At 70.5% G+C, this 55,309-nt stretch carries 58 protein-coding genes and 1 pseudogene (1 of these 59 only partly in view); 34 read left to right on the forward strand and 25 right to left on the reverse strand.

The genetic code is table 11. The features are described from left to right. The 4 genes from map to AU196_RS18890 form a co-directional block, all read left to right on the forward strand. Positions 1-649 carry the 3' portion of a type I methionyl aminopeptidase gene (map, locus tag AU196_RS18875; protein ID WP_059096575.1) on the forward strand. The gene continues 155 nt to the left of window position 1, outside the view, so only the last 649 of its 804 coding nucleotides appear in the window; the start codon falls outside the window, past its left edge; its stop codon occupies positions 647-649. 71 nt (positions 650-720) lie between these two features. Next, the gene (locus tag AU196_RS18880) at positions 721-1,221 is read left to right on the forward strand and encodes a sigma-70 family RNA polymerase sigma factor (protein WP_059096664.1); all 501 of its coding nucleotides are present in this window, start codon (positions 721-723) and stop codon (positions 1,219-1,221) included. Continuing rightward, positions 1,218-1,943, forward strand: a complete 726-nt coding sequence (locus tag AU196_RS18885; RefSeq protein WP_059096576.1) for an anti-sigma factor family protein — start codon at positions 1,218-1,220, stop codon at positions 1,941-1,943. The genes AU196_RS18880 and AU196_RS18885 overlap by 4 nt, the downstream gene beginning before the upstream one ends. A 25-nt stretch (positions 1,944-1,968) precedes the next feature. Further along, entirely contained in the window at positions 1,969-2,472 is a 504-nt protein-coding gene (locus AU196_RS18890) for a MarR family winged helix-turn-helix transcriptional regulator (protein WP_059096577.1), read from the forward strand. On the opposite strand, the gene AU196_RS18895 is transcribed toward AU196_RS18890, so the two are convergent. Next, positions 2,454-3,398: an NmrA/HSCARG family protein gene (locus AU196_RS18895; RefSeq protein ID WP_059096578.1), complete on the reverse strand. Its 945-nt coding sequence runs from the start codon at positions 3,396-3,398 to the stop codon at positions 2,454-2,456. The genes AU196_RS18890 and AU196_RS18895 overlap by 19 nt on opposite strands. Before the next feature lie 90 nt (positions 3,399-3,488). Between AU196_RS18895 and AU196_RS18900 the strand changes: the two genes are divergently transcribed. Beyond that, positions 3,489-3,968, forward strand: coding sequence for a MarR family winged helix-turn-helix transcriptional regulator (locus AU196_RS18900; RefSeq protein ID WP_059096579.1), 480 nt, complete (start codon positions 3,489-3,491; stop codon positions 3,966-3,968). 15 nt (positions 3,969-3,983) lie between these two features. Here the strand turns inward: AU196_RS18900 and AU196_RS18905 are convergent, their stop codons facing one another. Both AU196_RS18905 and AU196_RS18910 read right to left on the reverse strand, forming a co-directional pair. After that, positions 3,984-5,177, reverse strand: a complete 1,194-nt coding sequence (locus AU196_RS18905; RefSeq protein WP_059096580.1) for a GAF domain-containing sensor histidine kinase — start codon at positions 5,175-5,177, stop codon at positions 3,984-3,986. Beyond that, positions 5,174-5,833 (reverse strand): response regulator, encoded by a 660-nt coding sequence (locus AU196_RS18910; protein ID WP_059096581.1) that lies wholly within the window; start codon positions 5,831-5,833, stop codon positions 5,174-5,176. The genes AU196_RS18905 and AU196_RS18910 overlap by 4 nt, the downstream gene beginning before the upstream one ends. 140 nt (positions 5,834-5,973) lie before the next feature. Here AU196_RS18910 and AU196_RS18915 point away from each other — a divergent pair, with 140 nt between their 5' ends. From AU196_RS18915 to AU196_RS18935, 5 genes are all read left to right on the forward strand, one after another. After that, positions 5,974-6,777 carry an HAD family hydrolase gene (locus AU196_RS18915; protein WP_059096582.1) on the forward strand — a complete coding sequence of 268 codons (804 nt, stop codon included), beginning with the start codon at positions 5,974-5,976 and terminating at the stop codon, positions 6,775-6,777. Between the two features lie 54 nt (positions 6,778-6,831). Further along, positions 6,832-7,395: a TetR/AcrR family transcriptional regulator gene (locus AU196_RS18920; protein WP_059096583.1), complete on the forward strand. Its 564-nt coding sequence runs from the start codon at positions 6,832-6,834 to the stop codon at positions 7,393-7,395. Between the two features lie 80 nt (positions 7,396-7,475). Beyond that, positions 7,476-8,528: a type III polyketide synthase gene (locus AU196_RS18925; protein WP_059096584.1), complete on the forward strand. Its 1,053-nt coding sequence runs from the start codon at positions 7,476-7,478 to the stop codon at positions 8,526-8,528. 3 nt (positions 8,529-8,531) lie between these two features. Beyond that, complete coding sequence (locus tag AU196_RS18930; protein WP_059096585.1) at positions 8,532-9,041, forward strand: isoprenylcysteine carboxyl methyltransferase family protein; 510 nt, start codon at positions 8,532-8,534, stop codon at positions 9,039-9,041. Beyond that, the gene (locus AU196_RS18935) at positions 9,038-10,054 is read left to right on the forward strand and encodes an NAD(P)/FAD-dependent oxidoreductase (RefSeq protein ID WP_059096586.1); all 1,017 of its coding nucleotides are present in this window, start codon (positions 9,038-9,040) and stop codon (positions 10,052-10,054) included. Before AU196_RS18930 ends, AU196_RS18935 begins: the two co-directional genes overlap by 4 nt. Before the next feature lie 7 nt (positions 10,055-10,061). On the opposite strand, the gene mmsB is transcribed toward AU196_RS18935, so the two are convergent. The 9 genes from mmsB to AU196_RS18980 form a co-directional block, all read right to left on the reverse strand. After that, on the reverse strand, positions 10,062-10,934 hold the full coding sequence (gene mmsB / locus AU196_RS18940) for a 3-hydroxyisobutyrate dehydrogenase (protein ID WP_059096587.1): 873 nt from the start codon (positions 10,932-10,934) through the stop codon (positions 10,062-10,064). 13 nt (positions 10,935-10,947) lie between these two features. Next, positions 10,948-12,114: an isobutyryl-CoA dehydrogenase gene (locus AU196_RS18945; RefSeq protein ID WP_059096588.1), complete on the reverse strand. Its 1,167-nt coding sequence runs from the start codon at positions 12,112-12,114 to the stop codon at positions 10,948-10,950. Positions 12,115-12,120: 6 nt separating this feature from the next. Continuing rightward, complete coding sequence (locus AU196_RS18950; protein WP_059096589.1) at positions 12,121-13,641, reverse strand: CoA-acylating methylmalonate-semialdehyde dehydrogenase; 1,521 nt, start codon at positions 13,639-13,641, stop codon at positions 12,121-12,123. A gap of 104 nt (positions 13,642-13,745) precedes the next feature. Beyond that, entirely contained in the window at positions 13,746-14,351 is a 606-nt protein-coding gene (rfbC, locus tag AU196_RS18955; protein ID WP_059096590.1) for a dTDP-4-dehydrorhamnose 3,5-epimerase, read from the reverse strand. Beyond that, positions 14,348-15,355 carry a dTDP-glucose 4,6-dehydratase gene (rfbB, locus tag AU196_RS18960; RefSeq protein WP_059096591.1) on the reverse strand — a complete coding sequence of 336 codons (1,008 nt, stop codon included), beginning with the start codon at positions 15,353-15,355 and terminating at the stop codon, positions 14,348-14,350. The genes rfbC and rfbB overlap by 4 nt, the downstream gene beginning before the upstream one ends. A 26-nt stretch (positions 15,356-15,381) precedes the next feature. Beyond that, positions 15,382-16,233 carry an LLM class F420-dependent oxidoreductase gene (locus AU196_RS18965; protein ID WP_059096592.1) on the reverse strand — a complete coding sequence of 284 codons (852 nt, stop codon included), beginning with the start codon at positions 16,231-16,233 and terminating at the stop codon, positions 15,382-15,384. A gap of 32 nt (positions 16,234-16,265) precedes the next feature. Further along, positions 16,266-17,096, reverse strand: coding sequence for an LLM class F420-dependent oxidoreductase (locus tag AU196_RS18970; RefSeq protein WP_059096593.1), 831 nt, complete (start codon positions 17,094-17,096; stop codon positions 16,266-16,268). A 29-nt stretch (positions 17,097-17,125) separates the two neighbouring features. Further along, entirely contained in the window at positions 17,126-18,586 is a 1,461-nt protein-coding gene (locus tag AU196_RS18975; RefSeq protein WP_059096594.1) for an ATP-binding protein, read from the reverse strand. Positions 18,587-18,597: 11 nt separating this feature from the next. Further along, the gene (locus AU196_RS18980; protein WP_059096665.1) at positions 18,598-20,265 is read right to left on the reverse strand and encodes an NAD(P)/FAD-dependent oxidoreductase; all 1,668 of its coding nucleotides are present in this window, start codon (positions 20,263-20,265) and stop codon (positions 18,598-18,600) included. Between the two features lie 70 nt (positions 20,266-20,335). Between AU196_RS18980 and AU196_RS18985 the strand changes: the two genes are divergently transcribed. Continuing rightward, a complete protein-coding gene (locus tag AU196_RS18985; RefSeq protein WP_059096595.1) occupies positions 20,336-20,800 on the forward strand; it encodes an SRPBCC family protein in 465 nt (154 codons plus the stop codon). Here the strand turns inward: AU196_RS18985 and AU196_RS18990 are convergent. Both AU196_RS18990 and AU196_RS18995 read right to left on the reverse strand, forming a co-directional pair. Further along, positions 20,797-21,684: a universal stress protein gene (locus AU196_RS18990; RefSeq protein WP_059096596.1), complete on the reverse strand. Its 888-nt coding sequence runs from the start codon at positions 21,682-21,684 to the stop codon at positions 20,797-20,799. The two genes, AU196_RS18985 and AU196_RS18990, sit on opposite strands and share 4 nt — an antisense overlap. Before the next feature lie 36 nt (positions 21,685-21,720). After that, positions 21,721-23,208 carry a bifunctional aminoglycoside phosphotransferase/ATP-binding protein gene (locus AU196_RS18995; RefSeq protein ID WP_231737642.1) on the reverse strand — a complete coding sequence of 496 codons (1,488 nt, stop codon included), beginning with the start codon at positions 23,206-23,208 and terminating at the stop codon, positions 21,721-21,723. A gap of 186 nt (positions 23,209-23,394) precedes the next feature. Between AU196_RS18995 and AU196_RS19000 the strand changes: the two genes are divergently transcribed. Both AU196_RS19000 and dosR read left to right on the forward strand, forming a co-directional pair. Beyond that, positions 23,395-24,375, forward strand: coding sequence for an Acg family FMN-binding oxidoreductase (locus AU196_RS19000; protein WP_059096667.1), 981 nt, complete (start codon positions 23,395-23,397; stop codon positions 24,373-24,375). A gap of 11 nt (positions 24,376-24,386) precedes the next feature. Then, positions 24,387-25,031: a hypoxia response regulator transcription factor DosR/DevR gene (dosR, locus tag AU196_RS19005; RefSeq protein WP_197415845.1), complete on the forward strand. Its 645-nt coding sequence runs from the start codon at positions 24,387-24,389 to the stop codon at positions 25,029-25,031. Positions 25,032-25,040: 9 nt separating this feature from the next. On the opposite strand, the gene AU196_RS19010 is transcribed toward dosR, so the two are convergent. Further along, on the reverse strand, positions 25,041-26,045 hold the full coding sequence (locus AU196_RS19010) for an Acg family FMN-binding oxidoreductase (RefSeq protein ID WP_059096598.1): 1,005 nt from the start codon (positions 26,043-26,045) through the stop codon (positions 25,041-25,043). 118 nt (positions 26,046-26,163) lie between these two features. Beyond that, entirely contained in the window at positions 26,164-28,488 is a 2,325-nt protein-coding gene (locus tag AU196_RS19015) for a heavy metal translocating P-type ATPase (RefSeq protein ID WP_059096599.1), read from the reverse strand. 221 nt (positions 28,489-28,709) lie between these two features. Here AU196_RS19015 and AU196_RS19020 point away from each other — a divergent pair, with 221 nt between their 5' ends. Beyond that, a complete protein-coding gene (locus AU196_RS19020) occupies positions 28,710-29,387 on the forward strand; it encodes a hypothetical protein (RefSeq protein ID WP_059096600.1) in 678 nt (225 codons plus the stop codon). Here the strand turns inward: AU196_RS19020 and AU196_RS19025 are convergent. Beyond that, positions 29,384-29,815 (reverse strand): pyridoxamine 5'-phosphate oxidase family protein, encoded by a 432-nt coding sequence (locus AU196_RS19025; protein WP_059096601.1) that lies wholly within the window; start codon positions 29,813-29,815, stop codon positions 29,384-29,386. The two genes, AU196_RS19020 and AU196_RS19025, sit on opposite strands and share 4 nt — an antisense overlap. A gap of 214 nt (positions 29,816-30,029) precedes the next feature. On the opposite strand from AU196_RS19025, the gene AU196_RS19030 reads away from it, so the two are divergent. From AU196_RS19030 to AU196_RS19045, 4 genes are all read left to right on the forward strand, one after another. After that, complete coding sequence (locus tag AU196_RS19030; protein ID WP_059096602.1) at positions 30,030-30,296, forward strand: DUF1918 domain-containing protein; 267 nt, start codon at positions 30,030-30,032, stop codon at positions 30,294-30,296. A gap of 28 nt (positions 30,297-30,324) precedes the next feature. Beyond that, entirely contained in the window at positions 30,325-31,158 is an 834-nt protein-coding gene (locus AU196_RS19035; protein ID WP_059096603.1) for a universal stress protein, read from the forward strand. Positions 31,159-31,169: 11 nt separating this feature from the next. Continuing rightward, positions 31,170-32,171: a zinc-binding alcohol dehydrogenase family protein gene (locus AU196_RS19040; RefSeq protein WP_059096668.1), complete on the forward strand. Its 1,002-nt coding sequence runs from the start codon at positions 31,170-31,172 to the stop codon at positions 32,169-32,171. 117 nt (positions 32,172-32,288) lie between these two features. Further along, positions 32,289-32,897, forward strand: a complete 609-nt coding sequence (locus AU196_RS19045; RefSeq protein ID WP_059096604.1) for a hypothetical protein — start codon at positions 32,289-32,291, stop codon at positions 32,895-32,897. Positions 32,898-32,901: 4 nt separating this feature from the next. On the opposite strand, the pseudogene AU196_RS19050 reads toward AU196_RS19045, so the two are convergent. Beyond that, positions 32,902-33,898: pseudogene (locus AU196_RS19050) on the reverse strand (magnesium transporter). 7 nt (positions 33,899-33,905) lie between these two features. Next, positions 33,906-34,799: a universal stress protein gene (locus AU196_RS19055; RefSeq protein WP_059096605.1), complete on the reverse strand. Its 894-nt coding sequence runs from the start codon at positions 34,797-34,799 to the stop codon at positions 33,906-33,908. Between the two features lie 188 nt (positions 34,800-34,987). Here AU196_RS19055 and AU196_RS19060 point away from each other — a divergent pair, with 188 nt between their 5' ends. The 10 genes from AU196_RS19060 to truA all read left to right on the forward strand — a co-directional run bounded on the left by AU196_RS19060 (position 34,988) and on the right by truA (position 41,198). Next, entirely contained in the window at positions 34,988-35,803 is an 816-nt protein-coding gene (locus tag AU196_RS19060; protein ID WP_157546486.1) for a universal stress protein, read from the forward strand. After that, positions 35,803-36,354, forward strand: a complete 552-nt coding sequence (locus tag AU196_RS19065) for a GNAT family N-acetyltransferase (protein ID WP_059096606.1) — start codon at positions 35,803-35,805, stop codon at positions 36,352-36,354. Before AU196_RS19060 ends, AU196_RS19065 begins: the two co-directional genes overlap by 1 nt. A gap of 218 nt (positions 36,355-36,572) precedes the next feature. Continuing rightward, on the forward strand, positions 36,573-36,794 hold the full coding sequence (infA, locus tag AU196_RS19070; protein ID WP_003418601.1) for a translation initiation factor IF-1: 222 nt from the start codon (positions 36,573-36,575) through the stop codon (positions 36,792-36,794). Between the two features lie 37 nt (positions 36,795-36,831). Next, complete coding sequence (gene rpmJ / locus AU196_RS19075; protein ID WP_003879483.1) at positions 36,832-36,945, forward strand: 50S ribosomal protein L36; 114 nt, start codon at positions 36,832-36,834, stop codon at positions 36,943-36,945. Between the two features lie 172 nt (positions 36,946-37,117). After that, on the forward strand, positions 37,118-37,492 hold the full coding sequence (gene rpsM, locus AU196_RS19080; RefSeq protein ID WP_011558522.1) for a 30S ribosomal protein S13: 375 nt from the start codon (positions 37,118-37,120) through the stop codon (positions 37,490-37,492). A gap of 4 nt (positions 37,493-37,496) precedes the next feature. Then, entirely contained in the window at positions 37,497-37,913 is a 417-nt protein-coding gene (gene rpsK, locus AU196_RS19085; RefSeq protein ID WP_011558523.1) for a 30S ribosomal protein S11, read from the forward strand. 20 nt (positions 37,914-37,933) lie between these two features. After that, positions 37,934-38,539 carry a 30S ribosomal protein S4 gene (gene rpsD, locus AU196_RS19090; RefSeq protein ID WP_059096607.1) on the forward strand — a complete coding sequence of 202 codons (606 nt, stop codon included), beginning with the start codon at positions 37,934-37,936 and terminating at the stop codon, positions 38,537-38,539. A 75-nt stretch (positions 38,540-38,614) separates the two neighbouring features. Beyond that, the gene (locus AU196_RS19095) at positions 38,615-39,667 is read left to right on the forward strand and encodes a DNA-directed RNA polymerase subunit alpha (protein WP_059096608.1); all 1,053 of its coding nucleotides are present in this window, start codon (positions 38,615-38,617) and stop codon (positions 39,665-39,667) included. Positions 39,668-39,742: 75 nt separating this feature from the next. Then, positions 39,743-40,321 (forward strand): 50S ribosomal protein L17, encoded by a 579-nt coding sequence (gene rplQ, locus AU196_RS19100; protein WP_059096609.1) that lies wholly within the window; start codon positions 39,743-39,745, stop codon positions 40,319-40,321. Between the two features lie 4 nt (positions 40,322-40,325). Beyond that, positions 40,326-41,198 carry a tRNA pseudouridine(38-40) synthase TruA gene (gene truA, locus AU196_RS19105; protein WP_059096610.1) on the forward strand — a complete coding sequence of 291 codons (873 nt, stop codon included), beginning with the start codon at positions 40,326-40,328 and terminating at the stop codon, positions 41,196-41,198. A 6-nt stretch (positions 41,199-41,204) separates the two neighbouring features. Here truA and AU196_RS19110 read toward each other — a convergent pair whose 3' ends face one another. From AU196_RS19110 to AU196_RS19120, 3 genes are read right to left on the reverse strand one after another with little or no spacing between them, the layout of a single operon-like run. After that, on the reverse strand, positions 41,205-41,918 hold the full coding sequence (locus AU196_RS19110) for a cutinase family protein (protein ID WP_059096611.1): 714 nt from the start codon (positions 41,916-41,918) through the stop codon (positions 41,205-41,207). Positions 41,919-41,923: 5 nt separating this feature from the next. Further along, positions 41,924-42,598, reverse strand: coding sequence for a cutinase family protein (locus AU196_RS19115; protein ID WP_082695786.1), 675 nt, complete (start codon positions 42,596-42,598; stop codon positions 41,924-41,926). Positions 42,599-42,615: 17 nt separating this feature from the next. Further along, entirely contained in the window at positions 42,616-43,689 is a 1,074-nt protein-coding gene (locus AU196_RS19120; RefSeq protein WP_059096612.1) for an EamA family transporter, read from the reverse strand. A 75-nt stretch (positions 43,690-43,764) separates the two neighbouring features. Between AU196_RS19120 and AU196_RS19125 the strand changes: the two genes are divergently transcribed. After that, a complete protein-coding gene (locus AU196_RS19125; RefSeq protein WP_059096613.1) occupies positions 43,765-44,319 on the forward strand; it encodes a CGNR zinc finger domain-containing protein in 555 nt (184 codons plus the stop codon). Here the strand turns inward: AU196_RS19125 and AU196_RS19130 are convergent. Further along, a complete protein-coding gene (locus tag AU196_RS19130; protein ID WP_059096614.1) occupies positions 44,316-45,443 on the reverse strand; it encodes a GGDEF domain-containing protein in 1,128 nt (375 codons plus the stop codon). The genes AU196_RS19125 and AU196_RS19130 overlap by 4 nt on opposite strands. A gap of 114 nt (positions 45,444-45,557) precedes the next feature. Here AU196_RS19130 and eccB point away from each other — a divergent pair, with 114 nt between their 5' ends. Next, positions 45,558-46,934, forward strand: a complete 1,377-nt coding sequence (gene eccB / locus AU196_RS19135) for a type VII secretion protein EccB (protein WP_059096670.1) — start codon at positions 45,558-45,560, stop codon at positions 46,932-46,934. Here the strand turns inward: eccB and mycP are convergent. Next, complete coding sequence (gene mycP, locus AU196_RS19140) at positions 46,890-48,227, reverse strand: type VII secretion-associated serine protease mycosin (RefSeq protein WP_059096615.1); 1,338 nt, start codon at positions 48,225-48,227, stop codon at positions 46,890-46,892. The two genes, eccB and mycP, sit on opposite strands and share 45 nt — an antisense overlap. Next, positions 48,224-49,528, reverse strand: a complete 1,305-nt coding sequence (eccD, locus tag AU196_RS19145; protein WP_231737643.1) for a type VII secretion integral membrane protein EccD — start codon at positions 49,526-49,528, stop codon at positions 48,224-48,226. Before eccD ends, mycP begins: the two co-directional genes overlap by 4 nt. Positions 49,529-49,646: 118 nt before the next feature. Between eccD and eccCa the strand changes: the two genes are divergently transcribed. The 4 genes from eccCa (at position 49,647) to AU196_RS19165 (ending at position 55,174) form a co-directional block, all read left to right on the forward strand. Then, a complete protein-coding gene (eccCa, locus tag AU196_RS19150; protein ID WP_059096617.1) occupies positions 49,647-53,333 on the forward strand; it encodes a type VII secretion protein EccCa in 3,687 nt (1,228 codons plus the stop codon). Next, complete coding sequence (locus AU196_RS19155) at positions 53,315-54,451, forward strand: type VII secretion-associated protein (protein ID WP_231737644.1); 1,137 nt, start codon at positions 53,315-53,317, stop codon at positions 54,449-54,451. Before eccCa ends, AU196_RS19155 begins: the two co-directional genes overlap by 19 nt. Before the next feature lie 82 nt (positions 54,452-54,533). Beyond that, positions 54,534-54,857 carry a WXG100 family type VII secretion target gene (locus tag AU196_RS19160; protein WP_059096618.1) on the forward strand — a complete coding sequence of 108 codons (324 nt, stop codon included), beginning with the start codon at positions 54,534-54,536 and terminating at the stop codon, positions 54,855-54,857. A gap of 20 nt (positions 54,858-54,877) precedes the next feature. Further along, complete coding sequence (locus AU196_RS19165; RefSeq protein ID WP_059096619.1) at positions 54,878-55,174, forward strand: WXG100 family type VII secretion target; 297 nt, start codon at positions 54,878-54,880, stop codon at positions 55,172-55,174. The last annotated feature ends 135 nt before the right edge of the window (positions 55,175-55,309 follow it).

Raw genomic sequence — 55,309 nt, forward strand, 5'->3', positions numbered from 1 at the left:
GATCGCCGAAGGCGTCATCCGCGACGGTGGCGGCATCCCGTCGTTCCTCGGCTACCACGGCTTCCCCGCCAGCATCTGCTCGTCGGTCAACGACCGCGTTGTCCACGGCATCCCGTCGGCCACGGAGATCCTGGCCTCCGGCGACCTGGTCTCGATCGACTGCGGCGCCATCCTCGACGGTTGGCACGGCGACTCGGCGGTCACGTTCGGCGTCGGCCCGCTGATCGACGCTGACCGCAACCTCTCGGAGGCCACCCGGGAATCCATGGAGGCGGGAATCGCCGCCATGCTGCCCGGCAACCGCCTGACCGACGTCTCCCACGCCATCGAGAAGGGCACCCGCGCCGCCGAGGCGCGCTATCAGCGGGCCTTCGGCATCGTCGACGGCTACGGCGGGCACGGCATCGGCAGGCAGATGCACATGGACCCGTTCCTGCCCAACGAGGGCGCCCCCGGCCGTGGCCCGCGCCTCGCCCCGGGGTCGGTGCTGGCGATCGAGCCGATGCTCACCCTCGGCACGACCAGGACCACGGTGCTCGAGGACGAGTGGACGGTCGTCACCTCGGACGGTTCGCGCGCGGCGCACTGGGAGCACACCGTGGCCGTCACCGAGGACGGGCCCCGCATCCTCACCCTGCCCGCGGCCTGATCCGGCGGCCGCCGGGGCCGGACCCGCTGAACCAAACCGCCGCCGACGTCGTGTCCATGACGGAGGTGGCGATGGACGATCCGGAAGCCACGATGATGCGCGTGCTCTACGACGAGCACGCCGATGCGCTGTGGCGGTACGCGCTCAAACTGACCGGAGACGCCGCGGCCGCCGAGGACGTCGTGCAGGAGACGCTGCTGCGCGCGTGGCGGCACCGGCCGGACGGCTCGCCGCGGGCATGGCTGTTCACCGTGGCGCGCAACCTGGTGATCGACGAGCGGCGCAGCGCACGCTACCGCAGGGAGTCCGGCACCCCGGACGTCGAATCCGTCGCGCAGCCCACCGAACCCGACAAGGTGGACTCCGCGCTGGACCGGATGCTCATCGGCTCGGCGCTCGCCCAGTTGTCCGACGACCACCGGGCGGTCGTGCGGCGGGCGTACTACCAGGGGTGGACGACGGGGCAGATCGCGGCCGAACTGGAGATCCCGGAGGGCACCGTGAAGTCCCGGCTGCACTACGCGGTGCGGGCATTGCGACTGAACCTGCAGGAGATGGGGGTGACGCGATGATCGAGGCCTTGGGCGATCCCTATCTGCAATGGGACGCCGCCTATGTGCTCGGCTCGTTGACCAGTGCCGACCGGCGCGAGTTCGAGGCGCACATGCAGACCTGCGCCCGGGGCCGCTGCGCGGTCGCCGAGGTCAGCGGCGTACCCGCGCTGCTGGCCATGCTCGACGCCGACGACGTGCGCGCGCTCGACGACGAATCCGGGGACCAGACCGACGCGCCGCCGCTGCGGCCGGAGGTGCTCGACTCGGTGCTCGCCAAGGCGAAGTGGCGCAGGCGCCGGTCGCGGTGGCTGACCTCGGCGGCGGTGGGGCTGGCGGCGGCGCTGCTCGCCGTCGGGCTGGTGATCGCGATCCGCCCGGGCGGGCTCGGCCTGCAGCCCACCGCACCGGAGGTCACCGCGGCCACCTACGAGATGACCAAACTGGCGCCGACGCCGTTCAACGCGACCGTGAGCCTGTCGGAGTTCGGCTGGGGCACCCGCATCGACATGGCGTGCACGTACGGCCAGTGGTCCGGCGGCGGGCCCTCGGCGCCGCCGAGCCGGCTCGGCATGGTGGTGGTCGGCCGCGACGGCACCCGTTCGGAGATCGCGACCTGGCTGGGACTGTCCGGCGCGACCGCCCTGCCGAGCGGCAACACCACCATGCGTCGCGACGAGATCGCCTCGGTGCAACTGGTCTCGGCCGACACCCGCGAAGTGCTGCTCGAGAAGACGCTGTGAGTCCGGGCAATGGTATGAAAGGTCGGTGACCGAAGGGCCCGATGAGCATGACCCGATCGCCCTGGCCCGCGCGAACTGGGAATCCGCCGGCTGGGGTGAGGTCGCCGACGGTATGGTCGCCGTCACCTCCGTCATGCGGGCCCACCAGATCCTGCTGGCCCGCGTCGAGACCGCGTTACGGCCCTACGATCTGAGCTTCTCGCGCTTCGAACTGCTGCGGCTGCTGGCGTTCAGCCGGTCCGGTGCGCTGCCCATCACGAAGGCCTCCGACCGGCTGCAGGTGCACGTCACCAGCGTCACGCACGCCATCCGGCGGCTGGAGGCCGGCGGTCTGGTGGAGCGCGTCCCCCACCCGACCGACGGCCGCACCACGCTCGTGCGGATCACCGAACTCGGCCGCAAGACCGTCGAGGACGCCACCGTGACGCTCAACAACGAGGTGTTCGCCGACATCGGCATGTCCGCCGACGAGTCGCGGGCCCTGGCCGCCTCGATCGAGACGCTGCGCCGTCACGCGGGCGATTTCTGACGGCCGGCCAGCCAGTCCCGGAAGGACTCCAACCGCGGGTTGAGTTCCCGCACCCGGTCCAGATCGCGGGCGCCGGTGAACGCCGCGGAGTTCTCCGCGTAGTACTGGAACATGTTGCCCATCTCGACCGCTGACGGGAATCCCTGTGCGCGGAAGTCGTCGAACGGCACCGGGCGGTAGGTCACCGGCTCGCCGAGCGCGTCCGTCAGCGCCGCGGCGTACCCGTCGCCGGTGAGGATGTCGCCGGCGATGCTCACCGTCTGCCCGGCGAGGGCGTCACCGCGCTGGAAGACGCCCAGCGCCGTGCGGCCGATGTCGGCGACCGCGATACCCGCCAGCGGCTGGTCGGCGATGGGCAGCGCCAGTGTCAGCGCGCCGTCCTCACCGCGCCTCGGCGGGAACGAATCGGCGAAGTTCTCGAAGAACAGCGTGGTCCGCAGGTACGTGGTCGGCAGATCCGCGAAGTACGCGTCCGCATCGGCCTTGGCGTCGAAGTGCGGCACCTTGTAACCCTCGACGTCCGGGACGGCGTCGTCATCGGCGAAGTGACCCCGGGTGTCCTCGAGCGTCGACCAGATGACGTGGCCCGCGCCGGCACGGTCGAGCGCCCGCGCGGCGGCCCGGGCCTGAGCGAGTTCCCGCTGCGCCGGCGTCCGCTGGTCGTCCGGTGCGACCGGCGCCCAGTAGTTCGTGACGACGAACGCGCCGTGAACGCCTGCGAACGCCGCGTCCAGGCTGGCCTCGTCGTCGAGGTCGGCCGCGACGACCTGCGCGCCCGCCTCGGTCAGCGCGGCCGCCTTCGCGGACGCGGGGTCCCGCGTCAGCGCGCGCACGGCGAACTCGCCGTCGTCGAGCAGGGCCCGGGCCATGCCGCCGCCCTGTGCGCCGGTGGCGCCGACGACCGCGATGATCTTCTTCTCTGACATGTCGATCCCCTTCGGAGTTGATGTATCAACCTCGATCCGACTTTAGGCGCAAGTTGGTTGATGCGTCAACCCGTCGGCTAGGATCGGTGCATGGCGACCGGGAGATGGCTCACCGACGAGGAGCAGCGGACGTGGCGCGCGTACATCGCCATGCAGCAGATCCTGGGCCGGCACCTGCACCAGCACCTGCACCGCGAATTCGACCTGTCCGACTCGGACTTCGAGATCCTGGTGAACCTGTCGGAGGCCGACGGCGGTCACATGCGCCCGGTCGACCTCGGTGCGGCGACCCAGTGGGAGAAGAGCCGGTTGTCCCACCACCTGAGCCGGATGGAGTCGCGCGGGCTGGTCCGGCGCGAACCCGGTGGCGGGCGGTATCCGCTGGTCGCGCTGACCGACGACGGCCGCGCCGCATTGGCGGCGTGCGCGCCGGCCAACGCCGCGCGGGTGCGCGAGCTGTTCATCGACGTGGTCGGACCCGACCGCCTCGAGGTGCTGCGTGAGATCGCCGACGACGTCGTCGCCGCGGTCGAGGCGCATCGGCGCACCGAGTGCACGCTGCCCGGGTGACCTCAGCGGGGCAGCTCAGTCGGTGACCGAGGGCAGCGGGATCGTCGCCGTCACCGCGGTCCCCGCGCCCGGCCGGGACCGGATGTTGAGGCGGCCGCCGACGATCTCCGCGCGCTCGGCCATCGACAGCAGCCCGTAGCCGCCCATCTCGTCGCCGCCGAGCGGGTGTTCGAAGGTGTCGAAGCCCACGCCGTCGTCGATGATCTCGAGCCGCGCGACATCGTCGGCCACCCCGAACGTCAGCCGCGCCGTCGCGGCGCCGGAGTGTTTGACGACGTTCTGCAGGCACTCCTGCGCGATGCGGTACAGCGCCAGTTCGATGTGGTCGGGCAGCCGGCGCTCGGCGAGGTCGACATCGATGTCGACCTGCGGGATCGAGCGGGCCAGGCTGGCCAGCCCGCCCGCCAGCCCGAGGTCGTCGAGCACCGGTGGACGCAGCCCGCTGATCGCGGCGCGGGCCTCGCCCAGCGTCAGCGCCACCAGTTCCCGCGCCTTGCCGAGCTGTTCGCCCACCACGTTCGGATCGTCGATCGCGCGGACCGCGGCGTCGAGCCGGTAGGACAGCGTCACCAGGCGTTGCGAGATCCCGTCGTGGATGTCGCCGGCCAGCCGGCGGCGCTCGATCTCCTGGGCCTCGATCACCTGCTCGACGAAGTTCTCGTGGGCCCGTTCGCGCGCCACCAACTGCCGGTGCAGCCGGGCCTGGTGAAGGGCGCCCGCGATGAGCCGGCCGATCACGAGCAGCAGCTCCACGTCCCGCTCGGAGAAGTCGCGACGGTCGACGGTGTGCACGTTGAGCACCCCGACCAGGCCTCCCGGGTCGGTCAGCATCGGCACCGACACCATCGAGGTGAAGTCCTTGCCGCGCAACGACTGGAACGGCATGTAACGCGGATCGGACTCCTTGTCGTGGCCGATCACCACCGGCTCCCGGTGACTGGCGACCCAGCCGGAGATGCCCTGACCCAGCGGCAGCCGGATCTTGCCGATCTGGCGGTCGAACGGCGGGGTGGCGCCGGCCAGGGTCAGCGACCGGTCGGAGTCGTCGAGTACATGGACGAAACACACGTCGGTGCCGGTGGCCGCGGTGATCATGCGGGCCGCAGCGGCCGCGAGCGGTTCCACGCCGGGTCCGCTGGAGGTCGCCTGGATGAGCTCGCGGAGCAGGGCCAACTCGCGGTCGGCGGTCAGCAGCGGTCGAGCGCTCACTGGTAGATGCCCTCACGCAACGCCGTCGCCACCGCACCCGCGCGGTCGCCCACACCGAGTTTGCGGTAGATCGACCGCAGATGGGTCTTCACCGTCTCCTCGCCGATGACCAGCTTGTTGGCGATCCCGCGGTTGGACAGACCGGTCACGACGAAGGACAGGATCTCGCTCTCGCGCTGGGTGAGCCCCTGGCGGGCCCCGGGCCAGAACTCGTCGCGCTGGATCCGGGCGGCGGTGTCGACGGCCCGCGCCGCCATCCCCGGATCGATGGCCGTCTCCCCGCGGTGCGCCAGTTCGATCTGGCGGACCAGTTCGTCGCTGCTGATGCTCTTGAGCAGATAACCCGACGCGCCCACCCGCAGCGCCTGGAACAGGTACTGCTCGTCGTCGTAGACCGACAGCATGACCACCTTCTGGTCCGGATCGCGTCCGCGCAGTTCCAGGCACAGGTCCAGCCCACTGGCACCCTGCATCCGGACGTCGCACAGCACGATGTCCGGGCGCAGGTCGCCGACGACCCCGACGGCCCGTTCGGCGCCCACCGCCTGTCCGACCACCGACACGCGGTCGGCGTACGTCGCGAGCATGGCCTTGAGTCCTTCGATGACCATCTCGTGGTCGTCGACCAGGACGATCCGCACCGGCCCGTCGGTCATGCGCGATGCCGCTGCGCTTCTCGCTGGGCGGTCATGGCATCACCTTAGAGGCGCGACGCCCACCGGCTGGGCAACTTCGCCACGTCGAATCCCCCATAGGGGGGAGGACGGCGCCGTGTGACCTGGGCCACTGTGATCATGTGCAGACAACGCGTGAGAGAACATGGTGTGCGGGCCGGTTCTGGTGGGACGGCGCCCGACCGGTCGATGCCGACGTCACCCCGTTGCGGGCCCTGATCTTCGACCTCGAGGCGTTGACCGACCTCGACGACGACGTGCACCGCGTGGTGTTCAACGCCGCGTTCGCCGCGCACGGCGTGCCCATCGAATGGTCGCGGGCCCGGTACCGGCGGCTGCGGGTACTGCCCGACGAACGCCGTCGCGTGCTGGCCGAACTGCGCAACCACTGCGTGGGCCCGGAGTGCGACGTGCTGATCGAACTGCTCGCCGACGAGATCTGCTCGACCAAGGCGATGATGTTCGACGAGATGGTGCTCGATGCGGGCGCGACCCCACGGCCCGGCCTCGACGATCTCGTCGGCGACGCCTTCGCCGCCGGCATCCCGGTCGCGGTCGTGACCGCCGGCCGGCGCGCCTGGGCCGAGCCGCTGGTGCGCCAGCTCGTGGGGGAGGGGCAGGTCGAGACCATCGTCACCCGCGACGACGTGGCGGCGCCGGGGATCGACGCCTACCACCTCGCGATGACCGAACTCGGCGTCACCACCGACCGCGTCGTCGCGCTGACCGGCACGCCGGCGGGCCTGCGCACGGCGACGGCCGCCGGGTTGGCGACCATCCTCGTCGGTCAGGACAGCGCACCGCGCGATGCGGTGACGGCGCTGGCGGTGCGCGCCGACTACGCCGGCGCAGAGCCGCTGCGGCTCGCCACCTGCGAACGCCTCTACGCGCGCTCCACCGCTCGCCGGACCGCGCCCGCGGCATAACGGACCGTCGGCGTTCGAGGGGTTGCCGACGCCCCGCTGTTTATTGTTCTTCGAATGGGTACGGACCGAACGCGCAACGCCCCGCAGACGCGCGCCGACATCCTCGCCGCGGCCAGGCGGCGCTTCGGTTCCGACGGCTACCAGGGCACCACGCTGCGTGCGGTGGCGGCCGACGTGGGCGTGGACCCCGCGCTGATCATCCGGTACTTCGGCAGTAAGCAGGAATTGTTCGCCGAGGCAGCGGAATTCAGGATCGACCTGCCAGACCTGACCGCGGTCGCGGCCGATCGGATCGCCGACGTGTTGCTGTCCCGCTTCTTCGCCGTGTGGGAGCAGGACACCACGTTCCTCGCGCTCCTGCGTGCCTCGATGACCAGTGAATCCGCCGCCGACGCGCTGCGCCACGTGTTCGCCACGCAGGTGGCACCCGCGCTCGCCGCCGTCACCCCGGACCATCCGGCCCAGCGCGCCGGTCTGATGGGCGCGTTCGTGATCGGCTTGGCCACCACCCGCTATGTGCTCGCCAACCCCGCGGTCGCCGACCTCGGCCGCGACGACCTGATGCGCTTCGCGCGTCCCGTCATCCACCAACTCCTCCTGGGGCCCGTCTCCGACTGACGCCCTCCCCGACCCGGGCCCGCCTCCGCATTGAACGGCGTGACGCCGGAACCCGTTGTGGAGGTAGAGGGAGGATCGCCATGAGTGTTGTCGCAGCTGTCCGCGGCGAGGTGCCGCCACATGGCTACACCCAGGAAGAGGTGACCGAGGCGCTGCTGGCGATCCCCGGGTACGGCGAGTACGCCGACAACATCCGCGCGTTGCACCGCAGCGCGAAAGTTGCCACCCGCCATACGGTTCTGCCGCTGGAGGAGTACGCCGGGCTGACCGATTTCGGCCGGGCCAACGACCTCTACATCGAACACGCCGTGGAACTCGGCGCCGCGGCGCTGACCGGTGCGCTCGACGACGCCTGCCTCGATCCGTCCGACGTCGACCTGATCATGACGACCACGGTCACCGGCATCGCGGTGCCGCCGCTGGACGCCCGCATCGCCGCCTGCGTCGGCCTGCGTCCCGACGTCCGACGCCTCCCGCTGTTCGGGCTGGGCTGTGTGGCCGGGGCGGCAGGGGTCGCCCGGCTGCACGACTACCTGCGCGGGAACCCCGACGCGGTGGCGGTGCTGCTGGCCGTCGAGTTGTGTTCCCTGGTGTCCAAATCGGACCCGTCGATGGCGACGGTGGTGGGCAGCAGTCTGTTCGGTGACGGGGCTGCGGCGGTGGTCGCGGTCGGCGACCGACGAACCGGCGGCGCATCGGGCCCGGAGATCATCGACTCCCGCAGCCACCTCTATCCGGACTCGCTGCGGACGATGGGCTGGGACGTCGACGCCAGCGGCTTTCGCCTCGTGCTGTCCCCGGACGTGCCGAAGGTCGTCGAACGCCATCTCGGCGACGACGTCGCGCGGTTCCTGCACGGCCACGATATGGAGGTCGACGACATCGCCACCTGGGTGAGCCATCCCGGCGGACCCAAGGTGATCGAGGCCATCACCGAGACCCTCGGACTCCCCGACGACGCCCTGGAGTTGACGTGGCGCTCGCTGGCCGAGGTCGGCAACCTCTCGTCGGCGTCGGTGCTGCATGTGCTGCGCGACACCATCGCCAAGCATCCGCCCACGGGCAGTCACGGGCTGATGCTGGCGATGGGGCCGGGCTTCTGCTCCGAACTCGTGCTGCTGCGCTGGCGCTGAGCCATGGTCTGGTATGTGCTGCTGATCGCCGCGGTCGCCGTCGAGCGGCTGGCCGAACTCGTTGTCGCCGAACGCAATCGGCGCTGGAGTCGACAGCGCGGCGGGGTGGAGTACGGGGGAGGGCACTATCCGGTGATGGTGGTGCTGCACACCGGTCTGCTCGCCGGGTGCCTGCTGGAGGTGACCGCACTGCACCGGCCCTTCACCCCGGCGCTCGGACTCCCGATGCTCGCGCTGGTGGTCGTCGCGCAGGCCCTGCGGTGGTGGTGTATCACCACCCTCGGCCACCAGTGGAACACCAGGGTCATCGTGGTTCCCGGCGCGTCGCGGGTCACCGGCGGCCCGTACCGGCTGATCCCACATCCCAACTACGTCGCAGTGGTCGTCGAGGGTGTCGCGCTGCCCCTGGTGCACGGCGCCTGGATCACCGCGATCGTGTTCACCGTCCTCAACGCCGTGCTGTTGCGGACCCGCGTCCAGGTCGAGAACGCCGCGCTCGAGGGGTTGCGGTGATCGACCTGCTCGTCGCGGGCGGCGGGCCGGCCGGGCTGGCCACCGCGGTGCACGGCGCACGGGCCGGACTCGACGTCGTCGTCGTCGAGCGCCGCCCCGGCACGCTGGACAAGGCCTGCGGGGAAGGCATGATGCCGCACACCGTCGCGCATCTGGACCGCCTTGGCGTGGCGCCGCCGGGGATGCCGCTGCGCGGGATCGCCTACCTCGACGGGGACCGGCGCGTCGAGGCGGCGTTCCGGACCGGACCCGGGTGTGGGGTGCGACGCACCGTGCTGCACGCCGCGCTGCAGGACGCCGCCCGGTCGGCGGGGGTGCGGATCGTCGGCGGCGACGCCGGTGACATCAGCCAGGACGCGGTGTCGGTGCGGGCGGGCGAGTTCCGGGCCAGGTATCTCGCGGCCGCCGACGGCCTGCACTCACCGATCCGACGGGCGCTCGATTTGGACCAGCCCAGCCGCGGTGCGCGCCGGTGGGGGATCCGCAGGCACATCCACACCGCACCGTGGAACGATCACGTCGAAGTCCACTGGGGTGCGCACAGCGAGGCCTACGTGACGCCGGTGGCCGACGACTGCGTCGGGATCGCGATCCTCAGCTCGTCACGCGGCGGATTCGACCGGCATCTCGCGGAGTTCCCCGCGCTCGCCGAACGGGTCCGCGGCCACGACCACGGGCCGGACCGCGCGGCGGGTCCGCTGCGGCAGAGAGCCCGAAGCCGCACCGCCGGACGGGTGTTGCTCGTCGGGGACGCCGCCGGGTACGTCGACGCGCTCACGGGAGAGGGCATCGGGCTGGCGTTCGGCGCGGCGGAGCTGCTCGTGAAGTGCGTTGTGGCAGAACGCGTCGACGACTACGACCGTCGGTGGCGCGCGCTGACCCGCCGTTACCGGCTGCTGACCGAGGGTCTGGTCCGGGCCGGGTCGACTCCGTCCATCCGGCCACGCATCGTGCCCGCCGCCCGGGCACTGCCCGGCGTGTTCGCCGGCGTCGTGAACCGACTCGCGGCCTGACGCCCGCTCAGCCCCGCAGGGTCTCGATGATCGCGCTGAAGTCCTTGTCGGCGTGCTCGGTCGCGAACTGTGCGTAGAGCTCGGCGGCGTGGCTGCCCAGCGGTGCGGACGCACCCGTCGACGACACCGCGGCCATGGCCAGGCCGAGGTCCTTGTTCATCAGCGCCGTCGCGAATCCCGGCGTGAAGTCGTTGTTCGCCGGCGAGGCCGGAACCGGTCCCGGCACAGGGCAGTTCGTGTGCACCGCCCAGCAGTTGCCGGTCGCGCCGGTGATCACGTCGAACAGCGACTGCGCCGACAGGCCGAGCTTCTCGGCCAGGACGAACGCCTCACCGATGGCGATCTGCTGGACGGCGAGCACCATGTTGTTGCACAGTTTGGCGGCCTGGCCGGTGCCCGACGCACCGCAGTGAACGACCTTGCCCGCCATGGGGTCCAGCACCGGGCGGGCACGCTCGACGGCCTCGTCGTCACCACCGACCATGAACGCCAGCGTTCCCGCCGTGGCGCCCTTGACGCCGCCGGAGACCGGGGCGTCGAGCTGGGCGAACCCCTTCGCGGTGGCGGCGGCGTTGATCTCGCGTGCGTCGTCGACCGAGATGGTGGAGGTGTCGATGAACAGCGTGCCCGCCGCCACCGAGGGCAGCACCTCGTCGTACACGCTCTTCACGATCGCGCCGTTGGGCAGCGAGGTGATCACCACCTCGGCGCCGGCCACCGCGTCGGTGCCGCTGTCGAACGTGGCGATGCCGTTGTCCTCCGCGGCGGCGCGAAGCGCGGGCACCGGATCGAAACCCTGCACGGTGTGACCGGCCTTGGCCAGGTTGGCCGCCATCGGCCCGCCCATGTGGCCCAGCCCGAAGAACGCAATCGTCGTCACTGTGTCATCCTCCCTATGCCGATGCCCGCGCCCGGGCCGCTGCCGCTCGCCCGATGACGACCCGCATGATCTCATTGCTGCCCTCGAGGATTCGATGCACGCGAAGATCGCGGACGATCTTCTCCACGCCGTACTCCTTCAGGTAGCCGTAGCCGCCGTGCAGCTGCAGTGCCTGATCGGCCACCTCGTAGCAGGCGTCGGTGACGTAGCGCTTGGCCATCGCGCACAACTCCACCTTGTCGGGGTGGTTCTCGTCGAGCGCGGATGCGGCCCGCCACAACATCAGCCGTGACGTCTGCAGGGCGGTGGCCATGTCGGCGAGGGTGAACCGAATGGTCGGTTCGTCGAGCAGGCTGCCGCCGAAGGCCTGACGGTCGGCCAGATAGGCCGCCGCCTTCTCGTAGGCCGTCTGCGCGCCGCCCAGCGAGCAGGCCGCGATGTTGAGACGCCCGCCGTTGAGCCCGTTCATCGCGATCCCGAATCCGCTGCCCTCGGCCTCGGTGCCGCCGAGCATGTTCTCGGCGGGCACCCGGGCGCCCTCGAACACGACCTGCGCCGTGGGCTGGGCGTTCCAGCCCATCTTCTGTTCCTGCGCGCCGAAACTGACACCGGGGGTGTCCTTTTCGACCACGAACGCCGAGATGCCGCGCGGTCCTTCGCTGCCGGTGCGGGCCATCACCACGTACACGTCGGAACTGCCCGCGCCGGAGATGAACTGCTTCACCCCGTCGAGGACGTAATGGTCACCCTCGCGGACGGCCCTGGTGCGCAACGCACTGGCATCCGACCCCGCCCCCGGTTCGGTGAGGCAGTAGCTCGCGATGGCCTCCATCGACGCCAGCCGCGGCACCCACGCCTTGCGTTGTTCCTCCGAGCCGTAGGTGTCCACCATCCACGCGCACATGTTGTGGATCGACAGGAACGCCGCGATGGCCGGATCGGCGGCGGACAGCTGCTCGAAGATGCGCACCGCATCCACGCGCCGCAGCCCGCTGCCACCGACGTCCTCCCGGCAGTAGATCGCCGCCATGCCGAGTTCGGCCGCCTCCCGCAGCACATCGGTGGGGAAGTGGTGGCTCTCATCCCATTCCGACGCGTACGGGGCCAGGCGTTTCTCGGCGAACGCGGCCGCCGTCTCGGCGATCACCCGCTCGTCGTCGTCGAGACCGAAGTAGTCCATCACCGATTACTTCATGGTCGGGATGACGAACTCGGCGCCATCCTTGATGCCCGACGGCCAGCGCTGCGTGACGGTCTTGGTCTTGGTGTAGAACAGGATCGAGTGCGGCCCGTGCTGGTTGAGGTCGCCGAAGCCGGAGCGCTTCCAGCCGCCGAAGGTGTGGTAGGACACCGGCACCGGGATCGGGACGTTGACGCCGACCATGCCGACCTGGACCTTGGCGACGAAGTCGCGTGCGGTGTCGCCGTCGCGGGTGAAGATCGCCACGCCGTTGCCGTACTCGTGCTCGGTGGGCAGGCGCAACGCCTCCTCGTAGGTGTCGGCGCGCACGATGCACAGCACCGGGCCGAAGATCTCGTCGGTGTAGATCGACATGTCCGGGGTGACGTGGTCGAACAGCGTGGGGCCGATGAAGTAGCCGCCCTCGAGGCTGTCGTCGCCGAACTGCATCTCGTCGCTGGCACGTTCGCGCCCGTCGACGACGGCTTCGGCGCCGGCCTCGACACCCTGGGTGATGTAGTCGCGGACCCGGTGGAGCGCGGCCTCGGTGACCAGGGGGCCGTAGTCGGCCTTCGGGTCGAGGCTGTGGCCGACGCGCAGGTTGTTCACCCGCTCGACCAGCCGGTTGCGCAGCCGGTCCGCGGTCTCCTTGCCGACGGGCACCGCGACGCTGATCGCCATGCAGCGTTCACCGGCGCTGCCGTAGCCGGCACCGATCAGCGCGTCGACGGCCTGGTCGAGATCGGCGTCGGGCATCACGATCATGTGGTTCTTCGCGCCGCCGAAGCACTGCGCGCGCTTCCCGTTGGCGGTGGCGCCCGCGTAGATGTACTGGGCGATGTCGGAGCTGCCGACGAAGCCGACGGCCTGGATGACCGGATGCTCGAGGATCGCGTCGACGGCCTCCTTGTCGCCGTGCACGACCTGGAACACGCCCGCGGGCAGACCGGCCTCGATGAACAGTTCGGCCAGGCGCACCGGCACCGAGGGATCGCGCTCGGACGGCTTGAGGATGAACGCGTTACCGCAGGCCAGCGCGGGGCCCGCCTTCCACAGCGGGATCATCGCCGGGAAGTTGAACGGGGTGATGCCCGCGACCACGCCGAGCGGCTGGCGCATCGAGTAGACGTCGATGCCGGTGCCCGCGCCCTCGGTGTACTCACCCTTGATCAGGTGCGGGATGCCGATCGCGAACTCGATGACCTCGATGCCGCGCTGGATGTCGCCCTTGGCGTCGGGCACGGTCTTGCCGTGTTCGATGGACAGCAGCTCGGCCAGTTCCTCGATGTTCTGGTTCACCAGCTCGATGAAGCGCATCATCACGCGGGCGCGGCGCTGCGGGTTCCAGGCGGCCCACTCTTTCTGGGCCTCGGCGGCGCCCGCGACCGCGGCGTCGACGTCGGCGCGCGAGCCGAGTAGGACCTTGGCCTGCACCGCCCCGGTGCTCGGGTTCATCACGTCCGCCGTGCGGGTCGATTCGCCTGCGGTGCGCTTGCCGTTGATGAAGTGCTGGATCTGGTTGGTCATGAGAAAGCCCCTCGCTCGAGATACTAGGACATCCTAGTAACTGGTCGGGGTCGTTGACAAGGGGCTGGCGGGTCTTGACGCCGAGACTGCCCGGACGCGCTCTGTCAGCAGTCTCGGCGCAGGGTGTCGACGTACGCGCGGCACGCGTCCCACGTCGGCAGCAGACCGGCCTCGCGGGCCTGGTCGAGGGTGGGCGCGGCGGCGTCGCGATCGGAGAGCACCGGCTCACCGTCGAACGGCCAGTCGATGCCCAGCGCCGGGTCGGTCGGCAGCACGGTGTGCTCACGGGCCGGGTCGTAACCCGTCGAGCACAGGTACATCACCGTCGAATCATCCTGCAGCGCAAGGAAAGCGTGTCCCAGACCCTCGGACAGGTAGATCGTGCGGCGGTCGCGGTCGTCGAGCAGGACGGCATCCCACTCCCCGAACGTCGGCGAGCCCACCCGGATGTCGACGGCCACGTCGTACACCGCGCCGCGCACGCAGGTCACGTACTTGGCCTGCCCGGGCGGCACCGCCGCGAAGTGCAACCCCCGCAGGACCCCGGCCCGCGACACCGAACAGTTGGCCTGCCGGAGGTCGAGGCGGTGGCCGGCGAACCCGCTGAACTCCCGGTCGGTGAACCACTCGAAGAACGACCCGCGCGCATCGGCGTGCACCGTGGGGGTGATCTCCCAGGCGCCGGGCACCGTCAACTCCCGGGCGGTCACTGGCCGCGCTCCTCGTAGGCCGCTTCGGCCGCGTCCTTGAGCGGACGCCACCACGCCTCGTTGTCCCGATACCACTGCACCGTCGCGCGCAGCCCTGCTTCGAAGTCGAGATGAGCCGGCTTCCAACCCAATTCGTTGTAGAGCGTCGACGGGTCGATGGCGTAGCGCAGATCGTGGCCGGCCCGGTCGGTGACGTGGTCGAAGTCGTCGGGATCGCGGCCCATGATCCGCAGCAGCGCGCGCAGCACCGTGAGGTTGTCCCGCTCGCCCTCGGCGCCGATCAGATAGGTCCGGCCCGCGACGCCGTCGCGCAGGATCCGCCACACCGCGCTGTTGTGGTCGTCGACGTGGATCCAGTCGCGCACGTTGGCGCCGGCGCCGTAGAGCTTGGGCCGTCGCCCGGTCAGCACATTGGTGATCTGGCGGGGGATGAACTTCTCCACATGCTGATACGGCCCGTAGTTGTTGGAGCAGTTCGAGATCGTCGCGCGCACGCCGTAGGACCGCACCCACGCCCGCACCAGCAGGTCGGCGGCGGCCTTGGTCGACGAGTACGGACTCGACGGGTTGTACGGCGTCGACTCGGTGAACCGCCGCGCATCGTCGAGGGGCAGGTCGCCGTAGACCTCGTCGGTGGACACGTGATGCAGGCGGACACCGGCGCGGCGCACCGCCTCGAGCACCGTGTAGGTGCCGACGACGTTGGTCTGCACGAACGGACCCGGGTCGGCCAGTGCGTTGTCGACGTGGGTCTCGGCGGCGAAGTGCACGACGGCGTCGGTCGCGGGGTCGAGATCGGCGACCAGCGTGTCGACCAGTCCGGCGTCGGCCACGTCGCCCTCGACCAGCCGGATCCGATCGGCCACCGGCGCCAGCGACTCGCGGCTGCCCGCGTAGGTCAGCGCGTCGAGCACCGTCACCGCGCAGTCCGGATGCTCGCGCACGGTGGCGTGGACGAAGTTCGCGCCGATGAACCCGGCACCGCCGGTGATCAGCAACCGCATGGGGAAACCCTAGCGGCAGCCCCGTGTCACTTCTGCAGCCCGAGCGGGCCCGCCAGCTCCTTCAGCGTGGGAAGCAGCTTGTCCCAGCCGCCGAGCACCTGGATGGCCACGTGGTCGGCGCCGCGCTCGTGGTGCTCCTCGAGCCGGGCCGCGACCGCGTCCGCCGAACCGTGCGCCACCACCGCGTCGATCAGCTTGTCACTGCCCGGTTTGGCGACGTCCTCGTCGGTGAAGCCCAGCCGCTTCCAGTTGTTCACGTAGTTGCTCAGGCCGAGGTAGAAGTCGACGGTCTCGCGGCCGATCCGGCGCGCCTCGTCGACGTCGGAGCCGAGCACCACCTTGTGCTCGGGCGCCAGGAACACCGTCGGGCCGACGAGGTTGCGGGCCTGGCCGGTGTGCTCGGGTGTGGTCAGGTACGGGTGGGCGCCCGCGCTGCGCCGCGCGGCGAGTTTGAGCACCTGCGGTCCGAGCGCTGCGACGACCAGCCGGCTCGTCGGCACCTTCGCCCCGTCGAGCTTGTCGATGTACTCCACCAGCACGTCGTAGGGTTTGCGGTACTCCTCGGTGGCCTCGGGGTGCCCGATGCCGATGCCGAGCAGGAACCGGCTCGGGAACTTGTCCTCGATGCGGTGGTAGGAGGCGGCGACCTCCTCGGCCGGCGACGCCCACACGTTCACGATGCCCGTCGCGACCTGCAGGGTCTCGGTCGCCTCGAGGATCGGCTCGACGAACTCGAGATCGGCCGCCGGAGAGGCGCCGACCCAGACCGCGCCGTAGCCCAGCTTCTCGATCTCCGCGGCCTGCTCCGGTGTGGGGGCGCCGGGGGTCCACACGCCGTAACGGCCCAGGCCGGGTTTGAGGGAAACGCCTTCGGTCATATCCGTTCCTCCAGTCGTCTGCGAGCCGGCTCTCACTGCAGGCCGAGCGGACCGGCCAGGTCGGCCAGTGCGGCCACCAGCTTGTCAGGCCCGGTCAGCACCTGCACGGGCACGTGGTCGGCGCCGGCGTCGAGGTGCTGTTTCAGCCGGGCCGCGATGGCGTCGACGCTGCCGTAGGCCACGACGGCGTCCACCAACCGATCACTACCCGGTTTTGCCACGTCCTGATCACCGAAACCCAGACGCTTCCAGTTGTTGAGGTAATTGGCCAGATTCAGATACACGTCGAGCGCCCTGCGGCCGACCGCGCGGGCCTTCTCGGCGTCGGTGGTCATCACCACCTTGTGCTCGGGCGCCAGGAACGCCCCGGCGCCGATCACCTCGCGTGCGGTGGCCGTGTGCTCGGGGGTGGTGAGGTACGGGTGCGCCCCCGCCGCCCGGTCGGCCGAGAGCTTCAGCGCCTTGGGGCCGAGCGCGGCCACCACGCGCCGCTCCCGCGGCACCCCGTACTCGTCGAGCTTGTCGAGGTACTCGGTGAGCGCCGCGAGCGGTTTGCGGTACGCCTGGTGCGCCTCGGGATGGCCGACGCCGATCCCCAGCAGGAATCGGCCGGGATGGGCCGCCTCGATGCGGTGGAAGGATTCCGCCACCGGCCCGGCCGCCGCCGTCCAGATGTTGACGATGCCGGTCGCGATCTGCAGGGTCGTGGTGTGGTCGAGGATGGGTTCGACCCAGTCCAGTTCGGCGGGCGGTGAGCCGCCCACCCAGACGGCGCCGTAGCCGAGCGCCTCGATCTCCCTGGCTTGCGCGGGTGTCACGGCGCGGCCGAATACGCCGAATGTGCCGAGATCGGGTTTGGTCATGACCGCTGCAACCGACGCCGCGGCGGCGACTATTCCTCCGGCGAGGGCGCCTGCAGGGGCAGGCAGACGATGAAACGGGTATCGCCGGGCGCGGACTGGACCGACAGGTCGCCGTGGTGCTTCTCGACGATGATGCGGCGCGCCAGGTCCAGGCCCAGCCCGGTGCCCTCGCCGACCGGTTTGGTGGTGAAGAACGGTGTGAAGATACGGTCGACGATCTCGTCCGGGATGCCCGGCCCGTCGTCGCAGATCTCCACGCGCACCCGGTCCTCGTTCTCGCGCATGGTGCGCACGGTCAGCGTGCCCCGCCCGCCCATCGCCTGGATCGCGTTCTGGATGAGGTTCGACCACACCTCGTTGAGATCGCCTGGATAGCAGAGTAATTCGGGCAGCGACGTGTCCTTCTCCCACACCAGTGCGACCGGTTTGTCCTTGCCGATCTTGTCGCCGAAGATCGTCTTGATCGTGCTGTGGATCAACTCGTGGACATTGGCGCTCTGATAGGCGCCGCGGTCCATCTGCGAGTACTGCTTGGCCCCGGCGAGCAGCGTGGAGATCCGCTTGCTGGCGTCGGCGATCTCCCGCATCCGCAGTTCGGTGTCGATGGTGTACTTCAGCCAGCCGAGCGCGCTCGGCAGCGACGACGAGCAGGTCCCGTCCATGACGTCGTCGACCGACGCCGAGATCCGCTCGAGCCAGTCGACGTCGAGGCCCGCCTCGACGAACGTCGGGGCGTAGTCCCAGCCGCCGGCGATCCCGTGGGCTTCGAGCCAGTCACCGATCTGCTCCTCGCGGTCGGAGGTCTCCAGCGCCGTGAGGTCCTGGCTGCGGAACTTGGCGACCTGTTCGGCCACCTCGTCCTGGATCTTGACCAGCACCCGCAGCGCCTCGGGGCTGAACTTGCCGTCGGCGAGCATCGCCAGCTTGTGCCGCATCTTGCCGACGCCCTCCTGCAGGTCGGCGACGGCCCGCGCGGTGGCCGCGGCGGGGTTGTTGAGCTGGTGGGTGAGACCGGCGGTGATGGTGCCCAGCGCGAGCAGCTTCTCCCGCTGGCCGATGATCTGATGCTGCCTGCGCCTGCCGACGGTCTGGCCTTCGAGCAGGTGCACCGCCATCGGGAACTCGGTCTGCATGAACCGGGCGAACGCGTCGGCGTCGAGGACGAAGAACCTCGACGGTGTGGTCAACCGCACCGTGGCCTCGTAGACGTGTTCCTCACCCGGGACGTAGGCCGACCACGCACCGCAGTACACCCCGCGCTGTGAGGTGCGGCCGGTCTGGATGTCGGTCCCGCCCGAGCGTTTCGACATCACCAGCTCACCGTCGATGAGCACGTAGAAGCAGGTCGCCGGGTCCCCTTCGTTGCACAGCGGGCCCGCGGGGAAGGTCTCGATGTGGCCGTTCGCGCACAGCGTGTCGAGCTGCTCGTCGGACAGCGCCTCGAACAGGAAAAGCGTGCGCAGTTCGTCGCGCAGGCACGTCTCGCCCATGGTGACCCCTTTCAGGCTTCCGCCAGGTACCGGTGCACCAGCATGACCGCCATCGACCCTTCGCCGACGGCGGCGGCCACCCGTTTGGCGGACTCGGCGCGCACATCACCTGCAACGAACACACCCGGCACGCTTGTTTCCAGGTGGTGCGGCGGACGGTCCAGCGTCCAGCCGGAGATCTCCCGCAGATCGGGCCCGGCCAGGATGAACCCGTGGTCGTCGCGCACGACGATGCCGTCGAGCCATTCGGTGCGCGGTTCGGCGCCGATGAAGATGAACATCCGGCCGCAGGCGTGTTCCTCACGGTCTCCGGTCAGCGTGTTCTCCAGGCAGATGCCCTCGAGGTGACCGTTGCCCTTGACCGCGTGGACCACGGTGTTCGGCAACTCCCGGATCTTGTCGTTGGCCCGGATCTGCTGGATCAGGTAATGCGACATCGAGTCCTCGAGCCTGCGGCGGCTGACGATGGTGACCTTCTCGGCCGTGCGCGACAGGTGCATCGCGGCCTGGCCGGCCGAGTTCGCACCGCCGATCACGTACACCTCGTCGTTCTCGCAGTCGGCGGCGACCGACGCCGTCGCGCCGTAGTACACCCCCGCACCGGTCAACCCGTCACATCCCTCGGCGGGCAGCTGGCGGTATTCCACGCCCATCGCCAGGATCACCGCGCGCGCGCCGATCGACCGGCCGTCGGACAGCCGCACGGTGCGCGCCGACCCGTCGATCTCCAGGGCGGTCACCTCGGCCGCGGTGATCAGCTCGGCGTCGAACTTCTCGGCCTGTCGGCGCGCCCGCTCGGCGAGCTGCGCACCCGAGAGGCCGTCGGGGAAACCGAGGTAGTTCTCGATGCGGGAGCTCTGCCCGGCCTGCCCGCCGGTGGCGGTGCGCTCGATGAGCACCGTCTCGAGGCCCTCGGAGGCGCCGTACACGGCGGCGGCCAGACCGGCGGGCCCGCCGCCGATCACCACCAGGTCGTAGAAGTCCTCGGCGGGGGTGGTGGTCAGCCCGAGTGTGGCGCCCAGTTCGGCGTCGGACGGGTCGACAAGGGTCTCGCCCTGCTCGGTGATCACCACCGGCAGCGTCATCCCGTCCTGGCCGGCTGCCTCCAGCAGCTGCCTGCCCTTGCGCTCGTCGGCGCGGAACCAGGTGTAGTACAACCGGTTCCGGGCCAGGAACTCGCGCACCTCCGACGATCGGGCGTTCCACGGGTGGCCGATGATCTTGGTGTGCGGGATGGCCCGGTCCCCGGTCTCGCGCCACGCCTCGATCAGTGCGTCGACGACGGGGTAGAGCTTCTCCTCCGGGGGGTCCCACGGCTTGAGCAGGTAGTGGTCCAGGTCGACGACGTTGATCGCGTCGATCGCGGCGTGGGTGTCGGCGTAGGCGGTGAGCAGCACGCGACGCGCCATCGGGTAGAGGTCCATCGCCTCCTCGAGGAACTCGATACCGCTCATCTGCGGCATCCGGTAGTCGGCGACGAACACCGCGACCGTCTCGCCACGCAGTTTCAGCTCGTTGAGCGTCTCGAGCGCATCCGGGCCGGATTCGGCCCGCACGATCCGGAAGTGCTCGCCGTAGTGACGGCGCAGGTCGCGCGCCACCGCACGAGAGACCGCCGGGTCGTCGTCGACGGTGAGGATCACGGGTTTGCGGGGTGCCGCAGCAGCAGGGCCTGTCATCGCGATCAAGTATGCGCCGGTCGTCCAGCCGATATCGGGGAAGCCGGGGTCACGGACCTAGACTTCGCCCGTGGCCGAACTCCAGTTCTCCGATTCGGTGTTCGTGGCGCGCGACCCCGACGCCGTCTACGCGTTGGTGTCCGACGTGACCCGGATGGGCGAGTGGAGCCCGGTGTGCCGGGCCTGCTGGTGGGACGACCCGGACGCCGGGCCGGTCGCGGGCGCCTGGTTCACCGGACGCAACGAGACTCCCCAGCGGGTGTGGGAGACGCGCAGCCAGGTGACGGTGGCCGACGGCCGCGACTTCGTCTGGGAGGTCAACGGCGGCTGGGTGCGGTGGGGCTTCAGCGTGGCGCCCGAGGGCGACGGGACCCGGTTGACCGAGCATTGGCGGCTGCTGGCCCGCGGTGTCGACGGGTTTCGCGAACGCTACGGCGCCGACGCCGACGCACAGATCGCCGAGCGGACGTCGGCCGCGCACTCCGGCATCCCCGAGACGCTGGCCGCGATCAAGCGGACGGCCGAGACCGCCTAGACGTCGGCTGCGTGGCAGACCATGACCGGCACGCGGCTGTGGTGCAACAGGTTCAGGCCCGTCGAGCCCAGCACCGCAGCGCTCACGACGTTGGCCCGATGGTTGCCGACCACGACGAGCTGCGCGCCGGTGAGGCGGTCGAGCAGTGCGTGGCCCGGCTTCGCCTCGTCGAGCAGCGTCGCGACCTCGACACCGGGATACCTGTCGGTCCAGGGCTCGAGGGCCCGGGTCAGCAGCGCCCACTCCGCGGCTTCCAGGGCGTCCCAGTCGATGAGGTAGGGGATGGCCACGGCGTCGGCGTCCAGCCCGGCCGACCACGAGTGCACGGCGGTCAGGGGCGCGCCGAACCGGTCGGCGAACTCGAACGCGGCCGCCAGGGCCGCCGCCGCGGCCGGCGTGCCGTCGACCCCGACCACGACCGGCGCCGTCCCCGGTTGCGCGATGTGACGCCACGCCACCACCGGACACGACGCGTGTGTGGCGACCCGCAACGTCGTGGACCCGACCAGCACCGCGGCGGCCGGACTGACGTCGTCGCAGCCCACGACGACCAGGGCGGCGTCGCGGCTCCGGCCGATCAACGCCTCGTGGGCCGGCTCGCCGACCGCTTCGGCGACGGTGTCCAGATGCGGGAAGTGCTCGGCCACCGCCTCTTTGGCGATATCGAGGGTCTTCTCCGCGGCGGCCTGCTGATCCTCGGGTGCGGCCGCCCGGATGGCGACCACCGCTGCGTCCGTGAAGAAGTGACCGGCCGTGGCGGTCGAGTGGACGAGCCGCAACGACGTGCGGTACGCCGCGGCCGCCGCGGCAGCCCACCGCGCGGCGTGGATGCTGGTCTGCGAGCCGTCGATCCCGACGACGACCGGGGCGGTGCGTTGCGTCATGAGCGTGCCTTTCGATCGGTGCTGGCTCGCGCGCCGTCAGTACGCCAGACAGCAGATCTGCTGTGCCTCGGCCACGGAGTCGGCCAAGGGGCGACCCGTGTCGAGACGGTGTGCGCCCGACCAGACCGGCGCCGTGATGTCGGCCGCGATCTGCGGTGTCGCATCGGACGTCGTCGACGACCGGTGCTCGATCCGGGTCTGTGCGGCGGAAAGATCTGTGTCGCAGGCGAGTTCCACCAGAACCGCCGACGCGTGATCGGCGCACTCCCGGGCCGCGCGGCGGTGACGCGCATCCCGCCAGGTGCCGTCGAGGACCACCGACTCGCCGTGCGCCAGCAGGGCCGCCGCCCGATGCAGCACCGTGTCGTAGACCAGCGCCACGTTGTCGGGTGAGTACAGTCCGCTCTCCAGCGCGCCCGCGGCGCCGCGGACGATCCCGGACTCCTGCAGTTCCCGACGGACGTCGTCGGTCGAGATGACGTGGGCGCCAACGGACTCGCCGAGCGCGCCGGACAGTGTGGTCTTACCGGTCCCGGGGCCACCGCCGACGATCACGAGCCGAACCGCGGCCGCCTTGAGGTGGGCGGCGGCGATGTCGAGATGCCACCGGGCGTCGGCCGCCGCGCCCGCATGACCCTGGCTGACCCTGATGCAGTCGACCTTCGCGCGGACGACGGCGCGGTAGGCGATGGAGAAGTCGATCAGCGAGCGGGGCGCGGTGTCGCCGGCGAGTTCCCGATACCGGTCGAGGAAGTGGTCGGCGAGGTCGCGCCGGCCCAGGAACTCCAGGTCCATCGCCAGGAACGCGGCGTCGTCGACGCCGTCGACGAAGCGCAGCCGGTCGTCGAACTCCAGACAGTCCAGCGGGACCGGGCCGTCAGGGGTGCAGAAGACGTCGTCGGCCAGCAGATCGCCGTGGCCGTCGACGATGCGGCGGTCGGCGATGCGGCCGGCGAACAGCGCGTCCCTGCCGTCGAGATAGCGCATCGCCAGGCGGCGGATCTCGTCGACGGTCTCGGCGGACACCACGGTCCCGACGGAATGGTCCAGCTCGGTGAGGTTCTCGGACCACCGCTGCCGGACGGCGGTGGTCGTTGCGGCGGCGTCGACGTCCACGCCGCGGTGCGCGGTCGCGTGGAAGCGGGCGAGCATGCTCGCGAGCATCGTCAGGTGGTGTTCGGTCGGCTCACCGCGCGCCACCATGGTCCGCAGCCGGTACCGGTCGGGGTAGCGGCGCATCACCACGACCGGTTCGGGTGCGGCGTGACCGGGTCCGCGCAGGTGGGCGACCCCGAGGTAACTGCCCGGCGCCAGGCGGCTGTTCAGCTCGACCTCGCGGGCGCACACCTGTTCCCGCCGTTGCGGCGTGCTGAAGTCGAGGAAGTCCGTGACCACCGGTTTCTTGACCTTGTAGGCCTTCTCGCCGAGCAGGATCACCACACCGGTGTGCGTCTCGTACACCTCGGCGGCCATATCGTTCACCGGCAGATCGTGGGCAGCGGTGATGTCCTCCGTGGTGGTCATGAGGCAATCGTCGCGCCGGGAACCGACGGGGCGCAGCGGCCTTCCGGCCTCATGCCGGATCGAAAGGTCCCGGCCGGACGGGGTCTTAAGTCCCCAACCTCGCCGCGTGTGACCAAAGACTCTTGCCGTCGGTCCGGCGGGACGTGACCGTGGTCTTGGGAAACACGTGAACAGGAAGGCTGATCGATGACCACGACGCGAGCGGACATCGACACGATCAGCGACGCGGTGCAGCTGGCGTGCCGGGCTCCGTCTGTGCACAACAGCCAGCCGTGGCGCTGGGTCGCCGACCGGTCCGGGCTGCAGCTCTTCCTCGACACCGACCGGCTGGTCGCGACCGACCAGTCCGGTCGAGAGGCGGTCCTGAGTTGCGGCGCCGTTCTGGACCATCTGCGGGTGGCCATGGCGGCCGGCGGCTGGATCGCCCACATCGACCGCTATCCCAATCCGAACGACCACCTGCACCTGGCCGCCATCGACTTCTCGCCGATGTCCTATGTGACCGACGGCCACCGCGCCCGCGCCGAGGCGATCGCGCGCCGCTTCACCGATCGGCTGCCGTTCGGGCCGCCGCCGGACTGGGACTCGCTGGAGATCCTGCTGCGGGAGGCGATCGACGAGTCGGTGGCGATGCTCGACGTCGTGGCCGACGACGCCCGGCCGCAACTGGCGGAGGCCTCACAGCTCACCGAGTCGCTGCGGCTCTACGACTCCCAGTACCACGCCGAACTGGCTTGGTGGACCGGCTGGTTGGCGGTGTCCGACGGCATACCGCACAGCTCCCTGGTATCGGCCGCGGAGAGCGACCGCGTTGACATCGGCCGTCACTTCCCGGTCACCCACGGCGCAGCCGAGCGGCGCATGAGCGTGCCGGAGGATCACTCGAAGGTGCTGGTCATCTCGGCGCACGACGACACGCGCCGCGACGTGCTCGGCTGCGGTGAGACGCTGTCGCAGGTGCTGTTGGAGGCGACGTTGGCCGGCATGGCCACCTGCACGCTGACCCATCTCACCGAACTGCGCGCCAGCCGCGACATCATCTCCGCACTGGTCGACCGCGACCTCCCGCAGGTGCTGGTCCGTGTCGGAGCGGCTCCCGCCTACGATCCCGTCCCGCCGCCGACGCCCCGGCGGCGTCTCGACGACGTCCTCGAGGTGCGGTTGTGACGGGAGAGCCCGTGACGGTGTTCCTCGTCGACGATCACGAGGTGGTGCGTCGCGGCCTGATCGACGTGCTCAGCGCCGAACCGGACCTCGAGGTGATCGGTGAGGCCGGCTCGGTCTCGGAGGCATTGGCACGCATCCCGGCGCTGCGGCCCCAGGTCGCCGTACTCGACGTCCGGCTGCCCGACGGCAACGGCATCGAGCTGTGCCGCGACCTGCTGTCGCGGTTGCCGGATCTGCGCTGTCTGATGTTGACCTCGTTCACCTCCGACGAGGCGATGGTGGACGCCATCCTCGCCGGCGCCAGCGGTTACGTCGTCAAGGACATCAGGGGCATGGAACTCGCCAAGGCGATCAAGGAGGTCGGCGCGGGCCGGTCCCTGCTCGACAACCGCGCCGCCGCCGCGCTGATGGTCAAACTGCGTGGGGCCGCCGAACACTCCGATCCGCTGTCCGCGCTCAGCGACCAGGAGCGGGTCCTGCTCGGGCTGCTCGGCGAGGGCCTGACCAACAAGCAGATCGCCGCCCGGATGTTCCTGTCGGAGAAGACCGTGAAGAACTACGTGTCGCGGCTGCTCGCCAAGCTCGGCGTGGAACGCCGCACCCAGGCCGCGGTGTTCGTGTCGAGACTCGACCGCACGCACGGCCACACCGGCTGAACCGCCGGCTCACTCGAAGGGTGAACCGTCCAGCCACGTGACGACGTCGCCAAGCGGTCGGCGGGGGGTCGACGGCAGGGGATCGGCGTTGACCGGCGCCCAGCCGGCCCGGAAGAGCAGCTGGGGGAAGGCGCCGTCGCCGAAGACCTCGGTCCGCACGGCGGCGCGCGTGGCGGGGATCTCGAGCGGCTCGGTGACCGGGCACGTCGCCAGCCCGAGTGCCGTGGCGGTGAGCAGCACCAGGCTGGTCGCTTCGCCGGCGCGCAGCCGTGCCAGCTCGTCGTCGGTGGCGGTGCCGAGGGCGAGCAGCACGGCGTTGTCGTCGGCCGGACCGGCGTCTGCCGGCTGATCGAGTGCGGCGCCGACGAACAACCGCCCGGGGACGCGTGCCTCGGGAACCGACACGGGGATGCTGCGGGCGGGCACACCGGCGGTGGACGCGTGCCGTCCACTCCACAGCGACAGCTCGTCGCGGTAGTCCGGATCCGAGACGTGCTCCCAGACGGCCTGCGCCACGACGGCCCGGAAGTCGGTGGTGGGCTCCACCCGGCGCATGGACACCCCCGCTCGTGCGGCGCGGGCGCCCATCAGGGCGATGTCACCGACGGCGACCGGCCAGGCGCTGAAATGCCTGCGGTCGGTCCGCCGCCGCGGAATCGCCGCCGCAAGCGCGATGTCGACCTCGCTCGGGGCCTGGCGGTGCATCTCGATCGCAGCCAGGTGAAGGGGCTGCGCGGGATTGGGGAACCGGTGGACCACCGAACGCCAGCCCAGTGCGGACAGAGCGGTCACGCAGTGGTTCAGCGCGGCGCCGCAGCTGATCAGGAGCTCGCGGCCGTCGGGATCGGTGTGTGACAGGTGCGGAGGCTGCTCCGCGTACAGGTGCACGCTGTTGTCTCCGACGCGCCAGCGCCACGGCTGCGAATTGTGGATGGAGGGTGCGCGAACCGCCAGCGAGAGAGCGACGTGCACGGTGTCCTTATCCGGGCCCGGTGCGGTGGTGCCGACGGTCATGGCGCGCCTCCTCCGATAAGTCAAAGTTCCTGAGCGGGAACACTTCCGACTACATCGCGTGGCCGCCGAACGGGATAGGGACCATCGGCCCGAATGCGACGGCGAATGGCCCCGGGGTTCAGGACGCGGGTTCATCCTCGGCGAGGGTGAAGTAGTTCTCTTCTTCCTGCACGAAGTGCAGCCGCAGCAGCGTGTACAAACCGTAGAGACACGCCAGCAGGTCGTCGACCTGGTCGGGCTGGATGGCGCCGGCCGATCGGGCGAGGCCGACATGTGCGCCGATACGGTCGGCGAGCCGCTGGATCTCGGCGTGGGTGCGGCTCATGGTGGCGGTGGCCTCACCACTGCCCAACGGGCGGGCCAACGCGGGATACAGCTCGTTCTCCTCGGCCAGTTCATGCGGCAGGATCCGGTCGGTGAGCAACCGGTGAACGGTGGTCAGCGAATCCAGTGCGGCGGCGTCGGGTGCTGCGGCAAGCCGGTCGGCACTGTCGCGCAGCAGGGGGAGTGTCTCGCGAAGCTCATCGTGTTCAGCGGCGAAACGCCGCAGCAGCTGCTCGGTCGCGGGCGGCAGATCCATTGCCGAGCCGGGGTTCCCGCGCAGCGCGCGCAGCGCATTGAGGATCACCGCGACGTCGATGCCCTCCTGCAGGAGGGCGCCGACCGGCGGCGGTAGCCAGCCGAAGGCCGCGACCACCATTGCCAGGAGCGACAGACTCATGCCCACCACGGCACTCTGCACGGCGATGCGCCGCGACCAGCGGGCCACGTCCATCGCGTCGGCGAGGCGGTCGACCCGATCGGTCGTCAGCACGATGTCGGCGGCCTCCGAGGACGCGGTCGCCCCTCGCGCACCCATCGCGACACCCACGGTCGCCGCAGCCAGCGCCGGGGCGTCGTTGATCCCGTCACCCACCATCACCGTCACCGCGCGTTCGCGTTCGGCGCGCACCGCGGCGACCTTGTCCGCCGGTGTCTGCTCGGCGTACACCTCGTCGAGCCCCAGCACGGTGGCGACCTCGCGGGCCGGCTCGGCGCGGTCGCCGGTCAGCATCACCAGCCGGTTCAGTCCTGCCGCCCGCAACCGGCGCATGGTGCGGGGTGCGTCGCGGCGCAACGGATCCCGCAGCAGCACCGCACCGGCCGCCTCGCCCTCGACGCTCACCCACGCGATCGCCGCACCGTCCAGACCGGCCCGGTTGAGGACGCCGCGATGCCAGTCGCCGGCCGTGCCTGCGGCGTCCAGCTTTCCCACCGAGACGCGACGGCCGTCGAGGGTGGCGGTGACGCCCCGGCCGGGTTCTTCGAGCACATCGGTGGGAAGTGACAGCGTCAGGCCGCGGTTGAGCGCCTCGGTGACGATGGCCTCGGCCAGTACGTGCGGGGAGAGCTGGTCCACCGACGCCGCCTGCCGCAGCACCTCGGTCGGCTCGCGGCCGGGAGCGGCGGCCACATCGACGACCGCCGGACGCCCCATTGTCAGGGTGCCGGTCTTGTCCATCACCAAAGTGGTTGCCTGGCCGAGGTTCTCGAGCGCCCCGCCGCTGCGGATGATCACCCCGGTGCGGGTGGCCCGCGACAATCCCGAGACGATCGCGACGGGGGCAGCCAGGAGCAACGGACACGGGGTGGCCACCACGAGGACCGCGACCGCTCGCACCGCTGAACCGCCGGCCAGCCATGCCGCGCCGGCCAGCAGCAGCGTCAGCGGCAGGAACCAGGCCGCGTAGCGGTCGGCCAACCGCACCAGGGGTGCGCTCTCCGCGCCGGCCTGACGGGCCAGTCGCACGATCCCGGCATAGGTGCTGTCCTCGGCGGTGGCGCCCGCGCACAATTCGAACGCTCCGCCGGCGTTGACCACACCGCTGCGGACCGGTTCGCCGACCGCATGCTCGACCTGGAGCGGCTCGCCGGTCAACGCGGACTCGTCGAGCACCGCCACCACGTCGAGCACCCGGCCGTCGACGGGCACCACCTCGCCCGGCCCGACGATCAGTACGTCATCGGGGGCGACCTCGTCCAGCGGGATCACGCTGACCTGCATGCCGATCCGCCGCCGTGCGAACCGTGGGGCCCGCTCCAGCAGCGCTCGCAGGTCGTGGGAGGCGCGGCGCGTGGCGGCGGCGTCCAGCGCGCGGCCACCGGCCAGCATCACCGCGACCAGCGCTCCGGCCAGATATTCCTCCACCAGCAGAGTGCCGACGAGCGACAGCACCGCGATGACGTCGACGCCGAGCCGTCCCCGACGCAACCCCGCCGCGACCCACACCACCGCAGGCGCCACCGCGAGCACCGTGCCCGCGATCCAGCACGCGTCGGCGACAGACCGCCATCCGGCCAGCCACGCGATGCCGCCCGCGGCGAGCGCCGCCACGGTGAGCACCACCAACGCCGGCTCGAGCAGCGGACGAAGCCGCGAGACCCACCGAATCCGCCCGCCCATCACACACCGAGTCGGGCTGGGACGGCGGGCGGGCGTCGTCTTCTCGTCATCGTCGTCTCCGAGATCAGCGTCGTCGGGTGCTGACTACACCGGTATCCGACCACCGCCGGATCGGCGTCGCTAGGGACGGAAGTCCCCGCTGTGGGGGCCGTTCGCACAGGGCGACGCAGAAAGGACCACCGGCCCTAGCGGATGGGGACGGGGCGGAGAAGGCTGAACACATGACGAATGGTGTGGTGAAACTGGGTGCCACTGGGGCCCTGCTCTACGCGGCGAGGCGCTACTTCCGCGACTGGGGCACCACCAAAGCCGAATCCGGCAGCCACTTACCCGGTGACCGACTGGTGCATCCGCCGGTGATCCAAGCCACCGAGGCGGTGTGGATCGATGCGCCCGCCGAGGCGACGTGGCCGTGGCTGGTCCAGATGGGCCAGGACCGGGGTGGCCTCTACAGCTACGAGCGAGTCGAGAACAGCCTGGGTCTGAAGTACCGCAACGCCGGCCAGCTGCACGAGGAGTGGCAGCACCTCGCGGAGGGCGACACGGTGAGGCTGGCGCCGAAGGGCTGGCTGGGACTGGACGACGGCGTCGAGATGCGGGTCGCCGAACTCGCCGAGGGGCAGACGATCGTGCTGTTCGCCGAACCGCCTGGGGTGCCGTGGACGGTGGTGTGGTCGTTCCACCTGATGCCCCGCGGACAGGACCGCTGCAGATTGCTCATCCGGTCTCGTCTGGGGTTACGTCACCCCGGCGAGGTGATGCTCGCCGAACTGTTCGGGCCGGCGAGGGCGTTGCTCACCCGGGGCATGCTCATCGGCATCAAGCGTCGCGCGGAGAGCTACCGACAGGCCGAGGCGGCCGCGGCCGCGGCGAGCGCGCAGGCGCACCGCGTCGGTTAGCTCGCCGTGCCGGGTCCGAACGTGAACCGCCGGCCGGTGACGGTCAGCGGCCGGATGCGGACGTAGTGCTGCTTCGCCGTCGATGTCCACGGAAGTAGCTGCCCCCGTTCGGCTTCGGCCAACTCGTCGTCATCGTGGAGGATCTTGGCCACCCCCTTGACCACGACGCTCCAGCCTTCGGCGACGTTGTGGTCGTCGGCCTCGAACAGCACGTTGTGGTTGATCGCCGTGCTCACCAGCTTGGTTCCCTCCGCCGTCCGGAACAGCACGGTGCGCCGCTGAACCACGAAGTTGACCGGGAAGATCTCGGGCTGGCCGTCGACGCTCGTGACGAGTCGCCCGAGGGTCACAGCCGACAAGAGGTTCCAGCATTCGCTCAGGGACAGGACGGAGACCGGCGCGGATCCGGATCTGGTTTCGTCGGACATGGCTGCGACGCTATCGCGGCCCCTCGACCCATCGTCGACCTCTCGCTCCACAGCCATGGCACGAGTGTCGGTGACAGGCTCCGCGGACAACAGGGTCCAAAGTCCCCACCGACGGAGGGCCGTCGGGACGTTCGACCCGCCGGCTGGTGTCCTCCTGCCCTTACCCGCCGGACGCGTGGCCGACGACAGTGGTCCCCAGATGGAAGGGGATGCCATGAAGGCCAAGGTGGGTGACTGGCTCGTCGTCAAGGGAACGGCGGTCGACCGACCCGAACACCGGGGGTTGATCACCGAGGTGCATTCCGAGGACGGCTCACCGCCGTACGTGGTGCGCTGGTTGGAGACCGATCACGTGGCGACGGTGTTCCCGGGCCCGGATGCGGTGGTCCTCACCGCCGAAGAGCAACGCGCCGCCGACGAACGTGCACGTCACCGATTCGGAGCCGTGCAGTCCGCCATTCTCCACGGCGACGAGAAGTAGTCGGCTTCCGCGGGGAGGGGTGGCTCGGATGGGCGATCAACGGCGAGACTCGTCGGTGCTGGTGGGGATCGACGGCTCCGACGCGGCGATCGGCGCCGCGACGTGGGCGGTGGAGGAGGCGGTCAGCCGATCCGTCCCTCTGACGCTCGTGTGCGTGATGAGGTCCCTGCATCCGTCCGCCGACGAGTATCAACGGGAACTGCACCACGCCGATGCGTCGCTTCGCGCCGCGCGCGCGGCGGTCGAGGCGACCGGGCGTCCGGTCAAGGTGGACACCGAGATCGCCACCGGCCAGCCCGCGGCGGTGCTCATCGCCCGCTCCCGGGACGCCGACCTCGTGTGCGTCGGATCGGTCGGTATCGGCCGGTACGGGAGGTCTATATTGGGCTCCACCGCAACAGATCTCGCCGAACAGGCGCACTGCCCGGTGGCGGTGATCCGGCCCGCCGAGACCGGCGATCCCGGCGACGTCCGCTGGATCGTCGCCGGGGCGAAGGGAACACGCGAGGACGAGGCGGTCATCGAAGGCGCGGTGCGCGAAGCGCGACTGCGCAGGCTCCCGGTGCTCCTCCTCGGTCGGCCACCTCGCGGTGGCGCCGAGATCGGCGAACTCGACCGCACCGTCGCGCAGTGGCGAAGGAGCTTCGAGGACGTCCACATCTATCCCGTCGCCGTGCCGGGGAGCGTCGCCGACTTCGTCCGCGAGCACGACGAACCGATCGACCTGGCGGTGATCGGCGCCACGGACGCCGGCGAACTCGCGGCGATCCTGGGCCCGTACGGACATCCGGTGTTCCCGCACGGACGTTCGTCGGTCCTCGTGATCAGGATCCCCTCCGAACGCCCGGACCGCCCGCGGTGACTGTGCAGACCATGCATGCCTGGCGGATACGCGTTCCGGGGCCGATGGGCACACGGCCGCTCGAGTGGAGCGCCACCGAGGTGCCCGAACCCGGTGACGGCGAGCTCCTGATCGCCGTCCGGGCCTGCGGGGTGTGCCGCACCGACCTGCACATCGCAGAGGGTGATCTGTCCGTCCACCGTCACCACGTGACGCCCGGACACGAGGTCGTGGGCGAGGTCGTCGGGCTGGGCACCGGCGTCGACGCTCAGTTCGCGGTCGGCGACCGGGTCGGCGTGGCCTGGCTCCGGCACACCTGCGGACAGTGCCGCTACTGTCTGCGCGGGCAGGAGAACCTGTGCCCCCGGTCGCGTTACACCGGATGGGACGCCGACGGTGGCTACGCCGAATTCACCACGGCGCCCGCGGCGTTCGTGCACCGACTGCCGTCCGGTTACACCGACACCGAGTTGGCACCGCTGCTGTGTGCGGGAATCATCGGATACCGGTCGCTGCTGCGGGCGGACCTGCCGCCCGGCGGCCGGTTGGGTATCTACGGATTCGGTGGCAGCGCCCACATCACCGCGCAGGTGGCGGTGGCGCAGGGCGCCGAGGTTCACGTCATGACCCGAGGGGAGCGGGCACGGGAGCTGGCGCGGGGGCTGGGCGCCGCGTCGGTGCAGGACGCCGACGAGCCGCCCCCGGTGAAGCTGGATGCCGCGATCCTCTTCGCCCCGGTGGGGGACCTGGTGCTGCCCGCGCTCGAGGGTCTCGACCGCGGGGGGACGCTCGCCATTGCGGGCATACACCTCAGCGACATCCCGGCTCTGCACTATCAGCGCCACCTGTTCCAGGAGCGTCAGGTGCGGTCGGTGACCGCGAACACCCGCGCGGACGCCCGGGCATTCCTCGAATTCGCCGGCCGCCACCACATCGAGGTGACCAGCCCCGAGTACCCCTTGGACCGTGCGGACGCCGCGCTCGACGATCTGAGCGCCGGCCGAATCGCAGGCGCCGCGGTCCTGCTCGTCTGAGCGTCCCAACGGACATGTCCACCGGCTCGCCGCCTCGGGACCAACGACCCTGGCGGTGGCGGCGTGGGTTTCCTACCGTCGGAAGCAGGAGCACCACGCCCGACAGGGAGAACCGTCATGGACGACTCGGCCGCCTGTCCCGAGGATCACCGCACGGTGACCGGATTCTGCCCGAGGTGCGGCGCGCCCCTGACCGTGCCGCCGGAGCGGGCGCACCGCCGCCGTGGCGTGGCGGTCGCGATCGTGGCCGCCGTCGTCGGCGTGGCGGCTCTGCTCGTCGTCGACGCCTCCCGGACGCACGATGCCGTCGTCCCGTCCGAGCAGGCAGCTGTCCGCGAGTGGTGGTCGGCGGCGCAGCCGGCGGTCACGGACCTGCAGGAATCGCTCTACGACGCCGAGAGCTCGCTGCGCCGGATGAACGCCTCAGCCCTGGCCGCCGCCTGTCAGCGGATGCACGACTCCGCTGCCGTGGGCGTCCCTGCTGAAATGCCGACTCCTGACCGCGATCTGACCGCGGAACTGAGCGCCGCGACGGAGGACGCGCACTCGGCGGCACACATGTGTCTGGCCGTGGTCGCGAACTCGCCGCACAACTACGAGGGTGAGTTCACCGCCAATCTCGATCAGGCCGAGAAGCAGATGAGGGCCGCGATGGCGCTCGTCAACCGCATCCTGACCGGCCAGGTGCCGGCACTCGCGCGGCCGGTGTCGGGTGCCCCCCTGTAGCGGATCAGGTCACCAGGATGCTGACTGCGCCGAAGTAGATCATGATCGTCAGCAGATCCTGCACGACGGTGGACAGCGGACCGGCGCCGAACGCCGGGTCCATCCCGAGCCGCTGCAGCAGCCACGGCAGGAACAACGCCACCAGCGTCGCGATCGCGCTGGCGCCCAGGACCGCGACGGACACCGCCGATGCCAGCGTCATGCTTCCCGTCATCACCGTGACCACCGGCCACATGAGCGCACCCAACAGCAACCCCACCGACATTCCGGTCAGCGTCTCGCGACCGGTGATGCGCCGGATGCCGACACCCACCGACAACCCACGGATCGCCAGGGTCTCGGTCTGGGTGCCGACCGCGTCGGCGAGGTAGACGATACCCGGAATGAAGTACGCGACAGCGAGATTCGCGTGGAGCTGGTCTTCGAACACCGTCATCAGCACCGCGGACACCATGGCCCCGAGAAGGCCGATGCAGCCACGGCAGCCGGTGCCACAGCCGCCGCCTGACCGCTTCGACGCTCGACGACCGGGCCGTCGCGGCACCGCGCAGGAAGCCGCCGAGCCGCGCCAGGTCCTCGTCGTGTTCGGCCAGCAGAACGGTCAGCAGGCGGTGCGGCGAGATCAGCCCGCGGAAGCGGCCGGTCTCGTCGACCACGGCCAGCCCCGGTTCCGCGCGGTGCACGGCCTCCCATGCCGCACGCTCCTGATCGGTGTCGGGCGCGACCACCGGCGGATCCGGGTCCATCACGTCACGCAGCAGCGCGCCGTCCCCCGCGGCGAACATGCGCTCGATGGTCGCGATGCCCGCCAGGCGGTCCCCGTCCATCACCGCGACCGCAGCGGCGCTGTCGAAGTGCCTGCCGCGCATGGCGCTCAGCGTGTCGCCGACGGAGTCTCCGGGCGCGGCAACGGGAATCCCGAGCGACGCGTGGTGCAGCGCGCGGTCGGGCGGGCCCAGGAATTCCGTCTCGTTCGCGATAGACGGGCTCGTCGGCGCCATACCGTCATCACGACTTGCGCGCAACGATCACCGGTACCGAGGCCGCCTGGGCGACCGCGGAACTGACCGATCCCAGGAGCATCCCCGCGAACCCGCCCCGGCCGTGGCTGCCGACCACCAGAAGTTGAGCGTGTTCGGACTGCTCCAGAAGTTGGCGCACCGCTCGGTCCCGCACCACCACGCGGCGCACCGGGACATCGGGATACCGTTCCTGCCAGCCGGCCAACCGTTCCGCCAGCACCTCGTCGGCCTGGGGTCTGAACATCATCCACTCCTCGCTGGGGAACGCATAGATCGTCGGATCACTCCACGCATGGACGGCGACGAGATCGACGTGTTTCCGCGAGGCCTGGTCGAACGCGATCGCGGTGGCCAGTTCGGATGCCTGCGATCCGTCGATACCGACCACAACAGGCGCGCGCTCCCGATCGGGGGCGGGGCGCTCATCCTCGTGGATCACCGCGACCGGGCAATGCGCGTGGTGCACCAGACCCCGGCTCACCGAGCCCAACAGCCGTCGTCCGATCGCACCGAGGCCGCGACTGCCCACCACCACCATCTCGGCATCCTTGGACAGGTCCACCATCGTCGACACCGTGTTGCCCGGCACGCTGCACTGGCGCAGGGTGAGCTGACCTGGGTCGGTAGTTGTGACCGCGGACTCAGCCGTCCTCACCGCCTCGGCCTGGATCTCACGACTCTGGTGTTCGACCGTCCGCCAGAACTCCTCTGTCGGTGGAACATCCAGCCACATCTGCACTTCGATGTCGGGCAGCACGTGGGCGAGTGTCAACGGCACATCCCGGCCGGCGGCTTCCCGTGCTGCCCACGTGACGGCTCGCAATGCCTCTGGTGAGCCGTCGACCCCCACCACGATTCCCTGACCGGCTGATGTGGTCATCTCGCCTCCTCGGTGATCCCTCGAGTAGTGCTGACGTTAGGGCTCGGATGGCCGGATGCGCAGGAGGCGTTGGTCACCACGTCCGCCCGCGGCGCAGGACCAAAGACCCGGTCCCGTGGTTCGAACTACTCCGTCGGCGGCGCCGTCGGTCCCCTACCCTCGTACCGCGCAGCAGAACGGGAGCCCCGATGGAAACGACACATCGCATCCGGCCGGTCGTCGTCGGAGTGGACGGTTCACAGGCCGCACTCGATGCCGTGAGGTGGGCGGTCGACGAAGCCGCCGCGCGCTCGGCGCCGCTGCGACTGGTACACGCGACAGGGGTGACGCGACAACCGGGCCGGTCTGACGACGAGTTCCGGATGGAACGCGAGTACGCCGAGACGGTTCTCCGGGCGGCGTCGACCGCGGCGAAGGCCGTAGGTCGGGACGTCGACGTCGACACGGACATTCTCTGGGGGCCGCCGGAGCGCGAACTGCTCGCCGAATCACGCACGGCGGCAATGATCTGCATCGGATCGGTGGGCATCGGTGCGATCGCCAGCGTCGTCCTCGGCTCCACCGCCGTCACGGTCTCGACCGAGGCGCAGTGTTGCGTCGCGGTGCTGCGGGCCGACGCCCTCCCCGCGCCGCGGGACTGGCTGGCGGTCGCCACCGACGCCACCCCGGAGAGCGGCAGCGTCATCACCGGCGCGCTCGAGGAGGCCCGGTTACGCGGTTCCCCGGTCGTGATCGTCGGAGTTCGCCGCTGGGAATCGCACGAGCCCAGCCGCGACGAACTGGATCGGCGGACAACCGAATCGACGCGACGCTATCCGGATGTGCGCACGCTCGTGGTGCCGACCAGCGACACCATCGTGCGCTACCTCGCCCACCAGCGGGAGCGCGACATCGGCATGGTCGTCATCGGCGCTGCCGACGCCGGGGTGGTGGCCGACATCGTCGGGGCGCGCGGCACACTGTTCGACAGCGGCAGGCGGCACTCGGTGCTCGTGGTCCGCTGATGTCGGATCCGCCGGACCTCTGCCGCGGTGGGCGCGACCTGCCCGCCAGCGTGGCACTTCTCGACGGCGGTGCGGTCACCCTCCGGCGCGTCACCGACGCCGACCGGGCAGCGATCACGGCGATGGCCCACGGCCTCACCGAGCGGGAACGCTATCTGCGGTTCTTCACCGCGCACCCCCAGCACATCGACCGGTGGGTGACCACTCTGCTGCAGACAGCCGCGGACCGATTCACGCTCGCGGCGTTCGACGGCGACACGCTGCTCGGGGTGGCCAACTACGTCGAGTCGGCCCGCCCGGGCCATGCGGAGGTCGCGATCGTGGTCGCCCACGGTCATCACCATCGCGGCATCGGCACCGTCCTGCTCGACGCGCTCGGCCATATCGCCCGGGCCAACGGCCAACGTTTCTTCGTCGCCGACATCCTGGCCGAGAATCACGAGATGCAGACGGTGCTCTCGGACTCCAGCTGGCCCTGCCGCCGTCACCTCGACGGCGCGGTGGTATCGGTCGAGGTGGATCTCCGTTCCGGCGGCTCCGACGCCCGGTAGATGCGCTGATCGGCGCGATTTTGGGCAACCAACCCGAGCAGGTAGTATTGACCAACGGTGCGGTGCCCGCGCCGGCTCTTGCGTGCCTCTGGTTTCCGGAATATCCGACTACCGGCTCACGTTTCGTGGTCGGAGCGCAACTGTGCCAGTGCAGTGTGTCGCCGAACGGCGGCGGGCGCCGAACAACCAAGAAGACAACGGAGGATCTCCGAAAAGTTATGGCAAAGAAAGACGGTGCCATAGAGGTCGAGGGTCGTGTGGTCGAACCCCTGCCCAATGCGATGTTCCGCATTGAGCTGGAGAACGGTCACAAGGTTCTCGCCCACATCAGCGGCAAGATGCGGCAGCACTACATCCGCATCCTGCCCGAGGACCGCGTCGTGGTGGAGCTGTCTCCCTACGACCTGTCCCGGGGCCGCATCGTGTATCGGTACAAGTAAAAACCCAGACAGAACGACCAAGAAGGATCTGCACGCCGTGAAGGTGAACCCGAGCGTCAAGCCCATCTGCGACAAGTGCAGGGTGATCCGTCGGCATGGGCGGGTCATGGTGATCTGCTCCGACCCCCGCCACAAGCAGCGGCAGGGCTGATCCCGGCCCGGCTCCTACGCCGGCCACACCCTCGAAACAACTGAATGCTGACCTCCCAGTACCACCGAGCGGATTGGCTGCTCGGACACGCCCGGACGGAGGCCGGGCCCCGCCACCACGGCGGGATCGGACTGGGAACAGACCTCCGCCAAGAAGAAGGAATGGCACACCCATGGCCCGACTAGTGGGCGTTGACCTCCCGCGCGACAAGCGCATGGAGATCGCACTGACCTATATCTACGGCGTCGGCCGTACCCGCTCCCAGGAGATCCTGGAGGCGACCGGCATCGACCGCGACCTGCGCACCAAGGACCTCACCGACGACCAGGTGACCCAGCTGCGCGACTACATCGAAGCGAACCTGAAGGTGGAGGGCGACCTGCGCCGCGAGGTGCAGGCGGACATCCGCCGCAAGATCGAGATCGGCTGCTACCAGGGTCTGCGGCACCGCCGCGGCCTGCCGGTGCGTGGCCAGCGGACCAAGACCAACGCGCGCACCCGCAAGGGCCCGAAGCGCACCATCGCCGGCAAGAAGAAGGCCAGGTAAGTAGATGCCACCGAAGAAAGCCGCCGCTTCCTCCGCGAAGAAGGGGCAGAAGACCCGCCGCAGGGAAAAGAAGAACGTCCCGCACGGCGCCGCACACATCAAGAGCACGTTCAACAACACGATCGTGTCGATCACCGATCCCCAGGGCAACGTCATCGCCTGGGCCTCGTCGGGTCACGTCGGCTTCAAGGGCTCGCGTAAGTCGACGCCGTTCGCCGCGCAGCTCGCCGCCGAGAACGCCGCCCGCAAGGCCCAGGAGCACGGGGTCAAGAAGGTCGACGTGTTCGTGAAGGGGCCCGGTTCGGGCCGCGAGACCGCCATCCGCTCGCTGCAGGCCGCCGGCCTCGAGGTCGGCGCCATCGCCGATGTCACGCCGCAGCCGCACAACGGTTGCCGTCCGCCCAAGCGGCGCCGGGTCTAGGAAGTAGGGACTAAGAACTCATGGCTCGTTACACCGGACCTGCCACCCGCAAGTCGCGCCGCCTCGGCGTCGACCTCGTCGGTGGTGATCAGTCGTTCGAGAAGCGCCCCTACCCGCCCGGCCAGCACGGCCGCGCGCGGATCAAGGAGAGCGAATACCGCACCCAGCTGCAGGAGAAGCAGAAGGCCCGCTTCACCTACGGGGTGCTGGAGAAGCAGTTCCGTCGCTACTACGACGAGGCGAACCGGCAGCCCGGCAAGACCGGCGACAACCTGCTGCGCATCCTCGAGAGCCGGCTGGACAACGTCGTGTACCGCGCCGGCCTGGCGCGCACCCGCCGGATGGCCCGTCAGCTGGTCAGCCACGGACACTTCACCGTCAACGGCGTCAAGGTCGACATCCCCAGCTACCGGGTGTCGCAGTACGACATCATCGACGTCAAGGAGAAGTCGCTCAACACCGATCCGTTCGTGATCGCGCGGGAGACCGCGGGTGACCGGCCGATCCCGTCGTGGCTGCAGGTCATCGGCGAACGTCAGCGCATCCTCGTCCACCAGCTGCCCGAGCGCGCACAGATCGACGTGCCGCTGACCGAGCAGCTGATCGTCGAGCTCTACTCGAAGTAACACCCCCGGCCGTCCCGATGGCGGCAGGGTCACGCGGCATCAAATAGCGGGTGTCGTGACGAAGGAGAAAACACCATGCTGATCTCTCAGCGCCCCACACTGTCCGAAGAGACGGTTGCCGAGAACCGCTCCCGGTTCGTCATCGAGCCGCTGGAGCCCGGCTTCGGCTACACGCTGGGCAACTCGCTGCGGCGCACGCTGCTGTCGTCGATCCCCGGCGCAGCGGTCACCAGCATCCGCATCGACGGTGTGCTGCACGAGTTCACCACCGTGCCCGGGGTGAAGGAAGACGTCACCGACATCATCCTGAACCTCAAGAGCCTGGTCGTGTCCTCGGAGGAGGACGAGCCGGTCACCATGTACCTGCGCAAGCAGGGACCGGGTGAGGTCACCGCGGGCGACATCGTGCCGCCCGCCGGTGTCACCGTGCACAACCCCGAGATGCACATCGCGACGCTGAACGACAAGGGCAAGCTCGAGGTCGAGCTGGTCGTCGAGCGCGGTCGCGGCTACGTGCCCGCCGTGCAGAACAAGGCGTCCGGCGCCGAGATCGGCCGCATCCCGGTCGACTCGATCTACAGCCCGGTGCTCAAGGTGACCTACAAGGTGGAGGCCACCCGCGTCGAGCAGCGCACCGACTTCGACAAGCTGATCCTCGACGTCGAGACCAAGAACTCGATCTCTCCGCGTGACGCGCTCGCCTCGGCGGGCAAGACGCTGGTCGAGCTGTTCGGCCTGGCCCGGGAGCTCAACGTCGAGGCGGAGGGCATCGAGATCGGGCCGTCGCCGGCCGAGGCCGACCACATCGCGTCGTTCGCGCTGCCCATCGACGATCTCGACCTGACCGTCCGGTCGTACAACTGCCTCAAGCGCGAGGGTGTGCACACCGTGGGCGAGCTCGTCGCCCGCACCGAGTCCGATCTGCTGGACATCCGCAACTTCGGCCAGAAGTCCATCGACGAGGTGAAGATCAAGCTGCACCAGCTCGGTCTCTCGCTCAAGGACAGCCCGGCGACGTTCGATCCGTCCGAGGTCGCCGGTTACGACGCCGCCACCGGCACCTGGAACAGCGACGCCGGCTACGACCTGGACACCGACCAGGACTTCGCCGAAACCGAACAGCTGTAATTCGCAAACTCTCGAAAGAGAACCGTCCCGGCCCTACCTGATACGGGGGCCGGCCCCATTGAGGAGATAGTCGCAATGCCCAAGCCCACGAAGGGCCCTCGCCTCGGCGGGTCGTCCAGCCACCAGAAGGCGCTCCTGGCCAACCTGGCCACGTCGCTCTTCGAGCACGGCCGCATCAAGACGACCGAGCCGAAGGCGCGGGCGTTGCGGCCCTACGCGGAGAAGCTGATCACCCACGCCAAGAAGGGCACGCTGCACAATCGGCGTGAGGTGCTCAAGAAGATCCGCGACAAGGACGTCGTGCACACCCTGTTCGCCGAGATCGGCCCGTTCTTCGCCGACCGCGAGGGCGGCTACACCCGCATCATCAAGGTCGAGCCGCGCAAGGGCGACAACGCCCCGATGGCGGTCATCGAGTTGGTGCGGGAGAAGACGGTGACGTCGGAGGCCAACAGGGCCCGCCGGAGTGCCGGTTCGCAGAAGGTCGCGGCCGCGGCTGCCCCGCAGGCTGCCGTCGAGCCCGAGGCCACAGAAGGTCCCGAGGCCACCGAGGTCGAGGCTGTCACGGAGGCCGAGGACACCACGGCTTCGGAGGCGTCGCGGTCGACCGAGACCGACGATCCCACTGAGGGTTCGGACGCTGACAAGTCCTAGCGGTATGAACGCAGACCAGCCCGTCACTCCCCGGAGTGGCGGGCTGGTTCGTCTTCGGCTCGACGTCAGCTACGACGGCACCGACTTCGCGGGCTGGGCGCCGCAGACCGGTCAGCGCACGGTGGCCGGGCTGATCGACGAGGCGCTCACGACGGTGTTCCGCACCCCGTTGGCGGTGCGGGCGGCCGGGCGCACGGACACGGGTGTGCACGCCACCGGCCAGGTGGCGCACGTCGACGTGCCCGAGGACGCGCTGCACCACGCGTACCCGCGTACCGCGCGGCCCGGTGAGCCCGAGTTCCTGCCGCTCGTCCGTCGGCTCGGGCGGTTTCTGCCCGCCGACGTCCGGATCCGCGACATCAGCCGTGCGCCAACGGGATTCGACGCACGCTTCTCCGCGTTACGGCGCCACTACACCTACCGGCTCGGCACCGCCCCCTACGGCGTGGAACCGCACTTGGCGCGCTTCGTGACGCCGTGGCCGCGGCCGCTCGACGTCGAGGCGATGAACGCGGCGAGCGCACAGCTGGTCGGGCTGCGCGATTTCGCGGCGTTCTGCCGTCACCGCGACGGCGCGACGACGATCCGCGATCTGCAGCGGCTGGAGTGGGCGCGCGACGGCGATCTGGTCACCGCGTACGTCAGCGCGGATGCGTTCTGCTGGTCGATGGTGCGCTCGCTCGTCGGTGCGCTGATCGCGGTGGGGGAGCATCGCCGCGAACCCGGATGGTGTGCCGGGTTGTTGAGCGCCACGCGGCGATCCAGCGAGTTCGCGGCCGCCCCGCCGCAGGGGCTCACCCTCGTGGGGGTGGACTATCCGCCGGATGACGAGTTAGCGGCGCGCACCCTGGTCACCCGCGATCTGCGCGTCATCTAGCCTCGGTCAGATGCGCCCGGCGATGAAGTCGGCGGCCTGGTTGACCATGCCGGCGTTGACGTAGGCCCGCGCCGCGTGGTCGGGCCAGTTGCCCTCCCAGGTATTGGGGTCGGCCGGGCTGCAGATCGGATCGGCGCCGTGGCACAACTCGATCGTGCGTTCGCGGTAGAGCGGGCTGAAGTTGGTGATCGGCCCGACCCACGCGACGCCGTTGCCGAACAGGGCGATCGCGGCGATGTGCCGGTCCATCCCCGGCGGCAGCGGCTTCTCGAAGCCGAACGCCGCGATCGGCGCGGCAAGCACGACGTCGGTCACGGCGGCGCCGAGCGAGTAGCCGCCCAGCACCAGGCGGGTGTCGGGGCACCGCCCTGCCATGTCCTGGATGCGCGAACTCATGTCGTTGGCGCCCACATCGATCTCGGTGTCCGCCGGGTACTGCACGGTGTAGAGGTCGATGTCCTTGTCGGTCTTGTTGCGCAGGGCGCTGATCAGGGCATTGCCGATCACGCCTGCGCCGGGCGCCTCGGTGCGACCGCGCGCGAAGATGAGCTCGGCCTGCGGGCACGATTGGGCGGACGCGACGGCGGCGGTCCGGGACAGGGTCGAGGGCGCGATGAGTAGTCCGGCGGCGACGAGGACGGACGCGGCGAGCGTCAGAGACCGACGGACCCAGCTGAGCGACGCAGAGTGATCATGCACCCCGTCGATGTTAACCGACATGATCGTCAAATCAGGCTGGCTGCGAAACCTGCCGCCTGCCCGATGAACGGCGAGGACTCGTAGTTCTTATGAGCGAACGGATTGCGGCCGTTCGAACAGATCGGGTCACCGTCGCTGCACAGGTCGATCCCGCGGCCGGCGAACAGCCCTCGCGCGTTGACGGGGTTGCCGAACTTGGTGGCCGGGTTACCGAACACCGCGACCGCCGCGACGTCGCTGACGTAACCGCCGGGTAGCGGCGGTGCCGAGCCGATGTCACCGATCCGGTTCCCCAGGGGCGGAACGCCGGCCAGCATGTCGATCACCGCCGCGCCCTGCGAATATCCGCCGAGGACGAACCGGGTGCCAGGGCACTGCGTCGAGACCGACGCGATGCGTGCGGTCGCATCGGCTGCGCCCGCGGCGGTGGTCAGGAAGTCGTAGGTGGCCGGGTAGTTCACGCCATAGGTGCTCAGCGTGCGGCCCCCGAGCATGGGGCGCATCGCATCGGCGAGCGCCTGGCCGACGCGGCCGATGCCCACGGGTTCGCTGGTGCCTCGCGCGAAGATCAGCTCGACATCGGAGCAGCCCTGCGCGGCGGCGGTCGGTGCCGGGCCCGCTGCGACGAGGGCACCGGCGGTGACGACGGAGAGTGCGGTGGCGGCCAGACGCGCACCGGCGCGAAGCGAGATCACCGGCACATACTCACATAGGTGGGCTAGCTAGAGCCAACAGTTCGGGCTTCTCCGGCCTCCTCGACCGGTGTTTCCGGCCACATCGCCGCCGCGACCAGATCCGGGCCGTCGGCGTCGCGGGAATCGTGCCGGTCTCCCTGGCGGGCAAGGGCGAGGCCGCACAGGACGATGGCGCCGCCGACGGCCTGCACCGCGGTCATCGATTCACCGAGCAGGACCCAGGCCGCCAGGACAGCGAACAGCACCTCCGAGAGGCCGACCAGCGAGGCGAACCGCGGCCGCAGCCGGGCGATACCCATGATGCCCAACGTGTAGGCGATCGCGGTCGGGATCAGGCCGAGAGCGAGGACCGGCACCACCCACGACGTGGTCCACCCGGCGATCACGGTGTCGTCGGTCGTGAAGGTCAGCGGCATGACGCCGACGATGCCGAGCAATGCGGTGAGCGCCCCGCCGACCGCCAGTCCGGCCGCGGCGAGGGTGACCGGATGGACGCTGTCTGCGTTCTCCTCGCCGGTGGCGACCCGCTCCGACATCAGGAAGTAGCAGGCGGCGCACACACCGGCGGCCAGGCCCCAGCCGACGCCGACGAGGTTGATCTGCGCGGCGGCGAATCCGCTGCTGTCGACGACCCCGAGGACGAGCATGATGCCCGTGACCGCGAGGGTCACGCCGGCCAAGGTCAGCGTGGACGGCCTGCGGCGGGTGGTCAGCCACAGCCACGCCACGACCAGCAGCGGGGCGGTGTACTCCAGCAGCAGTGCCACGCCGACGGTCAGGTGGGAGACGGCGTTGTAGTAGAAGAGCTGGGCGCCGGCGATCGGGACCGCCCCGTAGACGAGGACGGTCCGCCAGTGCGACACCGCCTCCCGCAGCCAGCCGCGGCGGACGACCGTCGCGAAGACCGCCATGAGGAGGGCGCCGCCGGCCAGCCGGGCCGTCACGGCCGCGGTGGGGCTCCATCCGGCCACCATCAGCGACTTGCCGAGCGGCCCGGACATGCCGAACGCGAACGCCGAACCGACGGCGAGCATCAGGCCGACCCGGAAGTGGTCGACCGCTGCACGCTGTGGCGTGAGCGCGCCGAGCGAAGCCATGGCACCTCCGAGAGGATGTAATGAGTAAAGTGAGCTTTGGTCCTGACCGTATCGATCGAAGGAGTCATGAGTCAAATGCATTTCACTCATGACACCGAACTCACACTGCGGGCGGCGTGTGTACTGGTCAACACCGATCGGGTCGACGGCGAACAACTCGGCGACATGTCCGCTCTCGACGAGTACCTCGACGGGTTCGGCTGGACCGGGCGGCGGGACCGCGACGACGCGGAACTCGCCGCCGTACGCGGGCTGCGGGTACGGCTGGGCCGGATCTGGGCGGCCGCCGACGACGAGGAGGGCACCGTCGGTCAGGTCAATGCGCTGCTCGCGGACACCAAGGCCGCACCCTGGCTGACCCGTCACCCCGAGATGCCCGAATGGCATCTGCACCTGGCATCGGTCCACGACCCGCTGTGGCAACGGATGGGTGCGGAGATGGCGATGGCGCTGGCCGACCTGATCCGCGCCGGTGAGTTGCGTCGGCTGAAGACGTGCGCCGCCCCGGACTGTGAAGCGGTGTTGGTGGACCTGTCGCGCAACCGGTCCCGGATGTTCTGCGACACCGGCAACTGCGGCAACCGTCAACACGTGGCGGCTTACCGCGAACGGCGTGCCAAGGACTCCTAGAGGTCGTCGCTGCCCAGTCGGCGTGCGTTGTCGAGGACGGCCGGCCGGTCGCACGAGACGTAACGGGCCTGATTGCCGCCGGCGCGACGGGCGTCGTACATCGCCATCGTCGCGATCGTGATCAGCTCGTCGAGCAACTCCGCAGGCGGGCAGGCGCCCAACCCGCGCATTGGGGTGCTGACGACGCCCATGCTCGCCGTCACCCGCGGCGGGGTCGCGGCGATCGCCTTGCGCACGCGTTCGACCAGCGGGAACGAGTCCGTCGTGGCGAAGGTGTCGGCGATGAGGTACTCGTCGTCGCCGGTATGGGCCACGAACGCGTTGTGGCGGGTGGTCTCCCGCAGCGTCTGGCCGATCGCCACGCGGGCCCGCTCGCACGCGAGTTCACCGTCGGTCTCGCACAGCAGGCGCATGTTGTCGAGGTTGATCACCACCAGGACGAGACGCTGGTCGTCGTCGCGGCTGCGGGCGACGACGTGGCCGGCGGCCCGGTAGAACGCCTCGCGGTTCAGCAACCCGGTCAACGGGTCGATGTCGGCGTTGTCCACATCGATGTCCACCGCGTAGAGCAGCAGGTGGCACGCGAACGGCACCGCCACGGTGACGGTCATGACGATGGCCAGCGACGTCGCCGCCCACACCGGATCGGCCGTCTCGGCAAGGCGGAAGGCCAGCACGATCCCGGTGAACTCGGCGAGCACGAACACCAGGACGATGTAGTGGGCGGTGTGGAACAGCGCGATGTAGGCGCCGAGCACCGCGAAACCCGTCGCCAGGAGGAGCCCCGCCTCGGGGTCGGACATGATGAGGCACCCCGCGGCGATGAGGACGGCCGTCACCACCACGAACACACCGGACTGGTGCCGGGACGGCCACCGGCGCCGTAGCCAGAACCCTGCGATCACCAGACAGGTGAACGTGACCGTCACCGCGATGCCGCGTTCGAATGCGGTCTGCGGTCCGGCATCGCTCCATTGCATCGCCAGTGGCACCAGCCCGAGCGTCGCGACGAACATCGCGATCAACCGGCACGTCGCCGACTGTGCTTCGCGGGCCGCCAAGAACGAGGTGAGCCAGTAGAAATGCTCTGGCTGGCGCCAGTACTGCCGCACCGCCTGGAACATCTCTGGTACCTCCCACCGCTTCACCCACTGTATGCCCGGCCACCGACACCGCGACCACGAAATCGGCGTCGAAAGGGGGTCGAGAGCGCGGTTACGCTCCCCTCGGGGGTGGACATGGGCCGACCGACCACCGGGCTCCACGTGAGCGGGTACCGGTTCCTGATGCGTCGCGTGGAACACGCGCTGGTCCGTGCGGACGTCCGGATGCTCGACGATCCGCTGCGCGGACAGTCGCTCGCGCTCGTCGCCGGTGCCGTGCTCGCGGCCATCGTGGTGGCCGGCTGCGCGATCCTGGCGGTACTGCGCCCGCAGGGCGGCCTCGCCGACGCCCCGATCGTGATGGACGCGCAGTCCGGGGCGTTGTACGTGCGGATCGGCGACACCGTGCATCCGGTGCCCAACCTCGCCTCGGCCCGGCTCGCGGCCGGCAGCGCCGCGGAGCCGCGGACGGTCAGCGCCCGCGCTCTGGCCGAGGCGCCGCGCGGACCGCAGGTCGGCATCGCCGGGGCGCCCGCGGCGATCGAACCCGCGGTGCCGCCGCAGGACGCGGGATGGACGGTCTGCGACGGCGCCGCGTCGACGTCGGTCCTGGTCGGTCCGTCACCACCGGGTGGTGCGCTCGGGGCGGACCGCGCCGTGCTGGTCACCGCGCGGTCGGAAGGTCCGGCGGTCACCTACCTCCTGTACGCCGGGCGGCGGGCGGCGGTCGACCTGCGTGACACCGCCGTCGTGCGGGCCCTGCGGATGGAAGCCGCCACGCCGCGTCCGGTCTCCCGCGCGCTCCTCGACGCACTGCCCGAGAGCCCGCCGATCACCGCACCCGCGGTGCCGCGCGCCGGTGACCGGGGCGCGCTCGCCGGCCGCACCGTGGGCGAGGTCGTGCGGCTGCCCCGCGCCGACGCCACGGAGTACTACGTCGTGCTGGCCGACGGCGTGCAGCGCGTCGGCAAGGTGACCGCCGACCTGATCCGGTTCACCGTCGGTCAGCGCGGCGGCGACATCCCCACCGTCGCACCCGATGCCGTGGCGGCGGCCGACGTCGTCGACACGCTGCCGACCGCCACCCATCCCGACCGGGTGGTGATCACCGAACCGGCCGTCCTGTGCGCGCACTGGGCGATGGACGGCGGCGACGTGACGACCACGCTGGTCGACGCGGTCCCGCCCGCGCCCGTCCTGGATCTGGCGCAGGCGGACGGTGCGGGTCCGAACGTGGATGCGGTCTTCGTCCCGCCGGGTCGCAGCGTGTTCGCCCGTCCGGTCAGCGTCACCGGTGGCGGGGGCGGCGCACAACCGCGGTATCTGATGACGGACCGCGGCGTGCTGTTCGGGGTGCCCGATGACGACACCGCGCGCACACTCGGCGTGACGTCGCCGCCCGTGCCGTCCCCGTGGCCGGTGCTCGCCCGTCTGCCCCGCGGACCCGAATTGAGCCGCGCCGCAGCGTCAGTGACGCGCGACGCGCTCGGGGTGGCCGCGCCGGTGCGATGACGAGGCAGCCGCGACCAGCAGCGTGATCACGACGCAGATCCCCGCGCCCGCCGTCGCGATCCGGCGGGGTCTGGTGTCGTGCGGGACGTCGGTCGGGGCGCTCAGAGAACGCGCCGGGGTTTCGGCGGGGCCGGCGGGCAGGCCACCGCTCACGGCGGCCGCGACGTCCACGACACCACGACCGATGACGGGATCCCACCCTGCCGGCGGCGGATGCGCGGTGTCCTCGATGCGCTGCATCACCTGGCGCGCCGTGAGGTGGGGCCAGCGGGAGCGGACCAGCGCAACGATCCCCGAGACCACCGGCGCGGCGTAACTGGTGCCCGCGATCGACGCGTGGCCGTCGGCCGCCGGCAGCGCGTCGACGAGGCCGTCGCCGTCGGGGTCCAGCGACACGACGTGCTCGCCCGGTGCGGCGACGTCGACCCACGGGCCTGCGAGGCTGAACCGCGACGGTGTGCCGTCGAGGCCCACCGAGCCGACGGTGAGCACCAGGTCGTCGTACCAGGCTGGGCTGGCGACGGATTCGACTCTCTGCCAGTCGGGTCGGCCGGGGTGTGCCGGATTCTGCGCCGGGCACTGGCCCGGCCCGCCGACGTTGCCCGCCGCGGTGACCACGACCGCGTTGCGCACGTCGACCGCATAGGCGAGTGCGGCGCCCAGCGCCCGGTCGTCGAGCGCGGCGGCCGCGGCCAGGCACGCCACCGATGACACGTTGATCACCGTGGCGCCGAGGTCGGCGGCGGCGCGCACCGCCTTCGCCAGTGTCTGCACGTCGCCGTACCCGGTGACGCCCGGTTCGTCGGCAGGCCCGAACTTGTTGCTCGACTGTCGGATGCCCAACAGCGCGGCGTCCGGTGCCACGCCGGTGAATTCGCCTGTGGCCGCGATGATCCCGGCGACCAGCGTGCCGTGTCCGTCACAGTCGTCGGTGCCGTCGCCCCGCGACACGTAGTCCCCGCCGGCGACGAGCCGGGGGAGCAGTCGGTGCCGCGCGACGCCGGTGTCGATGACGGCGACCGTCTGCCCCGCACCCCGGGTCAGCGGCCACACCTCCGGCAGGTTCAGCATGTCCAACTGGTGTGCGTCCCCGGGCGGGTCCCGGTCGGCGACGGCGCCGGAACACTCCGCCCGCTGTTCGGTGCGCTGTGGCGGTGCCGGTGGTGCGGCTTCGGGCAGGAATGATTCGTCGACCGCGGGTGGGGTCACCGCCGACGCGGGTGTCGCCGTGGCCACCGGCAGCGCTGCCACGACCAGCCCGGTCACCGCGACGGCGGTGAGCCGGCCGGTCATATCAGGCTCGAGGTCCGGATGAGGGTGAAGACGTCCAGCGCGGCGCAGGCGACCGGCGCCACGGCGGCCAGAACGACGTACTCGAACACCTCGACGGACCGCGAGGCGACCGGTGACGGCTCGGATGGACTCTCACGCACGATCGCGGCGACGCCGGCGCAGACCGCGATGACCGCGACCCAATCGCCGTGACGCACGGCCACGATCACGAACGCCGTTGCGAGCGAGAATAATCCGGACATGGCCAACGCCCACCGGCACCGTCCGGCGGCGTAGCAGCGTGACCGCAGCAGCAACGCCGCCCCCACGACGGCGCAGAACGCGGCGCTCGACGGCCAGTGCCCCGCGCCACGGAGAACGGCGATCGACACCACGGCGGTGCCGGCACACGCCGCCGCACCGACCCCGATCACCAACCCGACGAGAACCCGATGGCCGGCCGCAGCCCGACGGTCCGCATCCGCGACGGGCGGGTCCGTCAGCGAGGGCGCCGGAGCCAGACCGGACAAGACGACCGAGAGGCGCGGGCTCAGGCTCAACGCACCGAGCGCGAGCAGGGCGAGCACTACCCCGGCCGCCTGCCCGGGCACGGACCACACCACCGCGCCCGACACCGCTGCGGTGCACAGCAGACCCGCGCACGCCGACGCCGTCGACGCGACCGGTGAGCCGACCCGGAGGCGGAGGAGGACCAGCGAGACAGCCGCTGCGGCAGCAGTTCCCAGCAGTGCGTGTGGCGCATCGAACCGACCCGGCACCAGCAGTGCCCCGCACAGCGCGGTCAACAGGACGGTGAGGCAGCCCAGCGGCGCACCCACCCACGGTTCGCGGCCCGCGCGCGAGACGGTCACCGCGGCACCCGCGACCGCGCACAGCAGCACCGCGACGACGGCCGGCGACGCCGATCCGTGCCCGACGACGGCGGCGAGCGCCCCCGCCGCCGCCACGAGCGAGCCCACGCTCACCCGGAGTGCGCGCGTGTCACCCGGCGAGGGAGCGGACTCCAGCACCGCCGTGACGACGTCGGTCCGGTCGAACCGTGGCACCCGGGGCGGTGCAGCGCTCAACAGCAACACGTCGCCGTCGCGAACGTCCTGATCGCGCAGCGGGACCGACTCGTCGAGGACGGCGCCGCACAGGGTCGCGAGCTGCCAGCGTGCCGGTGCGTCGGTGTCGGCACCCGCCAGCCGGGCGATATCGGGGATCAGGGACGCCAACGGCAGCCGGGCCGGCAACGCGAGATCCACCGCTCCGGCATCGTCGTCGGCGACCACCGACACGTGACACACGTTGGCGGACATGAACACTCCCATCGCTGAAGGTGTCGTCACCGTAACCACGCATGCCGACACCACCACGCACGAAAATCGAATCCTGTGGACAGGGAACCGGTCGACGCCGCGCACCGTCCAATTACTGATGGACATCGCCGAACGCATGCCCCGCACGGGTGATTTCGCACTGGACGCGCCGCCACCGGTGCCGCGCCCGGCCGGCGGTCATCCGTTGGCCCGGCTCATGCCGTTCGCGATGCTCATCGCCGCCGGCGGGATGATGCTGCTGTATCTCACGTCCGGCACCGGCCAGACCAGGAGTCCGGTGGCCGGCCTCTTCCCCGTGATGATGGCGATGTCGTTGCTGGGCACCCTGGTGTTCGGTGCCCGCGGCACCCAGCGCGGGGCCGAGGTGGAGCGGAACCGGCGCGACTATCTGCGCTATCTCGACGGCGTCGACCGGGCCGTCGCCGGTTCCGCGCGCCGACAGTACGACGACGACCACCGCCTGCACCCGGCACCCGAGACGCTGTGGGCGATCGCCGGCAGCGCACGGATGTGGGAGCGCAGTGTCGGCCACGTCGACTTCGGTTGCGTACGAATCGGTCTGGGGAGTGTGCCCATGAGTGTCCGGCTCATCGCCCCGGAGGTCGGCCGCGTGGACGACGTCGACCCGGTGACCGTCGAAGCGATGCTGGCGCTGGTCCGGGACCGGTCCACGATGGAGGGTGCCCCGCTCACCGTGAAGCTCACCGAGCCGGGAGTGCTCGGGGTCACCGGCGACCTGCCGGCGGGGCGGGCTCTCGTCCGGGCGGCGCTGTGCCAAGTCGTGGCGCTGCACGGGCCACGGGACGTCTCGGTGCGTGCCGAATCCGCCCCACCGGTCGCCGGTGAGTGGGAGTGGCTCAAGTGGCTACCGCACCACAGGTCGTCCGGCGGGCACACGCTGTTGATCGTCGACGGGGTACCGCCTCCGGTCCCCGCATCGGACGTGACCGTGGTGTGCCTCGGTGAACCGCCGCGCAGTGACGTGACCGTGCGCGTCGAAGACGGGGAGCTGACGATTCGCGACCGCACGGGTGTCGAACATGCGGGCCACCCCGATGGTCTGACGATCGATCAGGCCGTGGCCTGCGCCCGGCGGGTGGCCGGGAGCGCCGGGGATGTCGCCGAGGCGCCGGTTCGCACCGGGCCGCGCAACTGGCAGGACCTGCTCGGCATCGGCGATCCCACGACGCTCGACCCCGCCGCGACCTGGCGGTCGCACACGCCGGATCGGTTCCTCCGGGTGCCCATCGGGCTGTCCGACCACGGGACACCGGTCGAACTCGACCTCAAGGAGGCCGCGCACGGTGGCATGGGACCGCACGGGCTGTGCGTCGGGGCCACGGGGTCGGGCAAGTCGGAGCTGTTACGCACGCTGACACTCGGCCTGATCGCCTCGCATCCGCCCGATGCGCTCAATCTGATCCTCGTCGACTTCAAGGGCGGCGCAACCTTTCTCGGGCTCGAGCGAGCCGCGCACGTCTCGGCCGTCATCACTAATCTCGATGAGGAGTCCCACCTCGTCGCCCGCATGCGCGATGCCCTGGCCGGCGAGATGCACCGGCGCCAGCAGGTGCTGCGCACCGCAGGCAACCTCGCCAACATCGCCGATCACCGGCGGGCGCGGGTGACCCGTCCCGACCTGCCGGCCCTGCCCGTGCTGCTGATCGTGGTCGACGAATTCTCCGAACTGCTCACCCAGCATCCGGATTTCGCGGAACTGTTCCTCGCCATCGGTCGTGTCGGCAGGTCGCTGGGCATGCATCTGCTGCTGGCGAGTCAACGGCTCGACGAAGGCCGGCTCCGCGGGCTCGACACCCATCTGTCGTACCGGATCTGCCTGAAGACGTTCTCGGCGAGCGAATCCCGGGCCGTCCTCGGTGTCGGGGACGCCCACCAACTGCCCGGCACCCCGGGCGTGGGGTACCTCAAAACGGCGTCCGGAGACATGATCCGGTTCCGGACGGCTTTCGTCTCCGGCCCCGTCGCCGCGGGCCCGGCGCCGTCGGACGAGAATCCGACACCGCGACTGTTCACCGCCTCATCCGATGAGTCGGAGCGTCCTGCGCCGAACGCGTGGCCGTCTGCGCCGACGGTGCTCGACACGGTGGTGGATCGGCTGGCCGGGCTCGGCACGCCTGCGCACCGCGTGTGGTTGCCGCCGCTGTCCGGTCCGCCCGCGCTCGACGCGGTGCTGTCACGCGCCCCCACCGACCAGGCCGCGCCACTGACGGTGCCCATCGGGCTCATCGACTGTCCGTTCGAGCAGCGTCGCGACCTCTTCTCCGTCGCACTGGGTGGAGCGGCCGGCAACGTCGCCGTCATCGGAGGTCCGCGGTCCGGCAAGTCGATGACGCTGCGCACGCTGATGCTGGCCCTGGCGGCCACCAACGATCCGCACGAGGTGCAGTTCTACGGCCTCGATCTCGGCGGCGGTGCCCTGGCCGCGATGTCGGAGCTTCCGCACGTGGGGGCCGTGGCGGGGCGGCAAGATGCCGATCTGGCCCGGCGGATCGTCGCGGAGTGCGAATCGCTCGTGCGCATCAGGGAGCAACGCTTCCGGCGGGGCGGCGTCGAGTCGATCGCGGAGTATCGACGGCGCCGCGCGGCGGGCGATACCGTCGCCGAGGCGGATCCGTTCGGCGAGGTGTTCCTCGTCGTCGACGGCTGGTCGGTGCTGCGGCGCGATCTCGAGCAGCTCGAGTCGTCGATCACCGCGCTGGCCGTGCAGGGATTGTCCTACGGTGTGCACGTCATGCTCGCCGCATCGCGGTGGGCCGATCTGCGCCCTGCGCTCAAAGACCAACTCGGCACCAGAATCGAACTGCAACTGGGGGACCCGGCCGAATCCGAGATGGACCGCAAGCGGGCCCGGCAACTCGCGGGCGGCGCACCGGGGCGGGGGCTGACCCACGACGGGCGCGAGACGGTCATCGCGGTCCCACGTCTCGACGGCCGCCCGACCGCCGACGGGCTCGGGGCCGCCCTCGTCGCCGCGGCGGACACGCTGCGGACCCGCTACGACCACCGCGGCGCGCCGCCGATCGCACCGCTGCCCGCGCTGGTCCACCGAGACGAGCTCGCCGCGGTGGAGTCGCCGACGCAGGTGGTCATCGGTATCGCCGAGAACGGCGCAAAGGTCGTGACGATGGACTTCGGCACGCAGCCCCACCTGATCGTGCTCGGCGATGTCGAGTGCGGAAAGACGGCCGCGCTGCGCGCGCTGTGCACCGGGCTGACCGCGAGCAATGCGCCGGATGCGGTGCAACTGCTCCTCGTCGACTTCCGCCGCACCCTGCTCGGGGTCGTCGAATCCGCCCACCTGGCCGGCTACGTGATGGCGGAGGCCGGTCTGACCGCCGCGATGCCCGCCCTGATCGAGCGCCTCGCCGCCCGGATGCCCGGGGCGGGCGTCACCCAGCGCCAGCTGCGCGACCGAACGTGGTGGTCGGGTCCCGAGATCTACGTCGTCATCGACGATTACGACCTGGCGGCCGGCGCCACCGCGCTCACACCGCTGCTCGCGTACCTGCCACACGCGCGTGACATCGGGTTGCACGTCATCGCGGCCCGCCGCTCGGGTGGCGCGGCACGGGCGATGTTCGACCCGCTGCTGGCGCGGCTGCGCGATCTTGGCGCGATGGGACTGATGATGAGCGCCGGACCCGAGGAGGGCGTCCTGCTGGGATCGGTGCGCTCCAGCGTGCTGGCCCCCGGACGCGCGACGCTGATCACCCGTGGTGCCGCCGATCAGCTCATCCAGGTGGCGTGGACCGAGCCACCGTGACCACCGTCGAGGTGGGACCCGCAACGGTGCGTGGCACTTTCCCGGTCGACGACGACTTGGCCTGCGCGGCAATCGAAGCGATCGACGACACGCTGATGATCGTGGATGACCGCCCGGTCACGGTCCGCGCGGTCATCGCGAACCTCCTGCGGTCGGCCGCGGGTTCCTGCTCCGACGGGCTCAGCGTGGTCCATCCCACGTGGTGGAGCGGGCGCCGGGTGGAGGCGGTGCTCGACGCGGCAGGGGACATCTGCGGCGTTGCGGTCGCCGTCCCGCGGGCTGAAGCGCTCGCCGACGGATCCGACGCAGTCGTGGAGATCGCCGCAGAACATGTGACGGTCAGCTCGGGAGGCACCTGCACTTTCACCCGCACGTCCGACGACGCGGTGTGCGCCGCGGTGGTCAACGAGACAGGCGGGGCGAGAACGGTTGTCGTCGATGCCCCACCGGGTGTCGGTGCCACGCCCTTGGCGACGGCGATCGCTGTGGCGCTCCGCGAGCGCGGTGTGGCCGTCGCGATGGCCGGCGCCCACCTGGCCCGGGTGCCGTCACCCGCGCCTTCCGACGCGCCGCCGCCCGAACGGTCCGGCCGGCGCGCGGTACCGGTGCTGGCCGGTGCGCTGCTGGCCGCCGTCGGTGTGGGCGCGGTGGGGATCACCCATGAGCCGGCACCGCCGCCTGCGGAGCCCAGCACCCTTCTGGTCGAGGGCCGCGCGGCCGTCGTGGTACCGGCGCTGTGGGCCGTTCAGCGCATCACCGACGGGCGCGGATCGGCCCGCGTGCAGATCACCTCACACGCGGATCACGCTGTCGCACTCCATATCACGCAGTCGCCGCTACCGCGCGCCCAGTCGCTGGACGAGGTGGCGCGCACACTGCGCGACGCACTTGGCGGGGAGCCGGACGGGGTGTTCACGGATTTCCGCGCCGACGACGTCCGCGGTGACCGGGAGGTCGTCACCTACCGCGAGCACCGCGCGAACCACCAGACCGAGTGGGCCGTGCTGGTCGACGACGCGCTGCGCATCGCGATCGGCTGCCAGACCCCGCCCGGGAGCGCTGACGCCCTCCGGTCGGTGTGTGACGCAGCGGTGCGCTCCGCACACGCGGTCATCTGAGAAAAGCCGCCGGAGAACGGAACCGGAAGGGGACCCGCGCCGTCCTAACTCATATCCGACCACAGCAGAAGGGAAGCCCTCGATGACGACACCCACCGGCGGCGCGCTCAACACCGACTTCGAGCTCATGGGCTCCGTTGCCGGCGCGATCGACGCCCGCAACGAAGAGATCCGGGCGATGTTGCAGTCGTTCATCGGCCGGATGGCCGGCGTGCCGCCGTCGGTGTGGGGCGGGGTGGCGGCCGTCCGGTTCCGCGAGGTGGTGGACCGCTGGAACGGCGAATCGGTGAAGCTGCACACCGCTCTGGCGCGCATCGCCGAAACCATGCGGAGCAATCAGCAGACGCTGCTCGCCGCTTCCGACGGGCACGCACACCAAATCGGTGTCATCGGCACCACCCTGTAGCAGCGAGAATGGGAGACACCATGGACCAGGTTCTGTCCTACGACTTCGACCAGATCGAGTACACCGTCCGCCAGGAGATCCACGCGACGCATGGCCGACTCAACGCCGCGCTCGACGAACTGCGGGCGCAGATCGCCCCGCTGCAGCAGGTGTGGACGCGGCACGCCGCCGAGGCCTACCGCACCGAGCAACTGCGCTGGGACCAGGCCGCCGCGGCGCTGAACGAGATCCTGTTCGGCCTCGGCAACGCGGTGCGTGACGGAGCCGACGACGTCGCGGCGACCGACCGCAGCGCGGCCAACGCGTGGGGGTGGTGACCCACGCACACAGACCCTGTGCGGTCCCAACGGGAGGGGAGCCCCGCGGGACCGCACAGTTCTGTGCGGGCGGCGGCGCAACCGCGTTTTGACCTGCGACGACGCACGCAGGTAAGCTCCCACGTTGGCGTGCGG

Source organism: Mycobacterium sp. IS-1742 (genome assembly GCF_001500125.1).
In the GTDB taxonomy this organism is placed as follows: Bacteria; Actinomycetota; Actinomycetes; order Mycobacteriales; family Mycobacteriaceae; genus Mycobacterium.

Excerpts from the sequence above, each read along its gene's own strand:
- AU196_RS18885 (WP_059096576.1), top strand. The coding sequence starts at position 1,218 with ATGATCGAGGCCTTGGGCGATCCCTATCTGCAATGGGACGCCGCCTAT.
- infA (WP_003418601.1), top strand. The coding sequence starts at position 36,573 with ATGGCAAAGAAAGACGGTGCCATAGAGGTCGAGGGTCGTGTGGTCGAA.
- AU196_RS19130 (WP_059096614.1), bottom strand. The coding sequence starts at position 45,443 with ATGTTCCAGGCGGTGCGGCAGTACTGGCGCCAGCCAGAGCATTTCTAC.
- AU196_RS19045 (WP_059096604.1), top strand. The coding sequence starts at position 32,289 with ATGGACGACTCGGCCGCCTGTCCCGAGGATCACCGCACGGTGACCGGA.
- eccCa (WP_059096617.1), top strand. The coding sequence starts at position 49,647 with ATGGACATCGCCGAACGCATGCCCCGCACGGGTGATTTCGCACTGGAC.
- AU196_RS18930 (WP_059096585.1), top strand. The coding sequence starts at position 8,532 with ATGGTCTGGTATGTGCTGCTGATCGCCGCGGTCGCCGTCGAGCGGCTG.
- AU196_RS19040 (WP_059096668.1), top strand. The coding sequence starts at position 31,170 with ATGCATGCCTGGCGGATACGCGTTCCGGGGCCGATGGGCACACGGCCG.
- AU196_RS18995 (WP_231737642.1), bottom strand. The coding sequence starts at position 23,208 with ATGACCACCACGGAGGACATCACCGCTGCCCACGATCTGCCGGTGAAC.
- AU196_RS19035 (WP_059096603.1), top strand. The coding sequence starts at position 30,325 with ATGGGCGATCAACGGCGAGACTCGTCGGTGCTGGTGGGGATCGACGGC.
- AU196_RS19000 (WP_059096667.1), top strand. The coding sequence starts at position 23,395 with ATGACCACGACGCGAGCGGACATCGACACGATCAGCGACGCGGTGCAG.
- eccB (WP_059096670.1), top strand. The coding sequence starts at position 45,558 with ATGGGCCGACCGACCACCGGGCTCCACGTGAGCGGGTACCGGTTCCTG.
- AU196_RS18920 (WP_059096583.1), top strand. The coding sequence starts at position 6,832 with ATGGGTACGGACCGAACGCGCAACGCCCCGCAGACGCGCGCCGACATC.
- AU196_RS18970 (WP_059096593.1), bottom strand. The coding sequence starts at position 17,096 with ATGACCAAACCCGATCTCGGCACATTCGGCGTATTCGGCCGCGCCGTG.
- truA (WP_059096610.1), top strand. The coding sequence starts at position 40,326 with ATGAACGCAGACCAGCCCGTCACTCCCCGGAGTGGCGGGCTGGTTCGT.
- AU196_RS18925 (WP_059096584.1), top strand. The coding sequence starts at position 7,476 with ATGAGTGTTGTCGCAGCTGTCCGCGGCGAGGTGCCGCCACATGGCTAC.
- mycP (WP_059096615.1), bottom strand. The coding sequence starts at position 48,227 with ATGACCGGCCGGCTCACCGCCGTCGCGGTGACCGGGCTGGTCGTGGCA.
- AU196_RS18945 (WP_059096588.1), bottom strand. The coding sequence starts at position 12,114 with ATGGACTACTTCGGTCTCGACGACGACGAGCGGGTGATCGCCGAGACG.
- AU196_RS18980 (WP_059096665.1), bottom strand. The coding sequence starts at position 20,265 with ATGACAGGCCCTGCTGCTGCGGCACCCCGCAAACCCGTGATCCTCACC.
- AU196_RS19110 (WP_059096611.1), bottom strand. The coding sequence starts at position 41,918 with ATGTCGGTTAACATCGACGGGGTGCATGATCACTCTGCGTCGCTCAGC.
- AU196_RS18950 (WP_059096589.1), bottom strand. The coding sequence starts at position 13,641 with ATGACCAACCAGATCCAGCACTTCATCAACGGCAAGCGCACCGCAGGC.
- AU196_RS18910 (WP_059096581.1), bottom strand. The coding sequence starts at position 5,833 with ATGACCGACGGGCCGGTGCGGATCGTCCTGGTCGACGACCACGAGATG.
- rpsM (WP_011558522.1), top strand. The coding sequence starts at position 37,118 with ATGGCCCGACTAGTGGGCGTTGACCTCCCGCGCGACAAGCGCATGGAG.
- AU196_RS18975 (WP_059096594.1), bottom strand. The coding sequence starts at position 18,586 with ATGGGCGAGACGTGCCTGCGCGACGAACTGCGCACGCTTTTCCTGTTC.
- rfbB (WP_059096591.1), bottom strand. The coding sequence starts at position 15,355 with ATGCGGTTGCTGATCACCGGCGGTGCCGGGTTCATCGGCGCGAACTTC.
- AU196_RS19065 (WP_059096606.1), top strand. The coding sequence starts at position 35,803 with ATGTCGGATCCGCCGGACCTCTGCCGCGGTGGGCGCGACCTGCCCGCC.
- AU196_RS19025 (WP_059096601.1), bottom strand. The coding sequence starts at position 29,815 with ATGTCCGACGAAACCAGATCCGGATCCGCGCCGGTCTCCGTCCTGTCC.
- AU196_RS18895 (WP_059096578.1), bottom strand. The coding sequence starts at position 3,398 with ATGTCAGAGAAGAAGATCATCGCGGTCGTCGGCGCCACCGGCGCACAG.
- AU196_RS19030 (WP_059096602.1), top strand. The coding sequence starts at position 30,030 with ATGAAGGCCAAGGTGGGTGACTGGCTCGTCGTCAAGGGAACGGCGGTC.
- AU196_RS19010 (WP_059096598.1), bottom strand. The coding sequence starts at position 26,045 with ATGACCGTCGGCACCACCGCACCGGGCCCGGATAAGGACACCGTGCAC.
- AU196_RS18900 (WP_059096579.1), top strand. The coding sequence starts at position 3,489 with ATGGCGACCGGGAGATGGCTCACCGACGAGGAGCAGCGGACGTGGCGC.
- rpsK (WP_011558523.1), top strand. The coding sequence starts at position 37,497 with ATGCCACCGAAGAAAGCCGCCGCTTCCTCCGCGAAGAAGGGGCAGAAG.
- AU196_RS19120 (WP_059096612.1), bottom strand. The coding sequence starts at position 43,689 with ATGGCTTCGCTCGGCGCGCTCACGCCACAGCGTGCAGCGGTCGACCAC.
- AU196_RS19015 (WP_059096599.1), bottom strand. The coding sequence starts at position 28,488 with ATGGGCGGGCGGATTCGGTGGGTCTCGCGGCTTCGTCCGCTGCTCGAG.
- rplQ (WP_059096609.1), top strand. The coding sequence starts at position 39,743 with ATGCCCAAGCCCACGAAGGGCCCTCGCCTCGGCGGGTCGTCCAGCCAC.
- AU196_RS19095 (WP_059096608.1), top strand. The coding sequence starts at position 38,615 with ATGCTGATCTCTCAGCGCCCCACACTGTCCGAAGAGACGGTTGCCGAG.
- AU196_RS18990 (WP_059096596.1), bottom strand. The coding sequence starts at position 21,684 with ATGACGCAACGCACCGCCCCGGTCGTCGTCGGGATCGACGGCTCGCAG.
- AU196_RS18965 (WP_059096592.1), bottom strand. The coding sequence starts at position 16,233 with ATGACCGAAGGCGTTTCCCTCAAACCCGGCCTGGGCCGTTACGGCGTG.
- rpsD (WP_059096607.1), top strand. The coding sequence starts at position 37,934 with ATGGCTCGTTACACCGGACCTGCCACCCGCAAGTCGCGCCGCCTCGGC.
- AU196_RS19060 (WP_157546486.1), top strand. The coding sequence starts at position 34,988 with ATGGAAACGACACATCGCATCCGGCCGGTCGTCGTCGGAGTGGACGGT.
- AU196_RS19125 (WP_059096613.1), top strand. The coding sequence starts at position 43,765 with ATGCATTTCACTCATGACACCGAACTCACACTGCGGGCGGCGTGTGTA.
- AU196_RS19055 (WP_059096605.1), bottom strand. The coding sequence starts at position 34,799 with ATGACCACATCAGCCGGTCAGGGAATCGTGGTGGGGGTCGACGGCTCA.
- AU196_RS19165 (WP_059096619.1), top strand. The coding sequence starts at position 54,878 with ATGGACCAGGTTCTGTCCTACGACTTCGACCAGATCGAGTACACCGTC.
- AU196_RS19020 (WP_059096600.1), top strand. The coding sequence starts at position 28,710 with ATGACGAATGGTGTGGTGAAACTGGGTGCCACTGGGGCCCTGCTCTAC.
- eccD (WP_231737643.1), bottom strand. The coding sequence starts at position 49,528 with ATGTCCGCCAACGTGTGTCACGTGTCGGTGGTCGCCGACGACGATGCC.
- AU196_RS18880 (WP_059096664.1), top strand. The coding sequence starts at position 721 with ATGGACGATCCGGAAGCCACGATGATGCGCGTGCTCTACGACGAGCAC.
- AU196_RS19160 (WP_059096618.1), top strand. The coding sequence starts at position 54,534 with ATGACGACACCCACCGGCGGCGCGCTCAACACCGACTTCGAGCTCATG.